Origin of the sequence: Dorea sp. AF24-7LB (assembly GCF_003478575.1) — a bacterium.
Classification (GTDB): Bacteria; Bacillota; Clostridia; order Lachnospirales; family Lachnospiraceae; genus Dorea_D; species Dorea_D hominis.
In genome coordinates, this window is the sequence record NZ_QUFR01000002.1 from 1 (window position 1) to 57671 (window position 57671).

Here is a 57671-nt window from a genome sequence, read left to right on the forward strand (position 1 = left end):
TTTATGGAAACTAACTGCCACGTCCTACTTTTGAATTAATGTGTTTTGCTCATCTCTACTTGTATATTATTATGCCATACGAATTGCTCCATACTTCATACTTCCACAATTCTACTCGTATATCATGATTTAAAAATAAACACTGGCATAGGCGGATTATTTTTTCTATTATAATACTCATTTGCGATCACTGTATATTCTCTTGACGGCAGTGTACGCAACAGATTCAGAATTGCATCTTTTTCTTCAAAACCGGTATCGCCGCCACTGTATATGCAGAGACTCATCATCCCTCCACGCTTCAAAAGTTTCAATCCTTGCAGGATTGCCTGCATACTGGTTTCAGCATGGGTTGCAACCTTATGATCTCCACCCGGCAGATATCCAAAATTAAAGCAGATCACATCCACAGTCTCTTCTCCTGCATATTCTGCCATATGCTCATGTCCGCACAGATAAAGCTCTGCCCGGTCTGCAAGTTCTTCTTTTGTAAGACGCTCTTTTGTAAGATGGAGCGCTTTTTCCTGCACATCAAATGCAAGAACATGTCCATTTTCACCTGCAAGTCTGCATAAGAAGGCGGTATCTCCACCTTTTCCCATTGTTGCATCGATATACAGGCCTTCTTTTACTGCCTGCGATTCTATGATCGCCTGACACCACTGTGTAATCTGTGACTGTCTCATATCTTTTACTCCGTTCTGCGATTGTTATATAAAAACATTGCTACTGCCATCAGACAGATGACTGCATAGCCGATCCAGCTTAACAGATCCGGGATCTGTTCGAAGAAGAAAAATCCAAGTCCTGCCGAGAAGATAATCTGTGAATAATCATAAACAGAGATCTCTCTCGCCGGAGCATAGCAATATGCTGCTGTAATAGAGAACTGGCCTCCTGCCGCCGACAATCCTGCAAACAGCAGAATCCCGATCTGTGCAAGACTCATCGGATGATAGTCAAAAAGCAGCCATGGCAACGTCACAACACAGGAAAAGGTAGAGAAGAAAAATACAATAAACGGTCCCTTTTCTCCCCGCTCTCCAAGTTTTCTTACCATCGTATATGCCGCTCCTGCACCGATTCCTCCACACAGTCCGATCAGGGAAGGGAGCAGATCCATATTGCTGAATGTCGGTTTGATCACAAATAAACTTCCCACAAATGCACCGATTACAAATAATCCCTGTGGCACCGTAATCTTTTCTTTTAACAGAAAGTAGCTGAAGATTACTGCAAAAAATGGAGACATCTTATTTAACATCGATGCATCTGCCAGCACCAGATGATCTACTGCATAGAAATTACAGAGGATTCCAATCGTTCCACAGATGGATCTTCCAAGCATATAGCCTAAATTTTCTTTTTTACAGTGAAATGGTACTCCATTCTTCATTAATATAACGCCGGCAAAAATAGCCGCCACAAAGTTTCTAAAGAAACTTTTTTGTATCGGTGGTAAATCTCCTGCCATTCGTACAAAGAAACTCATCAATGCAAAACAAAAAGCTGACATGATAATACATATAATTCCTTTGTACCGTTTCTTACTTTCCATGTCTTACTGACTCCTTTATCTTTTTTACTTTCTTTTCATTATATTTCTGTAATGATGATTTAAAATATCCGTTTAAAAATCAAACAATGATAACTGGTTGGATTCCGGCAGTTCTCCAAACAATCCAAGATCATTCATCGTATCAATAACCGTCTTACTTGCTTTTGTACGCTGTCTGAAATCATCCCTGGACAGATATGGACCATCTTTTGCGGCAACTTCTACTGCCTCTGCAGCCTTATCTCCCATTCCATCAATCGTAGAGAACGGCGGCATCAGTTTTCCGTCAATGATCTGGAACTTTGTCGCTTTCGCTTTATAAATATCGATTGGCATAAATTCAAATCCTCTCGCATACATTTCCTGCACGATGTGCATATCCTTCATCTCATCCTGCTCTTTATTCGTAAGCGAGGAAGATCTTCTTGTATAGTCATTGATATAATATTGCAGCTTTTCCTTACCCTGACACATTTTTTCATAAGAAAATGCATTAGCACGGATTCCAAAATAAGCGCCATAATATGCCAGCGGATAATTAACTTTACAATAAGCAATTCTGTATGCCATCATGACATATGCAGCCGCATGGGCTTTCGGGAACATATATTTGATCTTCTCGCAGGAACCGATATACCAGTCCGGTACATCATGGTCGATCATATCTTTCTTAAAGTCCGGCCACTCTTTACATTTTCCCTTTGCTACTGTTCCCTTTCGCACACGTTCCATAATCGTAAAGGATTCCTCACTGTCCAGTCCTTTATTGATCAGATACGTCATAATATCATCTCGCGTACAGATTGCTGTGGAAATCGTTGCCTTGCCACTCTTGATAAGATCCTGCGCATTATTCAGCCATACATCCGTTCCGTGAGACAGACCGGAGATACGGATCAGATCCGATAACGTCTTTGGTTTCGTATCGACAACCATCTGGATAACGAAATCCGTTCCAAACTCCGGAATACCAAGGCAGCCAACCGGACAGCCTCCGATATCATCCGGTGCGATTCCAAGCGCCGATGTATCGTGGAAGAGTGACATTACGTCCGGATCATCCAGCGGAATATCCGTCGCTACAAATTTGTGATCTGTTTCATTGTATTCATTGTCCATCGCCGGCGAGCTGATATATTCCTCCAGCGTCTTGATCATTGTCGGATCATCATGTCCGAGAATGTCCAGCTTCAATAAGTTGTGGTCGATGGAATGGTAATCAAAATGTGTTGTGATAATATCTGTTGTCATATCATTTGCCGGATGCTGCACCGGAGTGAACGAGTTAATATCCTCACCCAGTGGAAGTACGATAATACCACCCGGATGCTGTCCGGTACTTCTGCGGATACCGGTACATCCACCTACAATACGATTGATCTCACAGGTTCTCTTTCCCTTTCCGCGCTCTTCATAATAATTCTTCACATAACCGAACGCTGTCTTATCTGCCAGCGTACCGATCGTTCCGGCACGGTAAGTCTGACCTGCTCCGAAAATAACTTCTGTATATTTATGCGCATTACTCTGGTAGTCACCGGAGAAGTTCAGGTCAATATCCGGCTCTTTATTTCCTTTGAATCCAAGGAAAGTCTCAAATGGAATGTCAAAACCATCTTTGATCAACGGTGTGCCACATTTCGGGCAGTTCTTATCCGGCATATCCCATCCACAGCCTCCGGCATACGCACGCACTTCATCCGAATCAAAATCACTGTAATGACAATTCGGGCAGTAATAATGCGGGCTCAGCGGATTAACTTCCGTGATTCCCGCCATCGTAGCAACGAAAGAAGATCCTACGGATCCACGGGAACCTACCAGATAGCCGTCCTCATTTGATTTCCATACCAGCTTCTGTGCGATAATATACATAACAGCGAATCCGTTGGAAATAATAGAGTTCAGCTCTCTCTCCAGACGTTCCGTAACAACCGGTGGAAGTTCCTTTCCGTACATGGAGTGCGCTTTATTATAACAGATCTCACGCAACGTCTTATCCGAATCCGGGATAACCGGCGGGCACTTATCCGGACGCACCGGGGAAATCCGTTCGATCATATCGGCAATCCGGTTCGGATTCTCTATTACGATTTCTCTTGCTTTCGCAGAACCGAGGTATTCAAATTCTTCTAACATCTCATCCGTTGTGTGCAGATACAGCGGCGGCTGGTTATCCGCATCCGGGAATCCCTTACCCGCCATAATGATCCGGCGGTACACTTCATCTTCCGGATTCAGAAAATGCACATCACAGGTTGCCACAACCGGCTTATTGAACTTTTCACCTAACGCAATAATCTTCCGGTTGATCTCACGCAAATCTTCCTCACTGTTTACCTTCGTAATCTTCGGGCTGTCGATCATGAATTCGTTGTTTCCAAGTGGCTGTACTTCCAGATAATCATAGAAGTTGACAATTCTGGAAATCCGCTGTTCAGACTTATCATTTAAGATCGCCTGATACAGCTCTCCCGCTTCGCAGGCGCTTCCTACAATCAAGCCTTCTCTGTATTTTGACAACTCACTCTTCGGAATACGCGGGCGTCTCGCATAAAAGTCCAGATGTGACTCCGACACCAGTTTGTAAAGATTCACACGACCGGTCTGGTTCTTTGCAAGAATAATTACATGATAGGACGGTAATTTCCTAATCGCATCCTTATTCTGCGCTCCAAACTGGTTTAATTTCGTCAACGTCTTAATATTTCTGGCGCGCAGCATTTCCACAAATTTTACGAAAATCTCTGCCGTCGCTCCCGCATCATCAACAGCGCGGTGATGATTTTCCAGAGAAATGTGCAGTGCATTCGCCACAACATTCAACTTAAACTTCGATAAAGTCGGCAGTAAGATTCTCGCCATCGCTACCGTGTCTACCGATGTAAAATCCGGTGTGATGTCCTGATATCTGCAATTCTGTTCAATAAAGCTTACATCAAAGCTTGCATTGTGTGCCACCAGTACCGCATCTCCGACAAATTCGAGGAACTGAGGCAGGATTGTCTCGATATCCGGCGCTTCCATAACCATGTCATCGGTAATGCCCGTCAAGTTCGTAATTTCAAACGGAATCGGCACTTTCGGATTGACAAATGTACTGAATTTGTCAGTAATCACTCCATTTTCCACCTTTACAGCACCAATCTCGATAATCTTGTCCTTGATTGAGCTGAATCCGGTCGTCTCAAGGTCGAATACTACATATGTGCCATTCAGGCTCTGCCCTTTTTCATTCACTGCAACATCCTGCAGGTCATCAACCAGATAACCTTCCACTCCGTAAATCACCTTAAATGGATCGTCTTTATCCAATCCTTCAATAAAATGATTGGCAATTGGGAATGCCTGTACCACGCCGTGGTCTGTGATTGCGATCGCCTTGTGTCCCCATTCATGGGCACGCTTCAGAATATCAACTACCTCAGAGACACCGTCCATATCGCTCATCTTTGTATGGCAGTGAAGCTCCACACGTTTCTCCGGCGCAGTATCCATTCTGGATTCTGTGAAATCACTGATCTTGCGGATTCCGGTTACCGAACCGATTGTCAGTTCTCCGTCAAATTTATCGATCGTTGTTACACCCTTGATTTTCAGAAAAGCGCCTTTCTTGATATCACCTAATACATCTGGGAGCTGCTCATTTCTTACAAACATCTTAACCATGATCGTATCGGTAAAATCTGTCACTGCGAACATGACAATTGTCTTCTCATTACGGATCTCACGGGTATCAAATTCAATGACTTTGCCACGGAAGGTAATCTCACCCATCTCACCTACAACTGTGGATAACTCGATCGGATCATCCTCAAAATCACGTCCATAGAGCAGATTCGGATCATCCGGATTCCGCTTAAATGGAGAAAACCGCTCTTTTTTACCAAAGTTTCCGGAAAATTTCTTACCTTTTCCACCAGTCATTGGTTTTGATGCAGACTTTTGCACCGCTGCTGCTTTCTTTTCCTCTTTTTTCGTTTCTTTTTTCTTATCTTCGTCCGAAGCTTCCGCTTCCTGACCGGCATTTTCTTCTCTCACTGCCGCTGTGTGTTCCAGAATTGCTTCTACTTCCTGCTGAATCTTCTGGTCATTGTATTTTAATTTGCTGTCTTTTGCTTTCTTATATGTAACGTGTACTTCAATCGGACAGCAAAAACGCTCTGCAAATATCCGCTCCAGATAATGTACGAGATGCTCTTTCTTGCCCTTTGCAACAATTGTATCTGTAAGCTGGAGTCTCAGTACATTTTCCGTATCAAAAGACCACGTAGCGCTCTGCATCATGCTGCGCTCTACGACACTCTCCGCCCCCAGTTCTTCCAGAATACTGTCCAGATACTCGTTAAGCAGATTCTCCGGCGTATACTGTGCCGATAAATGATACTGCTCTTTTACCTCTATCTGGAGTCTGTTTTTTCCGAATAACTGCTCCTTTACCATAGATTCCACACGGTAGATCATCTTCTTCTGAAGCAAATGTGCACTTTCTATATGAATACGGACAAAGTCACGATTAGAATTCGTCGTGACTTTGCTAACTTCTACGTCCTGTAATAACAGACGCATATCATCTTTCACCTTTAATGTTGGAAATACTTCAAAAAATTTTTTATTCATTCCAGTGTAAAAGCTCCCATCTTAATGTTTCTAACAACTCATCTTCTTTTACTTTCTTCACAATCTCGCCCTTCTTGATCAGAAGTCCTTCTCCGATTCCTCCGGCGATTCCTATATCTGCTTCTTTTGCTTCTCCCGGTCCGTTTACGACACAGCCCATCACCGCAACTTTGATATCAAGCGGAATATCAGCTACCATCTGCTCTACCTGATTTGCAAGACCTATGAGATCGATCTTCGTTCTTCCGCAGGTCGGACAGGACACAACTTCGATTCCACCTTTACGAAGTCCGAGTGTCTTTAAAATTAATTTTGCAGACTTGATCTCTTCTGTCGGATCTCCGGTCAGTGATACACGGATCGTATCTCCGATTCCCTGATGCAGGATCAGACCGAGCCCAATGGATGACTTAATATTTCCGGCAAGTAAAGTACCGGACTCTGTAATACCTACATGTAATGGATATTTACACTGGTCAGCGATCAGCTCATGCGCTTTCACACACATCAGTACATCGGAAGATTTGATGCTGACAACCAGATTGTCATAACCCATCTCTTCAATCATATGTACTTTATCCATGGCACTCTCAACCAGGCCTTCAGCTGTAACGCCACCGTATTTCTCTACCAGATTCTTCTCCAGAGAACCGCTGTTTACCCCGACACGGATTGGGATGCCATGTTCTTTTGCCTTATCTACCACTGCCTGCACGCGGGATGCATCCCCGATATTTCCCGGATTGATACGGATCTTATCTGCGCCATTCTCAATCGCAGCAATCGCCAATCGGTAATCAAAGTGAATGTCCGCCACCAATGGAATATGAATCTGCTTCTTGATTTTTCCAAGTGCTTCCGCCGCTTCTATCGTTGGCACAGCGCAGCGGATAATCTCACACCCTGCTTTCTCCAGCGCATGGATCTGTGCAACCGTTGCATCTACATCTTCTGTCTTCGTATTCGTCATAGACTGAATTGCAATCGGATTTCCTCCACCGATCTTCACATTTCCAATCTGTACTACTTTCGTACGTTCTCTTGTCATAATTTCTCTCCTTAACCGCAATTATTCTGTTTCTTTTCTCTCTAAATGTCGGAAAAACCCTCTATCACCCGTTCCTTTGAACAGGAAAAATAGAGGGATCTTAATTATTCCTTATCTAATACCATCTGATCGCCATATTCGCTCTCCGTAAGTGTCAGACACTCCTGGTCAACACTGTACGTGTAAGTCGATGCCAGCGATTCAAGAGCTGTCTCCAGGTCATTTTCGCTATATGCACCCTTAGACTTATCAGCTACGCTTTTTAACTTCGCGTCATCATAGGAAAATGTAATCGTCTTCGCATCCTTATCAATCGAATAAGCTAAAGGCACTTCTACTTTGTCCTGCTCCTGGAAATCTAACAGCGTCACATCTGCCGAACCGCTGCCATGGATACTCAGATCCATTCTTCCATTCTCATCCTTCCAGGTTCCTTCTACCGGATTGGAAGTGAACATCTTCGTCAGCAGGAAGATTGCAATCAGGATGATCAGCGCAGTTGAAACCAGTACGACTGCCCTCCAGATTCTGCTTCTTTGTTCTTCATCATTTTTTGCTATAAACATCTATCTTCGTCCTTCCGTATAATACTAATATGTTTTATACAAATTATAAGTTTTTTCCAATCGGGTGTCAATGGCAAGCGCCTTGTGTCTTTTCCAAAATAATGTTCCCTCTATTGAATTTTCTTAGTCATAATGGAGATTTTTTATTTTGGGGAATTATCATCCGGTGAAATTTCTTGTCTGTCCCTGTGTAAATAACTTTATTCCTCCATCTCCACTACGAGATAAAAGCCTCTCTCTGTCTTCTCGATTTCCTTGATAGTCCCTTTTCGGGACATGATACGCTCTCTTGTACGGTAAATGCCGGACATTGCAACTGACGGCTCTACCAGATAAGTATACTGACCGGTCACGGCGCTTCTCTCGCTGATCACAACCTCCTGACCTTCTTCAACCAGTCCTTCTCTTTCCATCTTAAATCTTTCCTGACGCATAATATCGCTTCCTTTCTATATAATAAATTTATGATGCCAGCTGATTTGTTCCTTTCATGTCTCATTTGTGTCGCGTTTCGGAACTTTTGTTCTGCTTATTGTTGAGTATCGGCACATTCTATGTTCTTTATCGAAACAATTGTTACAATGTATATAAATGCCAGGGTCAATAGCCTAAAGCCACGACGTGCTTGCATGTGAGTGGTTTTATGGCTTAGTGACCCGCCCCGATATAAGCATAAAAACGGAGCGTAAGCTTCACGATATGCGAATATTGGGTAGAATTGTGTGAGTACGAAGTACGGAACAATTCGTCTGGCATCACCCTAACATCATCCAGAAAGGCGGTAACGTATTATGGCATCATTCGCTGAAAAATTAAAAGCTTTACGCGGACAAAATCACATGACACAGGCTCAGCTTGCCGCCGCTTTAAATGTTGCACGTTCTACTGTTGCCGGATATGAAACAAAAAGCCGAGAACCTTCCCATGACAAACTGAATGTTATGGCAGATTTGTTCCATGTCAGCGTAGATTATCTGCTTGATGATTCCCCTGTTGAAATTACCACTTTTGATGAGCCGCACACTTCGCAGACCGAAGCGTTCCTGCTTACAAGATACCGTAAGCTGTCACTCCAATCGAAAAAGGAGTTGTTACATTACTTGGAACTCTTAGAGTCCTGGGAAGCAACTTCCCACTTAAAAATACAATAATACGTATACCAAAACCGAGATTTTAGTATACGTATTTTTTATTTTCCTATTAACATTCTTCTGCTATCTTCAGAATCAGATCTCTTGTATCGTCCCATCCAAGACACGGATCTGTAATTGATTTTCCGTAAGTCATATGATCACAGATATCCTGTCTTCCTTCTTCCAGATAGCTCTCAATCATAACACCCTTTATCATATCTTTGAGAGCCGGATTGTATCTTCTGCTGTGCAGAATTTCGCTTGTAATACGGATCTGTTCTTTGAATTTCTTATTCGAATTTGAATGGTTGGCATCTACAATAATTGCCGGATTCTCCAGATCTTTTTTCTGGTACAAGTCATATAAGCGGATGCAGTCTTCGTAATGATAGTTCGGAATACAGATTCCGTATTTATCTACACCACCACGCAGAATCGCATGTGCATAAGGATTACCGCTTGTAGACACATCCATTCCGCGATAAATATAACGATGTCCTTTCTGTGCTGCAACAATGGAATTTAGCATAACCGCAAGATTTCCGCTGGTCGGATTCTTCATTCCTACCGGGATGTCCATTCCACTTGCTGTTAATCTATGCTGCTGATTTTCCACAGATCTTGCACCGATCGCCTCATAAGATAAAATATCATCCAGATAACTTCTGTTCTCCGGGTAGAGCATCTCATCTGCCGCTGTAAGCCCTGTCTCTTCCATTGCTCTTAAATGCATCTTACGGATGGAAAGGATTCCGGCGTACAGATCCGGTGCTTTCTCCGGATCTGGCTGATGCAGCATTCCTTTGTATCCTTCCCCGGTTGTCCTCGGTTTATTTGTATAAATACGCGGGATCAGGATCAAACGATCTTCGACCTCTTCATTAACTCTCGCAAGACGGTTTACATATTCGCATACCGCATCTTCATTATCCGCGGAGCACGGTCCGACAATTACAAGGAATTTATCGGATTTACCGGCAAATACATCCTTGATCATCTCATCTCTTTTTTCTTTAATGTTTTTTAATTTATCCGACAATGGATATTCTTTTTTTAATTCCGCCGGTGACGGAAGTTCTTTATTAATTCTGACTGCCATTTTTTATCATCTCTTCTATCTGTTCCGGTTCCGGCATGGAACGGATAGCTCCTTTTTTTAATGTAATAAGCGCTGCGCCGGCATTCGCGTACTGAAGGATTTCCTCCAGATTTTCTTCTGTGAGATTATCGATTCCATATTTTAACACACCATTGATCGCACATCCGCAGAATGTATCCCCTGCTCCGGTTGTCTCTATCGCTTTCACCGGATAACCCGCTTTTTCTACACGCATATCTTTGTAATATGCACGGCTTCCGTCTTTTCCCATTGTCAGGAAAATGAGTGGAATGTGATATTTATCCTGTAAATACTGAATTCCCTCATCATAGTCTTCTTTTCCGGATACAAACTGAATCTCATTATCAGATATTTTTAACACATCACACTGTGTAAATCCATATTCCATCATCTCTTTTGCTTCATCCAGAGATTTCCATAACGGTGGTCGTAAATTCGGATCAAATGTGATCAGACATCCTGCTTCTTTTGCAGTCTCGAGCGCTTTCTTTGTCGCTGTGCGAACCGGCTCATCTGTCATGGATAATGTACCGAAATGAAATACTTTTGATCCGCGAATCAATTCTTCATCAACTTCTTTTTCTTCCAGCATCATATCTGCACCTGGTTTACGATAAAAAGAGAATTCCCTGTCTCCGTCCGGAAATGTATGAACAAAGGCAAGTGTTGTCTTAATCTCTTCATCCAAGATCAGACCTTTTGTCTCAATCCCTATCGCATCGATCGTATCTTTTAAAAGTCTTCCAAACTGGTCATTTCCAACTTTTCCAATAAAAGCAGTCTTTCTGCCAAGCTTGTTCAGCATTGCAAGAACATTGCATGGCGCTCCGCCCGGACATGCTTCAAACAGACCGTTTCCCTGTTCACTCTCTCCGTTTTTCGTAAAATCGATCAGCATCTCGCCCATCGCTGTTACATCATAAATCTTATCCATAATAGTCTCTCCCGTTTTTCTTCTTTTCTCTATCCAAGCAAATGCACGCCGCCAAGCAGGACATAAGAAACAAACCACATAATGACAGTTGCCATACAGATTCCAAGCATGATTGCCGGAAACGCTTTTTTGAATCTTATTCCCAGAAGCGCTGCGATCAGAGATCCTGTCCACGCTCCGGTTCCCGGAAGTGGAATACCAACAAACAGTACAAGTCCCCAGAACTCATATTTCTCGATCTGGTCTTTTTTGCTCATTGCTCTTGTTTCCAGCTTTTCCACCAGTGGTTTCAGCTTCTTCGTTCCTTTCATCCATGCAAAGATCGGTGTGATCAGAAGCAGAATAAAAGGCACCGGCACGATATTTCCAATAATTGAAAGCGGAATCGCTTCTGCTACCGGCACACCGAGAATTGGTCCTGCAACAAGTAATGCACCACGAAGTTCTACGATCGGAATCATGGAAATGATAAAGACGATTGCTTCTTTTCCCATGCTTCCTCTAAGGGCATGTATCAGGCCCTGCACTAAAGTTTCTGTCATATTCTTCTCCTATTTATTCATATATCTCTTAAGAAATGAAAACATTGTTTCCATCTCTTCTTTTGTTCCTATTGTAATCCGCATGTACTGCTCGATCCGTCTGCTTCCCCAGAAACGCACATAGATATTCTCTTTTTTCATTGCTTCAAAAAGTTCTTTTGCATCGTATTCGGGATGTTTTGCAAAGATAAAGTTCGCCTTGGAATCAAGGAACTCAAATCCAAGTTTTGCCAGCTCTTCTTTTGCCCATTCTCTTGTCTCGATAATTTTATGCACCGTTTCTTCAAAATGTGCACGGTCTTTTACAGCTTCGACACCGCAGACCAGTGATGTCTGGTTCATCGTATAAGAGTTAAATGAATACTTTACATCATTCAGGCATTTGATCAGATGCGGATTACTGATCGCATATCCGATCCGCATGCCTGCCATGGATCTTGCTTTTGAAAAGGTCTGCACAACGATCAGATTATCGTACTTGTCAATCAGTGAACGTGCTGACTCTCCTGCAAAATCAACATATGCCTCATCTACAATTACAATCACATCCGGATTGTGTCGGATAATATCTTCCACTTTATCAAGTTCCTGATAAAGCCCGGTCGGCGCATTCGGATTCGGAAAGATCACGCCTCCATTTTCTCCGTAATAATCTTCCGGAACAATCTCAAAATTCTTATCCAGCTCCTTGCACGTATATGGGATGCGGTACAGGTTCGCCCATACTTCATAAAATGAATACGTGATATCCGGGAAAAAGATTGGCTTATCCGAATTAAAAAATGTCAGGAAACACATGGATAACACATCATCCGATCCCACTCCTACAAATACCTGTTCCTCTCCGACATTATAAAAATCTGCCAGTTCTTTCACAAGAATATCTGCTGTCGGATCCGGGTATTTGCGGAGAAGATCCGTATTCATAGACTCCAGCGCTTCTGTCACACCTTTTGCCGGCGGATACGGATTCTCGTTTGTATTTAATTTAATTACTTTTCCGGTCGGCTGTTCTCCCGGAACATACGGTTCTACTTTCCTTATATTCTCTTCAAATGAATACATAGATTCTCCTTTATCTGTACATCATTAACAACTGCCTAAATACATTTCATCTCTTTTGCAAGCTCTTTGAACTTCGGAAGAGAATTTACAATTGTTTCATAAGATACACAGTATGCAAGTCTTACATATCCAGAGCATGCGAAAGAGCTTCCCGGAACGAGGAGCAGATTGTATTTCTTCGCAATGCTGCAAAATTCCTTCTCATCTGCAATTGGAGATTTTACAAACAGATAAAATGCTCCCTGTGGTTTGATACACTCAAATCCGCACTCCAGAAGTCCATTGTATAAAGTCTCTCTGTTTCTGTCATAGAAAGACAGATCTGTCTTCTCGTTAATGCATTTTGCAACGACTTTCTGCTGCAATGTCGGTGCGTTTACAAATCCGAGAATACGGTTTGCTACATTAGCTGCTGACAATACCGTTTCACTGTCTGTTACTTCGTCTGGAATCACAAGATATCCAATGCGTTCTCCAGGAAGTGATAACGACTTACTGTAGGAATATCCTACGATCGTATTGTCATAATACTTCGTCAGATATGGCACTTCCACTCCATCGTATGCTAGTTCACGATATGGTTCGTCAGAAATCAGATAAATCTCTGTTCCGAATTCTTTCTGTTTTGCTTCCATGATCGCTGCCATTTTTTTAATTGTATCTTCTGAATATACAACACCTGTCGGGTTGTTCGGTGTGTTCACAATGACTGCTTTTGTCTTTGCTGTGATCTTCTGCTCGAACTCATCAAGCTTCGGCTGGAACGTCTCTTTATCTGGTGAAATTTCAACCAGTACTCCGTCAAAGTTGTTTGTATAAGAACGGTATTCTCCGAAATATGGTGCAAACGCAATTACTTCATCTCTCGGATTTAACAGTGTCTTCAAAATAACATTTAAGCCACCTGCTGCCCCTACTGTCATGATGATATTCTTTCCTTCAAAAGAAGTTCCGAATCTCTCATTCAGCGAATTTGCAATTGTCTCTCTTACATCTGCATAACCGCTGTTGCTGTTTGTGTAGCCATGCAGTACGATCGGATCACTCTCACTTACAAGCTCGATAATCGCTTTTTTTACTGCTTCCGGAGCCGGCACATTCGGATTGCCAAGGCTGAAATCAAAAACGTTCTCTGCCCCGTATATCTCTGCCAGTCTGTTACCTTCTTCGAACATCGCACGAATGGCAGAACTGTTTGCTACCATTCCTTTCATCTTCTCTGCAATCATGTTACACACTCCTTTTTATTATTTATTTTCTTGTCACAGTGCCTTTTTCCACCATGAACACCGGACGGTAGGACATCTTTGCCTTTCTTAAGCCTTCTGCCCCGGTATCTTCTTCTCTGTTTACATATTTGTAATCCATGCACTCATGTGATACAAACTGCTGGTTGATCATAGGATATGCTCCCTGTACTTCTGCATATGCTTTCTCAATATGCACACAAAAAGTATCCGAACAGATTGGTTCTCCTACCGTAAAGGCTGCTACTTCTCCATCAATACGGAGTACACCGCCTTTCAGACCCAGTTCTTCAAACAATCTGAGTGAATTCAGTGTCACACAGATCTCTGCATTCTTCTCCAGATCTTCCTCACAACCGTTTTCATTTCTCCATTTTAATGCCATCTGGAAACAGTCTTCCACATTACCCTTTGTCATCGGTTCGTAGCTCCAGCGGTCTTCATACATAATTTTAAATTTATTAATATGGTTTCGCTTGCCATGTAATTTTTTACCGGATAAGGTTGCCAGCTTCTCAGTCTCATAAACATAATCCGCCTGGTCACGGTCATACTCGATCTGGTATCTGTCCGGGAACCATTCCTGCAAACGTTCAAAATTATCCGGTGTCACATTATACATGGAAAATGTACGTCCCCGGTCTTCGCAGTATCTTTCCAGAACCGGGATCACATTCTTCACATCCTCATCTTTTCCTGCCGGAAAAGCAAAGGCAATGTGATTCTCGTCCTCACTTTTGAATACAAGTGTATTCTCTATGACTGCCCATTTTACCGGATACTGTCTTGACCAGAGATACAGATTTACAAAAGTTCTCTCGCAGCTCCGGCTGGTATGATGCCTGAAATAGTGATCAATGATCTCTTTGTCTTCCAGTGCTGCCTTTTTAAACTGATATTCTTCCATAATCTTCCTTCTATATTTTGTTCATTTATCTCGTTATAAACAATTCGTATAATTTTTACTCTTCGTTCATATTCGCGAGCTTTGCTGCCTGGTCTGCTGCTGTAAGGCTGTCGATGATCTCGTCCAGATCTCCATTCAGAATAGAGTCCAGTTTATGCAGTGTCAGCTTGATACGGTGATCTGTTACTCGTCCCTGTGGGAAGTTGTAAGTACGGATCTTTTCAGAACGGTCTCCTGTACCGATCTGGCTTCTTCTTGCTTCTGCTTCAGATGCCTGTTTCTTCTCCATCTCCAGATCGTATAATTTGGAACGTAACAAACGGAAAGCTTTTTCCTTATTCTGTAACTGGGATTTCTCTGTCTGGCTGTAAATCACGATTCCTGTCGGGTAGTGAGTCAGACGTACCGCAGAGTCTGTTGTATTGACACACTGTCCACCGTTACCGGATGCACGCATAACGTCAATACGGATATCTTTGTCATCAATCACTACGTCTACATCTTCTGCCTCCGGCATGATCGCTACCGTGATCGTGGATGTATGGATACGCCCGCCGCTCTCTGTCTCCGGCACACGCTGTACACGATGTACACCGCTTTCGTATTTCAAACGGGAATATGCGCCCTGTCCTGTGATCATAAATACACACTCTTTGAATCCACCGATTCCATTCTCATTTAATGAAATCATCTCAACTTTCCAACGGCGTCCTTCTGCATAATGCAGATACATACGGTAAATCTCAGCCGCAAATAAAGCAGCTTCATCTCCCCCTGCTCCTGCACGGATTTCGACTATAACGTTCTTGTCATCGTTCGGATCCTTAGGCAGAAGAAGGATCTTCAGCTCATGCTCTAATTCTTCCACTCTCTTCTTGGACTCACTTAGTTCCTCTTTTGCAAGTTCTTTCAGTTCTTCATCAGACTCTTCATCTAACATCTCAAGACTATCTGCAATTGCCTGCTTGCAGGCTTTATATTCCTTATAAGCCTCAACGATCGGAGTCAAATCATTCTGCTCTTTCATCAGTTTACGGAAACGGTTCTGATCATTTGCAACATCTGGCTCCTGAAGCTCGCTTAATATTTCTTCAAATCGAATGAGCAAATCTTCTAATTTGTCAAACATATTTTCTCCTCCTGTTTCTTCTCTTCACACCTGTTTCAAGGCTACCCTTTATTGTACATTGCACTGACAACACGGTCAAGTCCTGCCAGATCCTTTTTCACATCAATTTTGTCGTATCCCGCCTGCGCAAGAAGCGCGGATACCTCTTCTGCCTGATCGTGCCCGATCTCAAATAAGATCCATCCGCCCGGTTTCAGGTATTTTCCTGCCTGAGCAATAATCTTCCGGTAAAAATACAGTCCGTCTTCTTTCCCATCAAGCGCAATATACGGATCATGTAATTTTACCTCATCGGCAAGCTCTTCGATTACGGCACTCCGGATATACGGTGGATTGGAAACGATGATATCGTATGCTCCTTCCACATTTTCAAACAAATCACTCTTCCTGAATACAGCATCCGCCTTAAGTCTCTCTCCATTCTGTCGCGCTACTTCCAGTGCGCCTTCGGATATATCCACACCAGTTCCTTCGATCTGTCCGCACAGCTTCATAAGACTTAGTAAAATGCAGCCAGAGCCGGTACACACATCCAAAACCTGTACTTTCTTATTCGGCTCTTTTTTTAATTTTTCTTTTATATGACGATATGCTTCTTCTACCAAATTCTCGGTATCCTGTCGAGGAACAAGTACCTGATCATTTACAAGGAATTCATATCCCATAAAGTATTGTCTCCCGGTAATATGCTGCAACGGAATGTGCTCTGCGCGCTTTGCAAGTGCGACTTCGTATTCTTCTGCCTGTTCTTCCGGCACATCTGCTTTGGGGTTACCATAATATGCCGTCTTCGTAACTCCGGTAATATATTCCAACAGATACCACGCATCCAGATCTGCTTCTTCAATCTGTGCTTCGCGCAGTCTCTCTTTTCCACTTCGAAAAAGCTCTTCCAGATTAAAAATTTTTCCGTTCATAATCTCTCCAATCAAACACTGCTTCTACTGCCTGGATCGCGACTTCGATCATACTGTCATCCGGTTCTTTCGTTGTCAGCTTCTGGATCGCAAGTCCCGGTTTGCTCACAAGATTGATAAGTGCACCGTCACTGTCTCCCGCCAGATGCAGGATCTCATAAGAAATTCCGGCAATTACAGGCAGAAGCAGGAGTCTTACAACAACACGCATCCCCATGGAATCCACATGGATCAGAAGCAGTAAAATAATACTGATTGCAAGAACCAGGAACAGGAAGCTGGTTCCGCAACGTTTGTGCTGTCTGGAACTCTTGCGGACATTTTCAACATTCAGTTCCATTCCATGTTCAATACAGTTGATACATTTATGCTCTGCACCATGATACATGAACGTGCGCTGTATATCTTCCATTCTGGAAATCAGTGCCAGATATAAAATAAATATCAGAATCCGTACCACTCCCTCCAGCAGTGTCCGGATTTCGTATGACGGAATAACATTTTTGAACAATGAAGACAGAAAATACGGAACCATCATAAAGATCACAACAGCAAATACAAGAGAAAACGCAAGCATACCGCGCATTGCCCATGCATCCTGTTTTTCTTTTTTCTCCTGTTCTTTTGCTGTCAGCTCCTTTTTCTGTTCTTCTTCATCTTCCTCAAAAAATTCTGCCGAATACATTAATGTCCGGATTCCAAGAACCATAGAATCTGCAAATTTAAAAATCCCCCGGATAAATGGAATCTTAGAAAGTATCCCACATTTACCGGAAATCCCTTCATAATGTTCCGTCTTCACATGGATTTCTCCGTCCGGCTTTCTCACTGCCACGGCATATTCATCTCCGTTGCGCATCATAATACCTTCGATGACTGCCTGGCCTCCGATTTCTGATGACTTCATAAAGCCTCCTTTAAAACTTTTATAACGAAAAAAGGGTTGAGATTACAAAACCTCAACCCAAAACCTGCGAACTTATTTGTTCATTCCGTATTTCTTATTGAACTTATCAACACGGCCACGAGCCTGAGTTGCTTTCTGCTGTCCTGTATAGAACGGATGACACTTAGAACAGATCTCTACGTGGATGTCCTCGCTAGTTGATCCTGTTACGAATGTGTTACCACAGTTGCAAGTTACGGTTGCCTGATAATATGCTGGATGTATTCCTTCTTTCATGATTTTCACCTCTTCTTTTTATTTTTTACTTTCACGCGATTTTCGCGATTATGATTCGTTTTCTAAACAGCTTTGTTATTGTATCACAAAAAACACAGCTTGTCTAGACTAATTTTGTCTTTTTCATCAACTGGATAAATTCTCCATTATCCTTTGTTCTGGAGAACATGTTGAGGATATTATCCACAGCGTCTTCGGCGCGCATACCATTGAGTGCACGGCGCATCGTATCGACTGCTTCCTGCTCTGCCGGTGTAAGTAAGAGATCTTCTCTTCGTGTACCAGATTTTGGAATATCTACAGCCGGGAACATTCTCTTTTCAGACAGCTTGCGGTCAAGAACAAGTTCCATGTTACCGGTTCCTTTAAATTCCTCATAAATGACGTCATCCATCTTGCTTCCGGTATCTACAAGCGCGGTTGCCAGGATTGTAAGGCTTCCTCCGCCACGCATATTTCTCGCTGCTCCGAAGAAGCGCTTCGGCATATGCAGTGCAGCCGGATCGATACCACCGGAAAGTGTTCTTCCTGACGGTGGTACAGTTAAGTTATATGCTCTTGTCAGTCTTGTGATACTGTCAAGCAGAATCATAACGTCCTTTTTATGTTCTACCAGTCTCTTGGCACGCTCGATCACCATCTCTGACACACGCTTATGGTGCTCCGGTAACTCATCGAAAGTAGAGTAAATAACTTCTACATTGTCGCCTTCAATCGTTTCTTTGATATCTGTAACTTCCTCCGGACGCTCATCTATCAAAAGGATCAGAAGGTGTACTTCCGGATTGTTCTTTCTGACAGAAAGTGCAATCTGCTTAAGCAGAGTTGTCTTACCTGCTTTCGGAGGTGATACGATCATACCGCGCTGTCCTTTACCGATTGGGGAAAGCAGATCCACAATACGCATCGCTGTGCTTGTCTGTCCGCTCTCCAGACGCATTCTCTCATCCGGGAAAATCGGTGTCATATCTTCAAAGTTCTTCCGGTGGATCGCTTTCATCGGATCCATATCATTGATCTTTGACAGGTAAAGAAGTGCACTGAACTTCTCCTGCTGTGTCTTGATTCTTGTATGCCCCTCCAGAATATCTCCTGTCTTCAGATTAAACTTACGGATCTGTGACGGAGATACATATACATCATGATCACCCGGCAGATAATTATCACTTCGGATAAATCCATATCCATCCGGCATAACTTCCAGAATTCCATTTGCGACAACACCGCTGTCCAGTTTGTCAATATCATGCAGTTCTCTGTCGCCAGTGTTTGCCGACATCTCTTTTACATTCTCCTGGGATGCCTTTTTTTCTTTTTCATCTTCCTTCAGCATTAATTCAATCAACTCTGCTTTTTTCATTGTTGAAATGCCTTTCAGGCCACGCGCTTTTGCAAGCTCTTTAAGCGTAGCTAATGGAAGAGATTCATATTTTTCTCTCATCATATGCTTTATTCATCCTTTCACATCTGTTGTGGGAATCTTTGTCTGAGTTGACTTTCCTGAAATATTCATTCATTATACTACACTTTTTTTAATTTTTAAAGGGGTTACCAAATTATTTTTCACTGCTATTTTCTTGATTTGCCCCATTAAGGATGATATGATAATAAATAGTGAATAAGGCAGGTAACAAGATGACAATACATTGGAATGAAAAAAGATATTATTCTCTGGATTATTATCTGAAAGAGAACTACGGGGAAAAATTATATAAGCTCTCTTTAAATGGCGGTATGACCTGTCCGAACCGGGACGGCACACTGGACACAAGAGGCTGTATTTTCTGTAGCCGGGGCGGTTCCGGTGATTTTGCTGCTGACTCCGCAGTTTCTGTTACAGAGCAGATTGAGCAGGCAAAAGCACTTGTAGCATCCAAACAGACAGGTTCTTCATATATTGCTTATTTTCAGGCATTTACGAACACTTATGCACCTGTATCCAGACTACGTGAACTCTTCACGGAAGCGATCCATCATCCAGATATCCGGATTCTTTCCATTGCAACAAGACCTGACTGTTTAAGCGAAGAAATTCTGGATCTTCTCAGTGAACTGAACCAGATCAAACCAGTCTGGATTGAACTCGGACTTCAGACGATCCACCCGAAGACCGCAGCTTTTATCCGCAGAGGCTATGATCTTCCGGTTTTCGAACATGCCGTTCAGCATTTGCGCGCCCGCAATATTTCTGTAATCGTACATACGATCCTTGCTCTTCCGGGCGAGACGCCGGAGATGATGCTGGATACGATCCACTATCTGAACCGTTTTGATATCCAGGGTATCAAATTACAGCTTCTTCACATTCTGAAAGGAACGGATCTTGCCGATATCTATGAAGCTCATCCTTTTTATGTTCCTTCCATGGAAGAATATTTTGCACTTCTCGGCATGTGTATCTGCCACTTAAGACCTGATATTGTGATCCACCGGCTTACCGGTGACGGTCCGAAACCTTTGCTCGTCGCACCTTGCTGGAGCGCGAACAAAAGATATGTCCTGAACCAGATGCAATCTTATTTCAAGGCACACGACATCTGGCAGGGAAAGGAGTATTCATAATGGCTGAATCATTTAAACTGTATAAACTGATCATTTTATATATGTTAAATAAAGTGGATTTTCCGCTTACAAATTCACAGATTTCCGAATTTATCCTAGATCAGGGATACACAACTTACTTCAAGTTACAGCAGGCTCTCTCTGAACTTCTCTCTTCCGGTTTTATCCGCGAAGAAGCAACACACAGCCGTACTTTCTATCATCTGACCGAAGACGGCGAATCTACAATCCAGTATTTTGAAAATGATATATCGCCTGCAATCCAGAGCGACATCGATACATTTTTACAGAAAAAACACTACGAATTGAAGAACGAAGTAGCTGTAAAAGCCGACTATTACCAGCTCAGCACGGGGGAGTATTCTGTCCGCTGCCAGGTTTTTGAAAAAGGTCTTCCTCTGATCGACTTAACCATAACTGCCCCTACAGAAGCAGAAGCAGAGACAATCTCCAACAACTGGGCAAAAAAAAACCAGGAAGTGTATGCTATGGTTATGGCGCATCTACTTTAAGAATTCACTCATCACATAGTTGCTGATATCGATTCCACGCCGGGTTAAATATACCCGGCTGTTTTTTTCTTCCAGAAGCCCTTCTTCCTTTAGTGTACGGATCGTATCTCCGTACACTTCATCCAGTTCTTTTCCATAACATTCTGAAAATTCTTTTCTTCCTACGCCCTTCATCATCCGGAGTCCTAAAAACATCGTCTCTTCCATCTGTTCCTGCACAGACAGTATTTCTTTTTCGTCCGCTTTCATATGCATACGGTCTGGTTCATAAGTAAAGCGACAGTTATTAATAAGTGACGCTGCTCCCGTACCAATCCCCAGATACTCTGTCCGATACCAGTAACCAATGTTATGTCTGCATGCTTTTCCCGGCTTCGCATAGTTGGAAATCTCATAATGTTCATATCCGTATTCTTTCAGAATTTCCTCTGTCCGCCAATACATCCGACGTTCGGTATCTTCATCCGGAAGCCGCTCTTCTGCCGGTATCCGTCTGCCTCTTTCCAGTTCGTCTTCCTGATTTCCATATCTCTCATAAAACGGTGTTTCCTCTTCAATGATCAGACTGTATGCCGAAATGTGTTCCGGTGAAAGTTCTGCGACCGTACGAAGCGTCCGCTCCCAATCTGAAAGATTCTGTCCCGGAATTGCTGACATCAGATCAATGTTAATATTTGTAAATCCAACCTCTTTTGCCAGCCTGTAAGTATGCAAAAATTCCTCATATGTATGGATCCTGCCAAGCATCCGGAGTTCTCTGTCATCTGCCGACTGCAAACCAATACTCAAGCGGTTGATCCCGCATTTCTGATATGCACGGAGTTTCTTTTCATCTACTGTTCCGGGATTCAGTTCGGTTGTAATCTCTGCGTCTTCTGCGATTGTAAATGTTCTGTTAATTGCTGTAAATATGCTCTCCGTCTGTTCTGCTTCCAGCGTGGACGGTGTCCCACCGCCAAGGAAAATGCTGACAACACGATAAGCCTTCGCCAGATCTGTATAGGAACAGATTTCCCGGCAAAGGCTCTCTACATATATTTCCTGTTCAGCTCTGGTAGCAGGACCTGACAAGAAATCACAATATTTACATTTTCTTACACAAAAAGGAATATGAATATATAATTCTAATGCTTTCATTTATTTATCATCCAGCTTCAGTACGCTCATAAATGCCTTCTGTGGAATCTCGACATTGCCCACCTGGCGCATACGCTTCTTTCCTTCTTTTTGTTTCTCCAACAACTTTCTCTTACGGCTGATATCACCACCGTAACATTTTGCAAGAACATCTTTACGCATTGCTCTTACAGTCTCTCTTGCAATAACCTTGCTTCCGATCGCTGCCTGGATCGGAATCTCAAAAAGCTGTCTTGGAATCTCTTCTTTTAATTTTTCACACATCTTACGTCCACGTTCATACGCAGTATCTGCATGCACAATAAAAGACAGCGCATCCACTTCTTCCTTGTTGATCAGAATATCCAGCTTCACAAGATCCGATCTTACATAGCCGTCCAGCTCATAATCAAAGGACGCATATCCTCTGGAGCGGGATTTGAGTGCATCGAAGAAATCATAAATGATCTCATTGAGTGGCAGATGATAGCGTAGCACGGCACGCGTCTCTTCAATGTATTCCATGCCTTCATATACGCCTCGTCTCTCCTGGCAAAGATCCATGATCGCTCCGATAAATTCAGATGTCACCATGATCTCTGCTTTTACCATCGGCTCTTCCATATATTCGATTTCAGACGGATCCGGCAGATTGGACGGATTGGTAAGTTCGATCACATCGCCGTTCGTCTTGTATACTTTGTAAATAACACCCGGTGCTGTTGTTACAAGATCTAAATTGTATTCTCTCTCCAGACGTTCCTGAATGATCTCCAGATGCAAAAGTCCGAGGAAACCACAGCGGAAACCAAATCCCAGTGCAATAGATGTCTCCGGCTCAAACTGCAGAGACGCATCATTTAACTGTAATTTTTCCAGCGCATCCCGAAGATCCGGATACTTTGCTCCATCTGCAGGATACAATCCGCAGTACACCATCGGGTTGACTTTTTTATAACCCGGAAGCGGCTCGGCACAAGGATTCTGTGCATTCGTCACTGTATCTCCGACACGGGTATCTCTTACATTCTTAAGGCTTGCTGTAATATAACCAACCATTCCGGCACTTAATTCTTCACACGGAATAAACTGTCCTGCACCAAAATATCCGACTTCCACAACTTCTGCTTTTGCTCCGGTTGCCATCATCAGGATCGGTGTGCCCTTTTTTACAGTTCCTTCTTTGATTCTGCAAAATACGATGACTCCTTTATAGGAATCATACAGCGAATCAAAGATCAATGCCTGAAGCGGTGCTTTCGGATCTCCAACCGGCGCCGGTATCTTCTCAACAATCTGCTCCAACACCTGTTCTACATTAAGTCCTGTCTTTGCGGAAATCTGCGGTGCATCTTCCGCTTCAATTCCGATCACATCTTCAATTTCTTCAATCACACGCTGTGGATCTGCACTTGGAAGGTCGATCTTATTAATAACCGGCATAACATCCAGATCGTGATCCAGTGCCAGATATACGTTGGCAAGCGTCTGTGCCTCCACACCCTGTGCTGCATCCACGACAAGAATCGCTCCGTCGCATGCTGCAAGGCTCCGGGATACTTCATAGTTAAAATCGACATGTCCCGGTGTGTCGATCAGGTTAAAGATATATTCTTCTCCGTCTTTCGCTTTATATACAATGCGGACAGTCTGCGCTTTGATCGTAATTCCACGCTCCCGTTCCAGCTCCATATTGTCCAGCACCTGTGACTGCATCTCACGGCTGGTCAAAAGACCTGTCATCTCAATGATACGGTCTGCCAGTGTTGATTTACCGTGATCGATATGGGCTATAATACAAAAATTTCTGATTTTACTCTGATCCATTGACAATTCTATCGTTCCCCTTAGTTTGAATTTTCTCTGTTATTACCTATCTGAATATATCATACAGAACTGTATTTTACAATGAAAAGTTCCACACTCATCACATCGCTTAAGCGTCCTGTTTTCACCAGTTGTTCCGTATCTGCGGCGTCTTCCATAATGCTGCGCAGCTCTTCTAAGCCGAAGCTTCTGCACCTGCTCATATATTTTCCTGCTACAAATGGATGAATGCCCACCGTCTTTGCTATCTGTGACTTATCCATTCCTTTTATGCATAATGCTTTTACTTCCATCAGCTGCTTAAACTGTCTGGAAAGCAGGTATAAAATCCGCATCGGAGGCTCTTTTAATGCAAGCAGGTCGTAATACAAATCCATCGCTTTTTTCTGATGTTTTGCAGCAACTGCTTCTACCATTTCAAAAATCTTATTGGAAATCTGCGCAGTGCAGATTTCATCAATGGCAGCCGGTGTAATCTCCTTTTCATCCAATGTATACGCAAACAACTTTTCCAGTTCTTTTTGCAGATTCTCCATATCTGTTCCGGTCTTTTCTACAAGATACTGTGCTGTGGAAGTCTTGATAAGCTTTCCTTCCCGCTTTACCTGCGCTCCGATCCAGTACAGAAGTGTCTTCTCGTCCTGTCTTCCAAGTTCCACGACACGGCCTTTATCCTTGACAGCCTTATAAAGCCTGTTCCGCTTATCCACTTCATTTTCCACGAAAATAAAGCATGCGGTATCCGGCATCGTTTTGATGTAATCGGCAAGCTCCGGCGCCGCATTTTTGAAAAAGCCTGAATTTTCCACAACGATCAGACGCCGTTCTGCAAAAAATGGCATTGTCTCTGCAAGATCAATAAGCTCTCCCGGATTGATTCCTTTTCCTTCGTAATAAGCATAATTGACGGTATCTCCATCCGGCAGGATTGCCTTTGTCATCCGGTCTTTGTACTGCTTTTTTAAATAGGCTTCCTCTCCATAGAGCAAGTATACCGGTTTCCACTGTCCGTTCTTAATGTCTTCGTTTAAACTTTTCATACACGTACCATTTCCCGGCTGATCTCACTTAAGTTGTGTGCTCCGCACATGGTCATCGTATCGGCAAGCTCTGTGGTCAGTTTCTCTGTATAAGTTGCAACGCCTTCGGCGCCGCCGCCGTAGACAGCTGTCACATATGGGCGTCCGATCAACACGGCATCTGCTCCAAGCGCCAGTGCTTTAAAAATATCCACGCCACTTCTTAAGCCCCCGTCAACAAAGATCTTCATATCTTTTCCAACTGCCTGCACAATCTCTTCCAGTACTTCCGCTGTCGCCGGACACTGATCCAACACACGTCCGCCATGATTCGATACAACAATCGCAGAAGCTCCGGCTTCTTTTGCCTTCAAAGCTCCTTTTACCGTCATGATCCCTTTAAGGATAAATGGTACACCTGCAACTTTTACAATCTCTGCCAGTTCTTCTGTCGTCTTGCTTCCTGCAGGCGGAGTCAGATTTTTCAGGAACGGAAGTCCTGCCGCATCTATATCCATCGCCACTGCAAAAGAACCGGATGCTTTGATCAGTTCCAGTTTTTCCTGTAATGTATTGACATCCCATGGTTTAACCGTTGGAATCCCTTTTCCGTCTTTTGCACGGATTGCTTCCGTAGCACCCTGCATAACCGCAGCATTCACACCGTCTCCGGTAAATGCCGCGATTCCTGCATCCGCACATGCCGGTACAAGAATGTTATTGTATTCCAGATCATCGTATTTATCGCCGTAATGCAATTTCATTGCCCCGATCGGCGCTGCAAAGATTGGTGCTTTATAGGTCCGTCCGAATATTTCAAAAGAAGTATCTGCTTTTCCATTTTCACAAATCGTATCCATATTCACACAGATATCCTGCCACTTCTCATAATTGCGGATTGCAACCGTTCCGGTTCCTTTAGCTCCCGGTCCCGGCATCTGGCTTGTGCATGCCTTCCCATTACAGACCGGACATGCTTTGCAGTATGGTCCCATGCAGGTTCTCGCATTTTCCAATATTTCCTGATAATTCATTGTATCTTCCTTCTTTCTGTCTTTTATGTCAGTTTTCCTCTAATCTTTTGATTATACATCGTTATGTTTAATAATAACAAGCTCCAAGTGTCTGCGTCAACCACGCTTTTCTTCCATTCACACGGATTGTCACCGCTCCGCTGCTGGCTGTGCCGTACAGCCGGCTCCCATATTTTTCAAGTCTCTTAAGCGTCTCTTTGTGCGGATGTCCATAGCGGTTATTTCTTCCGGAAGAAACAAGCGTATATTTCGGATATACCGATTCAAGAAACGTCTCTTTCGTTGAATTTTTCGAGCCGTGATGCGCCGCTTTCAGAAAATCCCACTGTACATTCTGATAGTGCTCCTTTAATTCTTGTGTCAGCGTTTCTTCTCCGGCGCCTTCCACATCTCCCGTAAAGAGAAAACGTCTCTTCTGATATTCCATCGCCAGTACCATGGACGCTTCATTGCCAGGCTCCATTTTCTGACCGGTGTCTGGCCCAAGACAAACGATCCGGAAGATCTCTTTTCCACTTTTTTCCAGTAGTTGTTTTTCTTTCTCTATAATACAGATCTTTGCACCGCATCCCTGCCCGGTTTCTGCCAGGCGGAAAAGCTTCTCATCCCACACAGACTGCGGCGGGAAAATAAGTCTCACAATCCTGACACCCATTTTTCTGCGTTTTAACATTTCTTCAATCGCTCCAATATGATCTTCATCTCCATGTGTCACAAAAACAGCATCCAGCTTATGGATTCCCTGTGATTTTAAATAAGGTTCAATTCTGTATTTTCCAGCATTTTTCACATCACTACTGCCACCATCAATCAGATATGCTCTCCTGTCCGGTGTCCGTATAAAAATGCAATCTCCCTGCCCTACATCCAGCATGGTCACCTGTACTCCGGAAAATAAATTCTGGGGAATTGTAAGAACTGCTGTCGCGGTTACGATACCGGTTCCCAATACTGCTGCCCACCTGCTTTTCCTGTCACTTTTTCTCTCTGCCCTGCCTGCCTTTTTTCTGCCAACTCTTATTACATTTCCCCTCAATTTTTTCTGTCTGTCAGGATTTTTCCTACAGCCTTTTACCACAGTTTTCCCTATTTTATCTTCTTTCATATCATCTGTTTTCTTTCTTTTTTTTATCCACAGTAACACACCCCCTACAATCAGATAATACAACATACACTGCCACAGATCAGGCTTCCCGGTTGTTACTCTTGCCCCTGGAAACATAAGCGCAAGATCACAGCTTTTTTCGTAGATTGCCAGAATCCATCCGCAGCCTTTTAGCAACAGCACTGATTCCTGCCAGAAAACAAGCCACAGAAAACTAGCCAATACTGCCATCATCAACAAAATCGTCAAAAGTGGAATAACAAGCAGATTTAACGCAAGACTTAACAGAGATATTTCAAAATAAGCCATCAGAAGAATCGGGAGCAGAAGTATCTGCGTACTAAGTCCCGCCCATACATTCTGAAATGGCAATTCCACAAAAACAGGAAGGATAAGAAGCATTGCCAGCACCGCTCCAAAAGACATCCAGAAACCTGCGTCCTTAAGATAAAGCGGCTGTCCGATAAGCACACATGCTGCTGCCACCGCAAGTGCTGTCGGGCTGTCGTATTTTCTTCCTGCCGCATCGGCTCCCACGCGGAATAAAAACATGATAAATGCACGCATGACCGACACGCTTTTGCCTACGAGAAGCACGTACAGTGAAAGTGCCAGAATCCCGCCTGCGCAACCAAGTGGATAGGAACCGCTCTTTTTTCGCAGGAACTGATAGAATCCTGTTCCGAGAAATGACAGATGCAATCCTGAGATTGCAAGGATATGGGCGATCCCATTGACCTGATACAGCTCTTTGATTTCCGGATCCATGGCACTTCTGTCACCGAGAAGCATTGCCGTCAGCACACCACCTTTTTCTTTGCCAAGCTGGCGGATCAGCATTTCTTTCCAGTGTTCCCGCAAGCGCCAGATCCGTTCCCGCCACTGTTCCTGCTTGCCCCGGTTCTTCAGAACTTTGTCTATCCATACGGATGCATGGATCTTCTGTCTCCTGTAATAGGCTCTCTGATCGAAATTTCCCGGATTTCTCGCCCTGTCAAAATAGCGCAGTTTTCCTGTCACCTTCACTTTATTTCCACAGAAGATCTCATTTTCTGTTTGTTTTTTACTGTTTGTTTTTCTGTATAAAATAATTTTGGATTCTCTGAGCGAACGCCCATGAATATGTATCGATACATTTGTAAGATAATAAGTCTGCCGGTTTTCTGTAAATTCTTTTTTCCAGACGGTTCCGGATACCAAAACTTCTTCTCTGTCCTCTACACAGGTTTCCAGATCCGAAGGAGAGAAAAAGTCTTCTGCCTTCTCTCCTCCAAACCATACGATTCCCGCGATCAGAACTATCCACAGCAGACACACGGAACATAATGGTCTGTTTCTCACTGTTCTTCCTCCACGATCGCCGGATCTGCCGAAAATGGTTTATTTAAGTTTATGCTTCCCTGATATTGTACATTTGCCTTTCCTCCGATCAGGATCTGTACTTTTCCTGCCGCTCCATTTGCTGTAATGGAATTGACAATTGCATAAATGCTGAGCCTTGGATCGATCTTATATTTTGTATTCTGACATTCTTCATCAAGATTTACATAACAGATACCATCCTTCGTGGACACACTTAAGATTTCCGTATCCTGTGAGATTACCGGATACTCCGAAGCATCCTCCGGACCTTTCACCAATTGTTCCACGATCACTTTCTCCAAAGCTGTGTTGCTGTCATACCGTACTTTCACAGACTCTTCTTTCAGTTTGTCTCCTTTGGCATTGGCATAGTATAAAAGCAGATCCGCACTTTGATAAGAGTGAAGAGACGAACCGGTATTCTGTACAAAATCTGCCGCACATAAATATCCTTCCGGCTTGCCATGTTCGTCCTTTACCGGTTTGTTTTCCTGATAAAAACGCACATATCCCACACCGTCAATCTGTGTCAGTGTCTGTACAACCGCTGCCTCCAGCAGTAATCTGGAAGTTGTATTCATTTTCCCAAATGCATCATTCAGATGCAGATCCATCTTCCCAGCTGTCACACTCCAGCTTTTTACCGCTGTATGGTTCTGGAAAGCGCTCTTATACTCAATCGTATCCGGTTCTTTTTTTAATGATTTCAGAGCATACCGTATCCGGGAGTTCCTGGAATCGCCCGTAATCTTATATGCTTCTTTTACCAGATCTGTTCCTTCCGCATTGATATAATAAAGTGCCGTCTCGCCCTCTTTTGGTTCTCTGTGACGTCCGCATCCGGTAACTCCGTTAATCAACATTAAAAGTGCAAGGCACACATATAAAATCCGGCGTATTTTTATTTTCATAATTTCATCCCTTCTTTTTACACACAGTTATCCCCGCTCCGGTGCAACATATACAAGCGGAATACGAATCGTAAAGGTGGTTCCTTCGCCCGGCTGGCTGAAGACTTTAATCGCTCCACGATGCATAACAACCGCATTCCTTGCAATGGAAAGCCCAAGTCCGGTTCCTCCGATCTCTCTGGAATGGGATTTGTCCACTCGGTAAAATCTTTCAAAAATATGTTCTGTCTCTTCCTGTGCGATACCGATGCCGGAGTCCGCCACTTCGATGTTGCAGAACTTGTGATCCGCATTCAGTGTCACGTGAACCCATCCGCCTTCCCTGTTATATTTGATCGCATTTTCCACCAGATTCGTAATCGCAAGCGACAATTTAACTTCATCAATTTCTGCCGTAACCGGGCGGAAACTCTGGTACACAACCTCCACATTCTGTTTTGTAGCAATCGGGCGCAGACGTTTCAATATCTTCTCCACAAGTTCATTCATGCTGACAGACTGGATATTCATATTGCTTGCTGTCTTGTCCATCTTCACAAGCGACAGCAGGTCATTGATGATCTTATTCTCTCTCTCAATCTCTTCTGACAGATCACCCATGAATTCCCGGTACAGTTCTGTCGGTACATTCTCCTGAATCAACAGAGAATCTGCCAGCACTTTCATAGATGTCAGCGGGGTCTTTAATTCATGTGACACATTTGATACAAATTCCTGCCTGGAATCATCCTGCGCTTTCAGACGTCCCAGCATCTTGTTAAATGCTTCTGATAAAATCTTCGTTTCTGTATATGCATTTTCATGCAGATAATCAGCATGGTATCCTTCCGTAACCGCCTCAATCCGCCTTGTGATCCTCTGGAACGGACGCACCATTAAGAATCCAAGACCGATTGCAAGCACAAGCACAATGATCACTGCAACAACTGCAACAACATTTGCTTTGCCGCCAAGCACACCCTTACTTTCCGCAATGGAATCCGTGGACACACTTACAAGCATTACACCAATGACTTTCTCTTTCGCTGCATCCATGATCGGCGAAGTTACCTCTATATAACGATTTTTTGAATCGTAATAAGTCGTTCCTTTTCCGCTCATACATCCGGTAACATCACCGGATACGATCCTTTTGCCCTCGTCCATATCATACGTGTCTTTCAGAATATAATATGCCTGATCGATAAGCAGCACTCTTCCATTGTAAATATTGGATAATTGTGTAATCTCTGCGTTCATAGCTTCCGTTGTGACTACTTTTGGATAACCGCCCTGACTGAGCTGGTTACAAAGAATGGTGCATTGATTCTGTATCTCGGCAGTCCGCACCTCGACCGCTCTCTTCTCATAACTGGTCAGAACCACCGCCTCCATGATCACTGCCGGTATGATTGCAAATAATACCAGCAGACTGATAATCAGGAAGCGGAGACTCTTCCATGTTTCTGTTTTTACGTATCTTCCAAATCTAACCTTTAAAATAATATCCCACTCCCCATTTTGTATATACATATTTCGGATCACTCGGATTCGTCTCGATCTTCTCACGCAGTCTCCGGATATGTACGTCTACCGTTCTTGCATCTCCCGGATATTCATATCCCCATACAATATTTAACAGATTCTCTCTGCTGTATACTTTGTTCGGATTCATAGCAAGAAGCTCCAGTAGGTCAAATTCCTTTGCTGTCAGATTCGTCTCCTGCTCTCCGATCACAACTCTCCTGCTCTCACAGTCGATCTTCATCTCACCTTTTACAATGATCTTATCATCTTCGCGCTCCGTCTTCTTCCTTCCTGTACGTCTTAAAATAGCTTTGATCCTTGCTTTCACTTCCAGAATATTAAATGGCTTGGTTATGTAATCATCGGCACCGTATTCCAGTCCGAGGATCTTATCCATATCGTCTCCCTTTGCCGTCAGCATAATGATCGGAACATCCGAATATTCACGAATCTGTCTGCATACTTCAAATCCGTCATACTTCGGAAGCATCACATCCAGAAGCAGGATATCATATATATTCTCTTTTGCAAGTTTCAGTGCTTCCTCACCATCGTAAGCACAGTCTACTTTCATGCCCTCCTGTTCCAGACTGAAACGAATCCCTTTTACTATTAATTTTTCATCATCTACAACCAGAACTCTCTTATCTTCCATTCCTGCTCTCTCCTGTTACTGTCAGCTTCCGCTTATTTCTGTCTCTTTTTATTGCTATATCTCGATCTGGTCTTCCAACTTTCCATAAATTCCGTCTTTGATCCCTTCGACTTCCTTCAACTGTTCTTTTGATCCAAATCTTCCTTTTATCTCCCGGTACTTTATGATTGCCTGCGCTCTCGCCTCGCCGATCCCGGTCAAAGTCATCAGCTCTTCTTTTCCCGCCGTGTTAATATTGACTTTACCGGAAGTTCCCTGTGCGTCTGTACTGCCGGAACTGCTGCCACCCTCTGCTACTCCTTCCGTTTTTTCTGAAGCACCGTTATTATTAGTTGCTTCCTTCTTTGACGGAATATAAATCTGCTGTCCATCCTGCATCTTCTCTGCCTGGTTCACAGAAACGGATGCCGCCTTTCCTGTCAGACCTCCTGCGAGCCGGATCGCATCGCAGATCCTGCTGTCTGCATCCAGCCGGTACACGCCGGGATGCTTTACCTGACCGCATACATATACGCAGATCTCACCCGAAGATACTTTCTCATCCTCGTCATCTGCCCCTGACTGCTCCCTCTGTCCGGCAGTTTCATTCTTAGCATCTTCTGACAATTCTATTTCTTCCAGCGCACTTTCATTTCCTGTGTCCTGCTGTCTGCCAATACCGGAACAGCCAGTCAGGCAGGTAAATATTATGAACCACACAAGTAAAAATCTTCTGTTATTTTTAAAAATCTTCCTATGCATATTTTGCCTCCACAATGGTCGGAACTGTGAATCCCCTCATATGCCTAGATATACTTATATTACTATTTCCACTGAAAAATTGCAACTCCTATAAGTGCAATTCCCATGCCGATGGCTTTGCGCCACACAAATGGTTCTTTCTCCACTCCGAACAGTCCCATAAGCTCGATCACATAAGCTACGATCAGCTGTGCGATTACAATAAGAAGCGCTGCCTTCGCCGGACCGAGCTGTGCCATACTCTTAATCACCGTCCATGTGATCCCGGCACCGATCACGCCTCCGAGGAGCAAATATTTCGGTTCGACTTTCATAAGTGCACCTACCGGATTTCTTCCCGTTACCAGCCATGCAATGAGACAGATGATAAATGCACTGAACTGCACCCATCCGTTACTCACCCACATTCCCACGGTTTTCGTCACCTGTGTATTAAAAACGCCTTGCACACTCATCAATGTTCCCGATAAAACAGCAATCAAAAAACCAGTCATTATCCATACCTCCTGCTTATGCAGATACTATGTCCAACAACTGGCCTTTTATACCTTTTTTTATATTTCTGGCTTGATTTTTCCAGATCTGATTTACAGAATCTTCTCAAGAACTGCAATCATCTCATCCACATGCTCTTTTTCAATGATAAGCGGTGGAACGAAACGCAGGACATCTGCGCCTGCACCGATCACAAGCAGTCCTTCTTTCAATGCTGCATTTGTCACTTCACCAAGCGGTTTTGTAATCTGGATTCCCTGCATAAGTCCGGTTCCTTTCACCGCTTTTATGCAGTCACATTTCTCCTTTAACGCTTCTAACTTTTCTGTCAGATATGTGCCCATTTCTTTTACATGTGCGGTCAGATTTTCTTTTTCAAAGATTTCAACCGTCTTGCTCACTGCTGTGCATGCCAGTGGATTACCTCCATAAGTGGTTCCGTGATCTCCCGGCTCCAGTGAATACTCTGCAACTTCCTCTGTCATGGCAAATGCACCAACTGGGATACCACTTCCGATCGCTTTTGCCATTGTCATAATATCCGGTTTGATGCCGTATCCCTGCCAGCAGAACATTTCTCCGGTTCTGCCCATACCACACTGTACTTCGTCACAGATCATAAGGATTCCTTCTTTATCGCAAAGCTCGCGGATTCCTTTCATAAATTCCTCTGTTGCAAGATTGATACCGCCCTCGCCCTGCAGCGGTTCTAAGATAATCGCGCAAGTCTTGTCTGTCACCAGTGCTTTCACACTGTCCAGATTGTTGTATTCTGCAAAAGACACCCCCGGTACAAGCGGGCCAAACGGTTTTCTGTATGCGTCATGTCCGGTTACAGATACTGCTCCGAAACTTCTTCCATGGAAAGACTCTTTCATGGCAATAAATTCATAACGTCCGGTTCCTTTTTTATATGCATATTTTCTCGCTGCTTTCAGTGCACCTTCCACAGATTCCCCACCGCTGTTCGTAAAGAAAATACGATCCATCTTCGTAATCCGTTTCAATGCTTCTGCCGCTTTTCCACACACGGTATTATAATACAAGTTGGACGTGTGACACAGCTTGTCGATCTGGACTTTCAATGCCGTATTCAGCTCTTCATTTGCATAGCCAAGAGAAGAAACCGCATAGCCGGCTGCAAAATCCAGATATTTCTTTCCTTCTATGTCATACAGATACACGCCTTCGCCGTGTTCTAAAACAACAGGAAACTGATTGTAGGTGTGCAGTAACGCCTCGTTTGTTTCTTTCATATATTCATTCATCGCTTATTCTCCGTGATAATATCTCTCGTCAATATCATTCTTGATCGCAGTTCCGATACCTTTATTTGTAAAGATCTCCAGAAGCAGACAGTGCGGAATCCTTCCGTCCAGAATATGCACTCTGGATACACCATTTTCAATGGCGTCAATACAATTATGAAGCTTCGGTAACATTCCGCCTCCGATAAATCCATCCTCCATCAGTTTCTTTCCTTCTGATACATTCAGTTCAGAAATCAGAGTTGATGGATCTTTTGGATCTTTGTAAACACCCTCGATATCTGTCAAGAACGCAAGTTTCTCTGCATTGATTGCTTTTGCGATCGCGCATGCCGCGTCATCCGCATTAATATTGTAAGTATTAAAATCATCATCCAGACCAATTGGTGCAATGATCGGAAGAAAATCTTTCTCCAACAGATCGAAAATAATATCTGCATTGACTTCTTTTACATCACCGACAAATCCGATATCTTCTCCGTCTGCGTATTTCTTGTCTACTTTCAGTAGCCCGCCGTCTTTTCCACTGATACCGATTGCTCTGACGCCAAGACTTTCTACAAGCTGGACGAGACTTTTATTTACCTTTCCAAGCACCATCTCAGCCAGTTCCATTGTATCGGCATCTGTCACACGAAGTCCGTTGATAAAATGAGGTTCCATGCCAACTTTTCCAACCCATTTGCTGATCTCTTTTCCACCGCCGTGTACGATGATCGGTTTGAAACCAACCAATTTCAAAAGTGTAACATCCTGAATGACTCTTGCCTTCAGTTCCTCATCTACCATGGCGCTTCCGCCATATTTTACAACAATTATCTTACGATTAAAACGCTGGATATATGGAAGTGCCTCTATCAGTACCTCTGCTTTATCCAGATATTTCTGCATTGATTTTTCCATCTGTGTCTCCTTCCCTGGCTGTAATTTTTGCTTTTTATCGAATCATCTGTCTCGCTTTAAATTTCATAATTATTGTCGTATTAACTACGGTAATCTGCATTGATCTCAATGTATCCGTGTGTTAGGTCACATCCCCATGCGGTTGCTGTTTTCTCACCCATCTTCACATCAGCGATTGCTGTTACTTCTTTCTCAGACAGGATCTTAGTAGCTTCTGCTTCGCTGTAATCTACGGCAGTACCATTTTCAATGATCTGGATCTTTCCTGCTGCACTTTCGAAGAATAAATCTACTTTCTCCGGATCAAACTGTGCTCCGGAATATCCCATTGCGCAGAGGATTCTTCCCCAGTTCGCATCATGTCCTGCGATTGCAGTCTTTGTAAGATTGGAGCAAACGATGGATTTGGCAAGTGTCTTTGCCTGCTCTACGCTCTCGCAGCCAACTGCTTTTACTTCAAATAATGCTGTTGCGCCTTCGCCGTCTCCTGCAATCTTTTTAGCCAGATATTCGTTGATCGTATGTAAGGCTTCTGCGAAATTTTTATAATCTTCTGTTCCGTATGTGATCTCCGGATTTTCAGCCAGTCCATTTGCGAGAAGGACAACGGAATCATTGGTAGATGTATCTCCGTCTACAGAAATCATGTTATAAGTATCTCCGACATCTTCGCTTAATGCTTTCTGCAACGCGTCTTTTGTAATGACTGCATCTGTAGTAATAAATGCAAGCATTGTGCACATATTCGGGTGGATCATTCCGGAACCTTTTGCCATACCACCGATTGTAACTGTCTTGCCACCAACTTCAATCTCGACTGCAAGTTCTTTCTCATAAGTATCGGTTGTCATAATCGCTTTGGCTGCTTCTGTACCATTTTCCTGAGAGTCATTTTTCTTCTCAGCCAGTACTTTAATTCCTGCTGTCAGCTTATCGATCGGGATCTGTTTTCCAATTACACCTGTAGATCCGATCATAACACCGTCTGCTGCCACACCAAGTGCTGCTGCCGCTGCATCTGCAGTGTCTTTGCAGTATCCAAATCCTTCTGCACCGGTACATGCATTGGCAATTCCTGAGTTTACGATAACTGCCTGTGCTTTTGCACCGCTCTTTACAACCTGCTGATCCCATTTTACCGGAGCTGCCTTTACAACATTGGTTGTAAAAGTTCCTGCTGCCACGCATGGCACCTGGCTGTATACCAATGCCATATCTGTTCTGTCTTTATATTTAATTCCTGCTGCTGTACTTGCTGCTTCAAATCCTTTTGCTGCGGTTACGCCGCCTTTTACCTGTTTCATCTTTCTTCCACCTTTCTTTTTTGTTCTCGTCTGCCGGTTCTTCCATCTATAATTCCCACAGATTATTATTCGCCATATCTGTATGAAACTGCTTACTGTATGAAGGCTGTAATATTTGCCTCATTCAGTGTAAAATCATAATAATTCAAATCTTCTCTTTTTGTCCAACCGATTTCTTTCCAGAATGCATTACCGATATCGTTCTGTGTAAATGCGATCAGGGATACTTTGTTGATTCCTTCTTTTTTCAGTGCCTCCATCGTAAATACAACCATGGCTTTTCCGATGCCCTTCATTCTGTGGTTCACATCTACACATACATGGTACAGACAGCCTCGTCTCCCATCGTGCCCACAGAGAATTGCTCCAACGATTTTCCCATCCTCTTCTGCAACTACACTTGTGGTTGGATTTCTCTTCAAAAACCGTTCCACACCTTCTCTGGAATCATCCACACTGCGGATACCAAAGCCCTTAATGCTCATCCAGAGTGCGTGCACCTGGTCAAAATCTTCTATTTTCATTACTCTTATATTCATCTATATTCTCTACTCCTCTGTCTGTATTTTCCGTTGGGGACAAACCGGCAAAACAATTCGTTTGCACCTGTCCTTATGGGAACATTGGAACCAGTTCTAATCCCTCCGTCTCCGGAAGTCCGAACATCAGATTCATGTTCTGTACTGCCTGTCCGGCTGCACCTTTTACCAGATTGTCGATCGCGCCCATCATAATGATACGGTTTGTTCTCGAATCGATCTTAAAGTTGATATCAACGTAATTGCTTCCTTCTACCCATTTTGTCTCCGGGCACACATCTTTTGGAAGCACACGGACAAATTTCTCATCTTTATAATATTTATCATAAATTGCTTTAACCTCTTCATATGTCACTTCTTTTTTCAGTGTTGCATACTCTGTGGCAAGGATTCCGCGGTTCATCGGCACAAGATGCGGTGTAAAATTGATCAGCACTTCTTCTCCGGATGCATAGCCTAACTGCTCTTCAATCTCCGGTGTATGTCTGTGGCTTGCCACACCGTATGCTTTCATGTTCTCATTGACTTCACAGAAGAGATTCGGAACCTTCGCCCCTCTTCCTGCTCCGGACGTACCGGATTTGGCGTCTACGATCAAAGTATTCATATCAATGATTCCTTCTTTTGCCAGCGGATACGCTGTCAGGATCGAACATGTTGTATAACATCCCGGATTCGCTACCAGTCTTGCGCCCTTTACATCTTCACGGTTGATCTCACACAGTCCGTATACTGCTTCCTTAATAAACTGTGGACTCTTATGTGCGATTCCATACCATTTTTCATAAGTAGCTACATCCTTGATCCGGTAATCTGCACTCAAGTCAATGATCTTTGTCTGGGCCAAGATCTCCTCTGACATCATCGAAGCACAGAAACCCTGCGGCGTTGCCGTAAAGATTACATCTGCCTGCTTTGCAAGTTCTTCCATATTATCATCCAGACATTTTGCGTCTACGATCTCAAACATGTTGCGATACACATCTGCATATTTCTGATCTATATAACTTCTGGAGCCATACCATACAATCTGCGCATCCTTATGTGCAGATAAAATTCTCACAAGTTCGCCTCCGGCATATCCGGTTGCTCCGATAATTCCCACCTTAATCATATACGTCATCCTCCTGATGTATTTTTATACTTACTAGTTGAACATTCGTGTTTTTTATAGTAAACCCATTTTCGGGAGTTGTCCAGTTTGGGACGGGGCTTTTTTAGAAAATCCCCGTCCCAAACTGAAATCCCCCTGTCCCTTTTTCATTAGTACGTGAATAATTATACAGCTAATGTGTATAATATGCAAGTATTTTCTATTTTTTCCTTGCATATTTATAACATATAGTGTATAGTTAACTTTGCAATCGCAAATAATTAAGCATTTTATAAAAATACATTTCAGGAGGATATACATATGAAAGAAAAAGTAGTACTTGCCTATTCAGGTGGACTTGACACAACAGCAGTTATTCCATGGTTAAAAGAGACTTTCGGTTATGAAGTTATCTGTTGCTGCGTAGACTGTGGACAGGGAGAAGAGCTGGACGGACTGGAAGAGAGAGCTAAAATGTCAGGTGCTTCCAAATTATATATCGAAGATATCGTAGATGACTTTGCTGACAACTATATCGTTCCTTGTGTTCAGGCAAATGCTGTTTACGAAGACAAATATCTGATTGGTACTGCTATGGCTCGTCCGGCAATTTCTAAAAAGCTGGTTGAGATTGCACGTAAAGAAGGGGCTGTTGCTATCTGCCACGGTGCTACCGGTAAAGGAAATGACCAGATCCGTTTTGAGTTAAGTATCCGTGCTCTGGCTCCGGACATCAAGATCATCGCTCCATGGAGAATGACAGACCTCTGGACAATGCAGTCCCGGGAAGACGAGCTTGCTTATTGTAAAGCACACGGAATCGACCTTCCATTCGACGCCAGCCACAGCTACAGTCGTGACCGTAACTTATGGCACATCAGCCACGAAGGACTGGAACTGGAAGATCCTGCATGCGAGCCAAACTATGACGACATGCTTGTATTAGGTGTTACACCTGAGAAAGCTCCAGACAAAGGCGAATATGTTACAATGACATTTGAAAAAGGTGTTCCGAAGACAATCAACGGAGAGGCTATGAAAGTTTCTGACATCATCCGCAAACTGAATGAACTCGGCGGAAAACATGGTATCGGAATCATTGATATCGTTGAAAACCGTGTCGTTGGTATGAAATCCCGTGGTGTATATGAGACTCCTGGCGGAACAATCCTTTACGAAGCACACCAGCAGTTAGAAGAGCTGATCTTAGACCGTGCTACATACGAAGTAAAAGAGCAGATGGCTAAGAAATTATCCCAGGTTGTATACGAAGGAAAATGGTTTACACCACTGCGTGAAGCAATCCAGGCATTTATTGAGAGCACACAGGAATATGTAACTGGTGAAGTGAAGTTCAAACTTTACAAAGGAAATATCATCAAAGCCGGAACAACTTCTCCATACTCTCTGTACAATGAATCTCTTGCAAGCTTCACTACCGGAGATCTGTATGATCACCATGACGCTGACGGATTCATCAATCTGTTCGGACTGCCGTTAAAAGTTCGTGCCATGAAAATGCAGGAAGTAAATGAAAACCAGAAATAAACGTATAATATGAAGATTTAAACTGCTCCGGCAGTTATGATATGCACCCTGTCAAGTAGACAGATCAAATATCTAAAATAAGTGTTCAGTGAAAGACCATACTTCGTATGAAGTATGGTCTTTTTATACACCAAGCAGGATACGCTCTGCTAATTCCATTCTGATTGCGTGACATTAAAACATAAAGTACCATTTTTACTGTTCTACTATAAATAACAATCAAAAACGGTACTTTATAACATTCTTTTAAAATCTATGAAATTGTCCTATCGCTTTCCACGTCCAAGCTGTGCCAGCATAATCCCGATCACTACGTAGAAATCGGCAAGATTCGCAGTCAGGCTTCTAAGCAACTTATGCTTTCCGTCGTAGCCAATATAATCCACAACTGCACCTTTCATGATCCGGTCATATGTATTGCTGATGGCACCTGCTGTTACAAGCGTAAGTCCTGCTTTGCAAAGCTTTCTCCCCTTACAGAGAAATACCTTCACATCTGCCAGAAATATAACTCCTGTTCCGATCAAAGACACTTTCAGAGGCAGTCCCGAATGTTTTTCAAAACTACTGAAGATCAGCCCTTTGTTGTAAAACTTCCTAAGAAGCACTCCGGGAATCTTCGTCTTCTCTTCCCGTTCTTCATCATAATTCTCTTCTATATACTGCTTCACCGCCTGATCGATTCCAAGAAGTCCGGCAAATATACCACCGGCTGCAAACTTTCCCATTATAAAACTCCTTTGATGTGCTGAATCTCCTCTGCAATCTTCTTCATCTCTTCGTCACGTTTTTCAATGGATTCACATACTGCAACATAATCAAGGTCGGAAATCTCCCCCTGTACAAATTTGTCATAAACCATACGTCCCATATCCATAAGATCTCTGTCGTTTGCACGACGCAGAGTGCGCATATCACTTTTCAGTTTCTGTATTTCAATCGTGTCCTCTGTCTTCTTTCCAATATCATTTGCAACATCGGATATCTTTCTTCCTAAATCTTCAAAAAAATCTGCCATAAATCATTCTCCTTCGTTTTCTATAGTCTTCGTAAAGTATCCAATGAATGATAGACATCCATCTTTCCATATCCCCACTGCCGGTTCGGTCGCTCCATCTCCGGAAGATTCTCCGCTCCCAGAATGATAATGTTGCGGATCTGGCTGGAATTCACGCCTTTCGCTCCCGGCTGTTCCAGTATCCATTCGGTAAGCAGCGCCGCCGCACCTGCTGCCACTGCAGTTCCGGCACTGGAGCCACTTCTTGTAACCCACCGGTCTTCCCCTGATGCACCTGTAATACGCACCCCCGGAGCTGTAAAATCCGGCTTTATGAGATTACTTCTAGTATAACCTCTTCCCGAATTAATATCAACCGCATTATCCACACTGTTATAATACGCCACTGTCATTGCATTTTCTATGCTTCCCGGCTCTGTCAGCGTGACATCCGGATTCGCTTCCAGAAAATACACTTCTCCTTCTAAAAACTCCTGCACCGGAAGCCACAAATGCACTTCACCTCCTGCATCTGTCGCGGATTCGATCTCTATTTTCCAGATTCCTGCAACCGGATTTTTAAATTGCATAAATAGAAGCTGAGAATCGTTATTTTCCAGCAACAGCCTGTATTCCACCATAACTTCTGTCCGTTCAAAGGTAAATACAAAATTATAGCGGTAGCCCTGCCGGAACGCCACCTGCCTCGTCCGCTCACCGGACGGGGAAATGAGCACAATCGTAACAACCATCGGAAGCTTCGTCCAGAGTTCTGCGACAAATCCATTGATCCCACTCCCAACTCGAATCTCTGCTGTGACTGGCTGTGACATTTTTTCTGAAATTGTATAAGAAAAATGATGGCGCATGGCAGCTTCATTTCCACCACCAATCACAACACTCCTGTTTAATTGAAGTGCATACTGATCCAGAATCCGCGATAATAGTGTCGTTCCATTATGACCGCCAAAATTCGTTCCAAGCGCAATGCACAGCACGAGCGGAAGGCCTTCATTTTCAGCAAGGTCATTCAGATATTTAAGCCCCGCCATAATATCATTTTCCTGATAACAGACGGCATCCTCCCGGATCAAGTAAAAATCCCGGAGATAATTCTTCGCTTCTTTTAATTTTACAATTCCTAAGATTGCTTCCGGCGCCGCCCCAAGAAACTGTGTATTTACATCGGCATTTCCGGCAGCAATGCTTGCAAGATAAGTTCCATGTCCATTCGTATCAGTGGTTGGAACAATCGACAGTGGATCTTCCGAACGCAATGCTTCATTTAACATTTCTTCTCTATATTCACTTCCGTAATCAAATGCCTTCGGCGCATTGCCTGTCTGAATGGTCTGATCCCAGAGTCCGGCAATTCTGGTGCTTCCATCAATATTTTGAAACACCGGATTCCGATAGTCGATTCCAGTATCCAGAAATCCGATCATAACTCCCTCTCCCATCAGCCGGAGTGTTGGATAATTCTGCACCTGCAGGATTCCTGCACTGTTTAATGCATCATTATTTGTTCCTGTACTGTCCAGAAGTGTATAACAGTTCGGAATGGAATTATACCAGTATTCTTCTATGTTAAGTGGGGATAGCAAGCTTTTATCTACCGAAACACTCTCATAGCCAAAATCCATCTGCTGCCTGCAGTATGAATTCTCCGGTATATTATCTGCCATTTTTCCCCGGTCTCCCGGAAGTATAAAATCCCAGTAATCCTGGGACAGGATCTTCTCTCGGCATGTCATTTTATTCATAAAAAACTGCCTCATATACTTTTTTCTAAGTATATGAGACAGTTTTCATTTTCTATACCTGTCATTTTTATGACATCATATAGTCTGAAACGTTATGCCTCTTTCTTATTCCATGATACACCCGGAATCTTATTCAACATACGCTCAATGATCTCTACCGAATCCTCAATTCCATAACTTGCACTGTTAAAGCAGATATCGTAATTCTCTGCGTCTCCCCATTTTACACCACTGTAAAACTGGAAATATTTCCTGTGCTTTTTATCCATCTTCTTAAGTTCATGAACAGCCTGTTTCAGACTTAAATTGTTGATCTCCATGTATCTCTTTACGCGCTGTTCAAATGGCGCCGTAATAAAAATACTGATATGTGGGATATGGTTATTTGCAAGAATTACATCCGCACAGCGTCCCATAACAACAAAGTCTTCTTCTTTTGCCATCTTGCAGAGAAGATCGCTCTGGTTAAAGAAAATTGCATCGTCCTTATTCAGTCCATGATAGCGGTTAAAATCATGTAATTTCTGTTTCAATCCTTTGGCTTCACCGAAATTTTTCTGATATTTGTCTTCAATCAGTCCGTCCTGATCCTTATCGCCACTGACTTTCGCATCATTTGTCACATCCAGACGTTTTAATACTTCCTGCAGGATCTCTACATCATAATAATTAATGTGTAGTGCATCTGCCAATGCGAAACCAATATCATTTCCGGCGCTTCCCTGTGTTCTTCCGATACAGATCACAAGATGATCGCCCTTCTTAAACTTTTTCTTCGTGCGCGCTGTATTCAGTTTTGCACGTTTTTTATTCAGGATATCTACTTTTCCAAAGCCGTCCGGAAGTTCTGCGACTGCTTTCAAGATCGCATCATATTCCGTCATAACTTCTGCTTTTACTTCTTCGTCTTTGATCGTCCTTGCCATGTTGCTGATCAGTGCCAGCTCACTTCGAAGCAGATGTCCCTGTGGACGCAGCGTCATCAATCTGGTCAGATTCTCCACACAGGTCTGTCGGTCATCCGTAAAGGTTCGTCCAAGTGCAGATCCCACACTTTCATATACTTTTACGTCCAGATCATAGATACGTTCTGCAATCTCATAGCATTTCTTCTGATTCTCTTCCATAATCTGCACCTCCTATATAAAGAATACCAGCATGTCGATAATGAATACCGGAACTAAGAACAACAGTGACCATATAATATATCCAAAGAACGATGGCATACGCACACCGTTTTCATCAGAAATGGACTTCACCATGAAGTTCGGTGCATTTCCAATGTAAGTATTTGCTCCCATAAATACTGCACCGCAGGAAATTGCAGTCAGCATTTTCACAGAAATCGTACCTACGGATGTTACCATACCTTTTGTAAATCCAAGCGTACCCGCTGTTGTCAGGAATACCAGATAAGTCGGTGTATTATCCAGGAAGCTTGACAGTGCTCCGGTTGCCCAGAACATCTGGAACGGTTTGGTAATTCCAAGGTTCGGTCCGTAAGATTTCAGAAGCATCAGTGCAGGCTGCATAGTAATGAAGATTCCTACAAACAGAACTGCAACTTCCTGGATTGCTCCCCATGTAAAATGGTTCTTCGTACGGATCGACTCGTCTGTCGTCTTAAAGGACAGATAAGCTGCCAGTAAGATAATGACAATCTCTATGATTGCCGGATAAGTTAATGTTACTTCACGGAAAATGTGAAGTCCGCGTACATTTCCGGATGCATCCTGGAACATCGGCATATTCGGAAGTGTTCCGCTTAAGATGACGGCTGCAACGATCATCACAAGGAAAATAACATTGTGCAGTCCGGAAATCTGAAAGTCTGTTCCCGGTTTACTGATATCCGGTTTCAAACCTCTTGCAATATCTTTCCGGTATGCACGTCTGTCCATAAAATAAAATATACTCAATATAATTACCATATTAAATAACAGTATCGGTAATAAATGTAAGCTCCAGAAAAATGGTACGCCTCGCATAAAGCCCATCAGAAGCGGTGGATCACCGATTGGTGTTAAGCACCCTCCCATATTCGATACCATAAAGATAAAGAATACCATAAGCTGGCGTTTGTTTCTTCTCCATGCGTTCATTTTCAGTACCGGTCTTACAAGCAGCATACTGGCTCCTGTCGTACCGATACAGCTGGAAAGAAGTGTTCCGAATGCAAGTACCGCGACATTAAGTCTCGGTGATCCTGCGAAATCTCCCTCCAGTGTAATATTTCCTGCTACACAGAATAATCCAAACAGCAGAATAATAAATGTAAGGTAATCATTGAGTACACATTCTAATACGGTCTCTACAGAATCCCCCACTCCATACTTCACTGCATATGGAATCACAAATAACAGTGACCACATAGCTACAACCAATGGCTGGTTCTTCTCCCACCAGGTAGCTTTCACAAGCGGCATAACCGCAATGCACAGAAGCAGTCCTGCAAATGGGATGCAAAGCCATGCTGGGATGATTGTTTCCATTTTTCATTTCCTCCTTTTGTCTCATCCTTTTGTTGTTTTTTTCGTCGAAAATACTTCGGCTTTCTTTATGATAACCGGGGTACATCCTGTCCTCTTAATGTAATGACAGGTCCTCCGTTACCTTCAATATATGCTTTGGTGATGACAACGCGCCCGATACTGTCATCTTTTGGAATCTCATACATGATATCCAGCATAAATTCTTCGATGATCGCACGGAGTGCTCTGGCACCGGTATCCTTTTTCATTGCTTTTTCCGCAATTGCCTCCAGTGCACCTTCATCAAATTCCAGATCCACCTCATCGAGAGCAAGAAGCTTCTGATATTGTTTCAATATCGCATTCTTTGGCTCTTTTAAGATCTTGATATACATATCTTTATCTAATCCTTTTAAGGTAAATACGATTGGCAGACGTCCTAAAAACTCCGGAATCATACCAAAGCTTCTTAAATCTTCTGTTGTTACTTTCGACAGAAGATCTTTATCCCCATTAAAACGGTCTTTCAGATCTGCTCCGAAACCGATGGAAGACTGTTTTGTCAGACGTTCTTTGATAATATTCTCCAGATCCGGGAAAGCTCCTCCACAGATAAAGAGAATGTTCTTTGTATTGATCGTAGTCAGTGGCACCATAGCATTCTTGCTGTTTGCACCAACCGGAACTTCCACGTCACTGCCCTCTAACAGTTTTAACATTCCCTGCTGCACAGACTCACCGCTGACATCTCTCTGGCTGGAATTTTTCTTCTTGGCGATCTTATCGATCTCATCAATGAAAATAATTCCCTGCTCTGCCTTTTCCACATCATTATCCGCTGCTGCAAGCAGTTTTGAAACGACACTCTCAATATCATCACCTATGTATCCTGCTTCCGTCAGGGAAGTTGCATCTGTAATTGCAAGCGGCACATCCAGAATCCGTGCCAGTGTCTTTACAAGATATGTCTTACCGGAACCTGTAGGTCCGATCATCAACATGTTGGATTTCTCGATCTCGATATCATCCATCGTATCGGTTGCCACACGTTTGTAATGATTGTAAACTGCTACAGACATTGCTTTTTTGGCGTACTCCTGTCCGACTACATACTCGTCCAGCTTGGCTTTAATCTTATGTGGTGCCGGAAGATTATTGATATCTACAAGCGGAGTACGCTCTTCACCTTCTTTTTTCTTCTTCACTTTCTGCTGTTTCGGAATCATATTTTCCAGATCTGCCATGTTCATAACCTGAACACCCGGCATGTTCATAAGCTGACTGTAGTCGATCTGTCCGCTGTTCATTGCATCAAAACTCTTCTGCATGCAGTCGTTGCACACACAGATATGATTCGGCAGTTCGATCATCTTTCCTGCTACACTTTCCGGACGTCTGCAGATAAAGCAGATTTTCTCATAATCATCGTCGGAATCTTCCTTTGTAGATTCCACACCGGAAGTTTCCACTTTTTCTACTTCTTCTTTCTGTTCTTCAAATTCATTATTATTATTCTGATCTGGCATTGTCTCTTCCTTTCTATATCTATATTTGTATCTGTTGTTTCAACCTATCGTATATGGTTATTCCCCTGCCTGCCGGCCTTCCAGCATTTCAAGAAACATCTCTTCTGAGATGATCGGAATTCCCAGTTCATTTGCCTTTTTATTCTTCGACGATGTAGATGTAATATCATTATTAATAAGATAATTCGTCTTGGAAGTCACCGATCCGGTTACTTTTCCTCCGAGACTTTCGATTAATTCTTTCACTTCTTTACGATTTGCAAAATGTGTAACACTGCCTGTAATGACAAAATTAACGCCTCCAAAGATCTGCTCTTTTGCTTCTCCTTCTTCTGCGTGAATTTTCAGTTCTCCAAGCAGATTCTTAAGCTGTCCTACATGTGCCGGATTCTGGAAATATGCCGTAAATGTTCCTGCGATCACAGCTCCGATACCTGAAATCTCACTTAACTGTTCCGCATCTGCATGCAGCATGGCATCCAAATCATTTTTAAATTCTTTGCAGATAACTTTCGCATTGGACAGTCCTACATTGGCAATTCCAAGACCATATAACACCTGCGGAAGTGTTGTCTCTCTCGCTTTTTCCACACTTGCCTTAAGATTATTAAAAGATTTCTCGCCGAAACCTTCCATTTCTTTGATTTCTTCTTCGTAACGATCCAGATGAAACAAATCCGCAAATTCCTTTACATATCCTCTGTCTATGAATTTCTCCAGCGTGGATTCTGATAATCCCTCAATATTCAACGCATCCCTGCTTACAAATAAAGAGAACGATTTAATATGCTTTGCCTGACACTCCGGATTCGTACAATAAAGTGCTTTTGCATTGCTCACCTGGCGGATCTCTGTCTTACCGCCACAGACCGGACAGACTTCCGGAATATCACGCACGCCACTTCTCGTCAGATTCTCTGCGATCTGTGGAATGATCATATTCGCTTTGTAAACTTCAATCTCATCGCCAATCCCCAGTTCCAGCTCTTCCATAATACTGATATTGTGCACACTGGCACGGCTGACTGTTGTGCCCTCCAGTTCTACCGGTTCAAAGATTGCCACCGGATTGATAAGTCCTGTTCTCGACGGACTCCACTCAATCTCCAGAAGCTTCGTGCGCACCTGCTCATCTGCCCATTTAAATGCATAGGAATCGCGTGGGAACTTCGCTGTTCTTCCCAGCGATCTTCCGTATGCAATATCGTCATAAACAAGTACCAGTCCATCCGATGGGAAATCATTGTCCACGATTTTCCGGGAAAATTCTGCCACAGCATCTTCTACTTGATCTCTTGTCACCATGACGTGTTCCACAACTTCAAAGCCCTGTTCTCTCAGCCAATCCATCTGTTTCTCTCTGGAATTATGGAAATCCACACCATCTGCCTGTACTAATGTAAATGCATAAAACCGGACGTTTCTCTTCGCTGTAATCTCGTTATTCAACTGTCTTACAGAACCACTGCACAAATTACGTGGATTTTTGTAACGTGCATCGATATCTGCGATCTCTTCATTTATTTTTTCAAAATCCTTATATCCTATAATTGCTTCTCCACGGAGGATCAGTTCGCCCTGATAGCTGATCTTAAGCGGAATATTTTTGAATACGCGGGCATTGTTCGTGATAACTTCTCCGACTTCCCCATTGCCTCTTGTTACGGCTTTAAAAAGCGTACCGTCTCTGTATGTCAGAACGATCGTCAGCCCGTCCATCTTCCAGGACATCATTGCTTTCTGGTCACCGACAAAACGTTTCAGATCTTCAACTTCTTTTGTCTTATCAAGCGAAAGCATCGGACTTTCATGCCGCTCTTTTGGCAGTTCACTCAATACTTCATAACCGACATTCACGGTCGGGCTGTCGGATAAAGTAATCCCCAATTCCGCTTCCAGCTTTGTCAGCTCATCATACAACCTGTCGTATTCCAGATTGCTCATAATCTCCTGCGCATCCTGATAATAAGCTTTAGCTGCGCGGTTCAGAATCGTTACCAGCTCCTGCATTCGTTCCTGTTTCTGTCTGCTCATATAGTTCTTTTAACTCCTGATCTGTTAATTTTCGAGTAGCTCCTGTCTTTAGATCTTTCAGTTCTATATTCATGATTCTGGTACGTACCAGCTTCTTCACTTCATATCCAAGTGCACTGCACATCCTGCGGATCTGTCTGTTCAGCCCCTGTGTGAGAACAATGGAAAATGTATATTTCCCAATCTTTGTTACTTTACAAGGTCTTGTTACTGCATCCAGCTTCTTCTCTTTGTCTGTAATGTGCACGCCTTCCGACATTTCCCGGATAAAAGCATCTGTAAGCGGTCTGTCCACTGTTACTTTGTATTCTTTCTCATGTGCATATCTTGCACGCATCATACGGTTGATGAGGTCTCCGTCATTCGTCATAATAAGAAGACCTTCCGAATCTTTGTCCAGTCTTCCTGCGTAAGTAATCCGTTGTGGATAATCCAGAAAACGGATAATATTATTCTTCGTCCGTCTGTCCTCTGTGCAGATAATTCCAACCGGTTTGTTCACTGCAAGTACGATTCTTTCATTGCCCGTATGAACCGTCTTCTTACCGACTTTTACAATCTGATTTTCGGACACATGCATGCCTGGTACTGCACGTTTTCCGTCTACAGTAACGCGCCCGCTTTCAATGAGCCGGTCTGCCTCTCTTCTTGAGCAGATTCCTGCTGCACTGAGGTATTTATTCAGTCTGATCATATTCCCATACCCCGTTCATTTTTTGCATACCATTTCTAATCTAAACATGTATTATACCACATTTGTATTCAAAAAAAAAGAGAGCATTTCTTATGCTTTTTGATGAATTATTCCCATTTTCTTGTTATAATAAAAGTTCAGAAAGGAGATTTCTATGATTACTTTATCTCTCAAGGCGAAAGCCTCTATGTCACACCTGCTTCTCAAAGAGACATTCGACAAATTTTCCTTTATCGAAGCGGATATTACAACATTTAACAGATTTACAATAGATGGATTTTTACAGAAAGACTTTTTTGATGAACAACCGACTGAGGCACATGCCCGTTGGAAAGATGTACGCGAACATTGTTTCCGCATTATCCGCGGTCAGCGTACCCCTTTAAATTTCAAGATTGTCCTTTCTCTGGCTCCATCCCATTTTGATACCTTTTTAAAAAAAGAGCAGCTTACCGGATTCACTGCCGGGGATATCCAGGGGCTGTATCTGAATTTCCATTATGACGGTACCAATCTTCACTGCATTACAGGGACTTCACTTCGCACTTTCACTCTGGACAAGTCTCTGGAACACGCATGGGATCAGTATGTCCGCTCTTTTTTGCTGGAAAGTGATCTCGATACGTCAGTTTCGGTGTAAACTTCTCAATATGCGAATATAGGACAGAATTGTGCAGACTATTATAATAAAAAATTATCACAACATCAAAGTACCGGGAAAACAGAACATCACCTTACATTCCTGCTTTCCCGGTACTTTAATTTTACTTTCTTTTATTTATCTTTATTGACTTTTCTTTCAAAATCTGACCATTCATTATTTTGTCAGCAACATCATAATCTCATTGCTTCTCTTGACAAATGCTGTCATTTCTTCTGGATTCAGCGGTTTGTGTGCAAGCATTGCCAAGTCATAAAGCTGTTTGCAGATCACACTTGTATTCTCGCTGTCTGCATGGTCTACAACATACTGTACAAGTGGATGATTTGCATTCAGGATTAAAGTGCTCTCTCCGCCAAGATCCATGCCCATGTCATTCATACCGTACATCTTCATCATTTCCTGCATACGACGGCTCTGCTCAGATAAAGTGATCATGGAAGCTACATTCTCGTCTTTTAATTTGGCAATCTTCACATCCAGTTTATCGTTTCCAAGTTCCTTGCGGAAGATCTCGATCAGGCTGTCAGAAGTTTTCTTAAATGTTTCCTGATCTTCTTCAGCAACTTCTTCTTTTGCAGTATCTGTTACATCTGCATCAATTCTCTGGAAGCGAATCGTAGGATTTCTCTGCTCCAACTGTGTGATGAACGGAGAATCAATGTTATGTCCGAGAATTACGGCATCCTGTCCCTGATTCTTAAACATGTTGATGTACTGACTCTGCTGGATCTCATCCGTTACATAGTAGATGGTTGTCTTGATCTCTTCGACTTTGTTATCGTCACCATTTTCTTCTTTCTTATCGTTCGGCTCTACGACTTCTCCGCCATTTTCTTCGATACAGTCTTTCAGCGTCAGATATTTGTGATCCAGGTTCTTGAACAGGATTGCATCTTTCATCTTGTCACAGAACTTCTCATCTTTTAAGCAGCCGAATTTGATAAATGGGCTGATGCTGTCCCAGTATTTCTCATACTCGTCTCTCTTTGTCTTACACATTCCGGCAAGTTTATCTGCAACTTTCTTGGAAATGTACTCAGAAATCTTATTTACAAATCCATCATTCTGCAGGGCGCTTCTGGATACGTTAAGCGGCAGATCCGGACAGTCGATAACTCCTTTTAATACCATCAGGAATTCTGGAATTACTTCTTTAATATTATCAGCGATAAATACCTGATTGTTATACAACTTGATCGTTCCTTCTACAGATTCATACTCTGTATTGATTCTCGGGAAATACAGAATACCTTTCAAGTTAAATGGATAATCCATATTCAAATGGATCCAGAACAGTGGCTCTTTGTAATCCAGGAATACTTTGCGGTAAAATTCCTGATAATCTTCATCGGAACACTCATTTGGATGTTTTGTCCACAGTGGATGTATATCGCTTAAAGAAACCGGACGCTTCTCAATCTTGACTTTCTCTTTTGCCGGCTCTGTCTCTACCATTTCTTTCTCGCCGTTCTCATTTTCTTTTTCTTCCATCTTGGCTTCTTCGTGAATGTGCTCTACGACAACATCATCCTCTTTAAGATCTGCCTCATCGATAGTCTCATATTCCGGTTCTGCTCCTTCTTTTGAAAGGAAAATCTCTACCGGCATGAATGAACAATATTTCTCGAGTACTTCTCTGACACGATATTCATTTGCAAACTCCAGGCTGTCCTCGTTCAGATACAGTGTCATTGTGGAACCGATTTCTGTCTTCGTTCCCTCTTCCATCTCATACTCTGTGCCGCCTTCGCTTACCCAATGTACCGGTTTTGCGCCTTCTTTATAAGATAAAGTATCAATATGCACTGCGTCTGCTACCATAAATGCAGAATAGAATCCAAGACCGAAATGTCCGATCATATCGTCTTCTGTTGTCTTGTCCTTATACTTCTCAAGAAACTGTGTTGCTCCGGAAAATGCAATCTGTGTAATATACTCTTCCACTTCATCAGCTGTCATTCCAACACCGTTATCTGTAAATTTCAAAGTCTTCTCTTCCGGGTTTACTTCTACCGTAATCTTTGGTTTATATCCATCCGGAAGCTGATACTCTCCCATCATATCCAGTTTTTTTAATTTTGTGATCGCATCGCACCCATTGGATACCATCTCACGAACGAAAATATCATGATCGGAATATACCCATTTTTTAATAATCGGGAAAATATTTTCACTGCTGATCGATAAACTACCTTTTTTTGCTGCCATTTTAATCACTCCTATTTCTATTTTTTATCATGCGGATTCCCCGCCATTCTTCTCTAAAGGATATAATAAGCCTCTCATTTTCAAAAGTCAACAGAAAATTAGCACTCTTTTAAACAGAGTGCTAATAATTCTTTGAACTTTATAAAGTTTTTATAAATTATGCTGCTTTTATCTTTATTCCACACTTTTCAGTGATTCTACCATATCAATCTTGCGGAGTTTAAAATACATCACACCATTTATAATGATTGAAAACAGTACCGTAAACAGGAAACTGTACAGATAACTCGGCGGATTGATATTGCGTCCGAACATTGCCGCATCCACTTCTACTGTCTGGATGATAAACAGATGCAGAATCCTTCCGATCCCAATTCCTACACCCGCTCCTATAAGCGTCAGGATCAGATTCTCACGATACACATAAGCTCCTACTTCCTGATCATAAAATCCAAGTACTTTCAGTGTTGCAAGCTCTCTCTGCCTCTCAGCAATATTAATGTTATTCAGATTATAAAGTACGACAAATGCAAGCATACCTGCTGAAATAATCAGTACTACAATAACAAGATTCAGGCTTTTCAGCATATCATCAAGCTGTTCTCTGATCTCATGCATATAACTGACATTTAACACTTCTTTCCTTGCCAGTATCTTCTTTCCTGCATCTTCCTTCTGTTTCTGGGAATATCCATCACGGATTGTAAATAAGAAACAGTTATACTCCGGCTTCTCGCCATAGATCTTCTCATAGCAGGCAGGTGTCAGATAGAGATAATGCCCCATGTAATTCTCACAGATTTTTAGGATCTTTACTTTTTTATCTCCATTTTCCTCGTCCTTAATCCGGATCGTATCGCCGGCTTTCGCATTTAAAAGCTTCGCCGTCTTCTCACTGATAATTGCTCCATCGTCTGTCAGCTTATAAGGCGTATGGCTTCTTCTGTCTCTGAAATGCACGTAGTCTCTGACATCTTCCGGCTCACCAAACACGCACTCATATGTCGCCCGCTTTTTCTTTCCTTTTGCAAGTGTTACGGACTGCATCTTCGCTTTCATATGACGAATCACATCCGAGTCTTTTGTAAGGAAATCATCCAGATTATCGATTTCTTTTTCCGTCAGATTCTCTTTTAAATAGACACTTCCATCGTAATACTGAATCTCGCTGTACTGTAAGTCGGCAATCTCGAAGATGGAATCCCGGAGTCCAAATCCGACGAGCATCAATGCCATACAGCCGCCAATTCCAAATATTGTCATGAAAAAACGTTTCTTATACCGCATCAGATTACGGATGGTAGACTTCCAAGTAAAACTTAAATGTTTCCATAGAAATCCAATTCGTTCCAGGACGACTCTTCTTCCAATCTTCGGTGCCGGCGGGCGCATCAGCACAGCCGGTGTTCCTCCCAGCTCCCGGTAGCAGGCTTCTATCGTTGCAAGCAATGTGCATGCTACTGCCACACCTGAAGCAAACGCTGCATAGCCCCAGTGATACGGAATCAGGATCTCCGGTATATGTAAATACATAATTCCGTATGCATATATGATAATAAACGGGAAGATCTTTTCACCGATCAAAAATCCCATAACGCTTCCAATCGCCGAAGCAAGCAATGCATAGCCGATATATTTTGACGCAATTGCTGCTTTTCCATATCCAAGCGCTTTCATCGTTCCGATCTGTGTTCTCTGTTCTTCTACCATTCGCGTCATACTGGTCAGACTAATAAGCGCTGCTACGAGGAAAAAAATCACCGGGAAGACTTTTCCGATTGCTCGCATCCGATCCGCATTCTCACCATAGCTTGTATACTCCGGCAAGTCATTCCGGTCTGCGATATACCATTTTGCTTTTGGGATATCCGCAACCTTCTTTTTCGCATCGGATATTTTTTTCTCTGCTTTTTTGATCTTCTCCTGTGCTTCTTTTTTACCTTTTTTGTAGCTGGCTTTCGCTTTTTCTAATTTCTTTTCACTCTCAGTAAACTCCTGCTCTCCTTTTGTAAGCTTCTTTTCCTGTTCCGAAATTTCCCTGTAAGCATTCTTTATCTGCTTTCGTCCGGACTTAAGCTTCGATTTTGCTTTTGCAAGTTTTCTCTCACTTGCAGTAAGTTTTGCTTCGGACGCCTCAAGTTCCTTTTTTCCGGCTTCCAACTTGGCTTTTGCCTCGGCAAGCTGTGATGTCGCCGCTTCTATCCCCGCCATCTGGGCTGACATCTGCTCATACTGCGCTTCATTTGTGCGATATTCACTCCAGCCTTTTTTTAATTTCTGTCTGCCGGCTCTTAACTGTGCTTTCCCTGCGCGGTATTCTTTTTCTCCCTGATCCAGTTCTTTTTCTTTTGCTTTCAGTGTTTTCCTGGCATTGACAAGTTTCTGTCTGCCATCCGCTAATTCTTTCTTTCCAGCCGAAAGTTTCTTTTCTCCGTCTTTGATCTTCTTTTCCGCTTTTTTTAATTTTTCACCGGACGTCTTTTTGCCTTTTTCTAACTTCTTCTCTGCTTTTGCAATCTTATCATTTGCTTCATCAACTAATTCCTGCCTTCGGATTCTGCCGCGTTTTTTTCCCAATGTTTCGATTTGATCCGTTGCTTTTTCCACTTTTTTCTCATATGCATCCGTATAAGCAGTCAGTGTTTTTGTTCCCTTTACCTGCATACACGCCTCTGTATAAGTATCCAGCGCAAAGGTATCCTCGCTTACTACGAGAAATCCATCTATCGTTCCTTTGCCGATCGTTGTACTGCCACGGTTAAAAGAAATATAGCACGGGCTGTTACCAATTCCAACTACCGTATACGTATCTGTCGTTAATGTATCCGAAAGCGGATCATCCGTCCCGGACTTTACAACAATACGGTCGCCGATCTTGTAATCCATCTCTTCATCCGCCAGACATTCTCCTGCCTTCTCTGGCATACGCCCCTTAGATACAGTCACTTTGTTCATATTCTTTGGAAGCGTCATCATATGCAGTACAAACTGGTCATCTTTTGTATCGCTCAGTACATCTGCACTGTATGCGCCCTCTGCCTTTTCTATCGTATCTGTCTCGTTAAATGCCTGTATGTCTTCCCTGGTAATTCCAAGTGTACTGACTGCTTTCACATCCATCAGATCTGCACCGTCAAAATAAGCATCCCCGGTCACACGCATGGACGGTTCCGATGCACGGATACCGGAGAAAAAAGCAACTCCCAATGCTACGATAAACAGCATAGAAAGGAATCTTCCCGGGCTTTTCTTTAATTCCATTAGAAAATCTTTGTGCGTTACTTTCATACTCTTCTACCACTCTATCGTATCTACGGATACCGGATTCTTGTTTTCCACAATCTCTGCAACTTTTCCGTTCTTGATCTTGATCACACGGTCTGCCATCGGTGCGATTGCCTGATTGTGCGTGATCAGGATCACTGTCATGCCTTTTTTCCGGCAGGTATCCTGTAATAATTTTAAAATAGATTTACCTGTATTGTAGTCCAGCGCTCCCGTCGGTTCATCACAAAGCAGCAGTTTTGGATTCTTTGCAAGTGCTCTTGCAATGGATACACGCTGCTGTTCTCCACCGGATAACTGCGCCGGGAAATTGTCTGTCCGTTCTCCTAGTCCGACTTCTTCCAGCACTTCTCTGGCATCCATCGGATTTTTACAGATCTGAAGCGCCAGCTCTACATTCTCCAGTGCTGTCAGATTCGGAATCAGATTATAAAACTGAAATACAAAACCGATATCATCTCTCCGGTATGCCGTCAGTTTCTTTGCCCTATAAGTGGCAATATTCTCACCATCCACCCAAACATTGCCGGAAGTCGCTGTATCCATGCCTCCAAGGATATTAAGCACGGTTGTCTTGCCCGCTCCACTGGGACCTACAACCACTGCAAATTCTCCTTTTTCAATTGTAAAATCCATCCCTGCTGCCGCAAGGATTTCCACTTCTCCCATATGATAACTTTTCTTTACATCTTCTAATGTAACAAATGCAGACATCATACACCTCCGCGGTAATTTATACATTAATTATAACTGATTCCAGACAGAGCGTCCAGGATTAGCAATCAATATACAATAATAAAATCCCCGGATAACAGATTTTGCTATCTGGGGATTTTATTGTATCTTCCTTTATTCTTTTCCGTTAAAACAATATGTACAAATCTTGCACGGATCAATTCCAATTGAATCAAGAAGATCGTCCAGTCTGTGATAGCGCAGGGATGTAAAATTCTGCAGCTTGCGGATATCTTCGATCATCTGTACATAACGCTCTGTTGTCGGATCTGCATATTCATCCAGGATCTCCTGTGGACAGTCATCTCCTTCTCTTTCACGGATCACACGTCTTGTGATCAGTTCCATCTCTGATTTTGATCTGGAGAAGTTCAGATATTTACATCCATATAACAATGGTGGACATGCCGGACGGACATGCACTTCCTTCGCTCCGCTTTTATAAAGAAACTCTGTTGTTTCTCGAAGCTGTGTTCCTCTTACAATGGAATCATCGATCAGAAGCAACTTCTTTCCTTCAATTAATGCATGGACCGGAATCAGTTTCATTCTCGCGATCAGATTTCTCTGACTCTGATTCGTCGGCATGAAAGAACGCGGCCATGTCGGTGTATATTTGATAAATGGTCTTGCATATGGGATACCGGATTCATTGGCATATCCGATCGCATGTGCAATTCCGGAATCCGGAACTCCTGCAACAATATCCGGATGTACCGAATCCCCATCACGTTTTGCAAGCATACTTCCACATTTATAACGCATCTCTTCTACATTCACACCTTCGTATGCAGATGTCGGATATCCATAATATACCCAGAGGAAAGAACAGATCTTCATATCTTTTCCCGGCGCTTTCAATGTCTCCACGCCACTTGCGGTAACAAAAACAATTTCTCCCGGACCTAATTCTTTATAATCCTTATATCCAAGGTTAATATAGGCATGACTTTCGAACGAAACACAATACGCATCGTCTTTTGCTCCAACTACCAGAGGTGTTCTTCCATAGCGGTCTCTCGCTGCATAAATTCCTTTCTCTGTCATCAGAAGCAGCGTCATCGAACCATCTACGCGTTCCTGCACATACTGGATACCTTCCAGAATTGTCTCTTTCTCACAGATTAGCGCCGCAACCAGTTCCGTCGCATTCACCTGTCCATTTGTCATCTCATGGAAATGGGAATGTGCACTCTCATACAACTCATTTAAAAGCTCTTCATAATTGTTAATCTTTCCAACTGTTGTAATCGCAAAGCTTCCTAATTTTGACTGGATCAGTAATGGCTGCGGTTCAAAATCCGAAATACAGCCAATTCCAAGTGTTCCCTTCATCTCTCCGACATCTCTGTCAAATTTTGTACGGAACGGTGAATTTTCAATATTATGAATAGAACGGTAAAATCCGTCTTCTCCAAAAGTAGCCATTCCACCTCTTCTTGTTCCCAGATGAGAATGATAGTCTACTCCATAAAATAACTCCAGCACACAATCCTGCTTTGATGCAACTCCAAAAAATCCTCCCATAGCCTTCTCCTTTTGCCTGTAATGATCTCTTTTTTGTTAATTTTTTGTCTTTTTACCACGAATTACTCCGTTATCATACAATTCTAGCACAAAAGGAAATATGCTGTAAAGATTTTGTCTATAACATTTCCTGCAGTTTCTTATTAATTGCTAACGGATCCGCTTTTCCTTTCATCGTTTGCATCGTCTGTCCGACCAGTGCTCCAAGCGCTTTTTTCTTGCCTCCCTGATAATCAGCTACTGCCTGCGGATTGTCTGCAATCACTTTCTTTAACACTTCTTCCAATGCTCCATCATC

General features: G+C 42.9%; 50 protein-coding genes (1 of these 50 running past the window's edge). 5 read left to right on the forward strand and 45 right to left on the reverse strand.

Translation table 11 applies throughout. From position 1 onward, the window contains the following. Positions 1-122: 122 nt before the first annotated feature. From DWY31_RS02455 to DWY31_RS02480, 6 genes are all read right to left on the reverse strand, one after another. Positions 123-686 (reverse strand): tRNA (mnm(5)s(2)U34)-methyltransferase, encoded by a 564-nt coding sequence (locus DWY31_RS02455; RefSeq protein WP_118519437.1) that lies wholly within the window; start codon positions 684-686, stop codon positions 123-125. Positions 687-691: 5 nt separating this feature from the next. Then, entirely contained in the window at positions 692-1558 is an 867-nt protein-coding gene (locus DWY31_RS02460) for a DMT family transporter (RefSeq protein ID WP_118519438.1), read from the reverse strand. 72 nt (positions 1559-1630) lie between these two features. Further along, a complete protein-coding gene (locus DWY31_RS02465; protein WP_118519439.1) occupies positions 1631-6178 on the reverse strand; it encodes a PolC-type DNA polymerase III in 4548 nt (1515 codons plus the stop codon). After that, the gene (ispG, locus tag DWY31_RS02470) at positions 6171-7226 is read right to left on the reverse strand and encodes a flavodoxin-dependent (E)-4-hydroxy-3-methylbut-2-enyl-diphosphate synthase (protein ID WP_021860795.1); all 1056 of its coding nucleotides are present in this window, start codon (positions 7224-7226) and stop codon (positions 6171-6173) included. The genes DWY31_RS02465 and ispG overlap by 8 nt, the downstream gene beginning before the upstream one ends. Before the next feature lie 104 nt (positions 7227-7330). Next, entirely contained in the window at positions 7331-7792 is a 462-nt protein-coding gene (locus DWY31_RS02475) for a hypothetical protein (protein ID WP_118519440.1), read from the reverse strand. 200 nt (positions 7793-7992) lie between these two features. Then, a complete protein-coding gene (locus DWY31_RS02480) occupies positions 7993-8226 on the reverse strand; it encodes a hypothetical protein (protein WP_118519441.1) in 234 nt (77 codons plus the stop codon). 357 nt (positions 8227-8583) lie between these two features. On the opposite strand from DWY31_RS02480, the gene DWY31_RS02485 reads away from it, so the two are divergent. After that, positions 8584-8943: a helix-turn-helix domain-containing protein gene (locus tag DWY31_RS02485; RefSeq protein ID WP_118519442.1), complete on the forward strand. Its 360-nt coding sequence runs from the start codon at positions 8584-8586 to the stop codon at positions 8941-8943. Positions 8944-8992: 49 nt separating this feature from the next. On the opposite strand, the gene DWY31_RS02490 is transcribed toward DWY31_RS02485, so the two are convergent. The 11 genes from DWY31_RS02490 to rho form a co-directional block, all read right to left on the reverse strand. Continuing rightward, positions 8993-10024, reverse strand: coding sequence for a 3-deoxy-7-phosphoheptulonate synthase (locus DWY31_RS02490; RefSeq protein WP_118519443.1), 1032 nt, complete (start codon positions 10022-10024; stop codon positions 8993-8995). After that, positions 10008-10979 (reverse strand): carbohydrate kinase family protein, encoded by a 972-nt coding sequence (locus tag DWY31_RS02495; RefSeq protein WP_117536747.1) that lies wholly within the window; start codon positions 10977-10979, stop codon positions 10008-10010. The genes DWY31_RS02490 and DWY31_RS02495 overlap by 17 nt, the downstream gene beginning before the upstream one ends. 29 nt (positions 10980-11008) lie before the next feature. Beyond that, positions 11009-11521 (reverse strand): COG2426 family protein, encoded by a 513-nt coding sequence (locus DWY31_RS02500; RefSeq protein WP_118519444.1) that lies wholly within the window; start codon positions 11519-11521, stop codon positions 11009-11011. Between the two features lie 9 nt (positions 11522-11530). Continuing rightward, positions 11531-12586 (reverse strand): histidinol-phosphate transaminase, encoded by a 1056-nt coding sequence (gene hisC / locus DWY31_RS02505; RefSeq protein ID WP_118519445.1) that lies wholly within the window; start codon positions 12584-12586, stop codon positions 11531-11533. Between the two features lie 35 nt (positions 12587-12621). Continuing rightward, entirely contained in the window at positions 12622-13815 is a 1194-nt protein-coding gene (locus DWY31_RS02510; RefSeq protein WP_118519446.1) for a pyridoxal phosphate-dependent aminotransferase, read from the reverse strand. Positions 13816-13837: 22 nt separating this feature from the next. Beyond that, positions 13838-14740: a DUF2156 domain-containing protein gene (locus tag DWY31_RS02515; protein WP_118519447.1), complete on the reverse strand. Its 903-nt coding sequence runs from the start codon at positions 14738-14740 to the stop codon at positions 13838-13840. 55 nt (positions 14741-14795) lie between these two features. Continuing rightward, positions 14796-15869 (reverse strand): peptide chain release factor 1, encoded by a 1074-nt coding sequence (gene prfA, locus DWY31_RS02520; protein ID WP_021860805.1) that lies wholly within the window; start codon positions 15867-15869, stop codon positions 14796-14798. 41 nt (positions 15870-15910) lie between these two features. After that, positions 15911-16786, reverse strand: coding sequence for a peptide chain release factor N(5)-glutamine methyltransferase (prmC, locus tag DWY31_RS02525; protein ID WP_021860806.1), 876 nt, complete (start codon positions 16784-16786; stop codon positions 15911-15913). Then, positions 16767-17693, reverse strand: coding sequence for a DUF1385 domain-containing protein (locus DWY31_RS02530; protein WP_117536751.1), 927 nt, complete (start codon positions 17691-17693; stop codon positions 16767-16769). Before DWY31_RS02530 ends, prmC begins: the two co-directional genes overlap by 20 nt. Before the next feature lie 72 nt (positions 17694-17765). Next, positions 17766-17969, reverse strand: a complete 204-nt coding sequence (rpmE, locus tag DWY31_RS02535) for a 50S ribosomal protein L31 (protein ID WP_021860808.1) — start codon at positions 17967-17969, stop codon at positions 17766-17768. Positions 17970-18072: 103 nt separating this feature from the next. Further along, entirely contained in the window at positions 18073-19410 is a 1338-nt protein-coding gene (rho, locus tag DWY31_RS02540) for a transcription termination factor Rho (protein ID WP_199537814.1), read from the reverse strand. Between the two features lie 194 nt (positions 19411-19604). Here rho and DWY31_RS02545 point away from each other — a divergent pair, with 194 nt between their 5' ends. Further along, positions 19605-20531 carry a TIGR01212 family radical SAM protein gene (locus tag DWY31_RS02545; RefSeq protein ID WP_118519448.1) on the forward strand — a complete coding sequence of 309 codons (927 nt, stop codon included), beginning with the start codon at positions 19605-19607 and terminating at the stop codon, positions 20529-20531. Next, the gene (locus DWY31_RS02550; protein ID WP_118519449.1) at positions 20531-21043 is read left to right on the forward strand and encodes a DUF4364 family protein; all 513 of its coding nucleotides are present in this window, start codon (positions 20531-20533) and stop codon (positions 21041-21043) included. The genes DWY31_RS02545 and DWY31_RS02550 overlap by 1 nt, the downstream gene beginning before the upstream one ends. On the opposite strand, the gene hemW is transcribed toward DWY31_RS02550, so the two are convergent. The 15 genes from hemW to argC form a co-directional block, all read right to left on the reverse strand. After that, positions 21035-22180, reverse strand: a complete 1146-nt coding sequence (gene hemW / locus DWY31_RS02555; protein WP_118519450.1) for a radical SAM family heme chaperone HemW — start codon at positions 22178-22180, stop codon at positions 21035-21037. The two genes, DWY31_RS02550 and hemW, sit on opposite strands and share 9 nt — an antisense overlap. After that, entirely contained in the window at positions 22181-23986 is a 1806-nt protein-coding gene (gene lepA / locus DWY31_RS02560) for a translation elongation factor 4 (RefSeq protein WP_021860813.1), read from the reverse strand. A gap of 59 nt (positions 23987-24045) precedes the next feature. After that, the gene (holA, locus tag DWY31_RS02565) at positions 24046-25026 is read right to left on the reverse strand and encodes a DNA polymerase III subunit delta (protein ID WP_118519451.1); all 981 of its coding nucleotides are present in this window, start codon (positions 25024-25026) and stop codon (positions 24046-24048) included. Then, complete coding sequence (locus DWY31_RS02570) at positions 25023-26039, reverse strand: alpha-hydroxy-acid oxidizing protein (RefSeq protein ID WP_118519452.1); 1017 nt, start codon at positions 26037-26039, stop codon at positions 25023-25025. The genes holA and DWY31_RS02570 overlap by 4 nt, the downstream gene beginning before the upstream one ends. Before the next feature lie 67 nt (positions 26040-26106). Continuing rightward, positions 26107-28485, reverse strand: coding sequence for a ComEC/Rec2 family competence protein (locus DWY31_RS02575; RefSeq protein ID WP_118519453.1), 2379 nt, complete (start codon positions 28483-28485; stop codon positions 26107-26109). After that, entirely contained in the window at positions 28482-29417 is a 936-nt protein-coding gene (locus tag DWY31_RS02580) for a GerMN domain-containing protein (RefSeq protein ID WP_118519454.1), read from the reverse strand. Before DWY31_RS02580 ends, DWY31_RS02575 begins: the two co-directional genes overlap by 4 nt. Positions 29418-29444: 27 nt before the next feature. Further along, the gene (locus tag DWY31_RS02585; protein ID WP_118519455.1) at positions 29445-30929 is read right to left on the reverse strand and encodes a sensor histidine kinase; all 1485 of its coding nucleotides are present in this window, start codon (positions 30927-30929) and stop codon (positions 29445-29447) included. Continuing rightward, positions 30886-31578: a response regulator transcription factor gene (locus DWY31_RS02590; protein WP_021860819.1), complete on the reverse strand. Its 693-nt coding sequence runs from the start codon at positions 31576-31578 to the stop codon at positions 30886-30888. Before DWY31_RS02590 ends, DWY31_RS02585 begins: the two co-directional genes overlap by 44 nt. Before the next feature lie 54 nt (positions 31579-31632). Then, entirely contained in the window at positions 31633-32319 is a 687-nt protein-coding gene (locus tag DWY31_RS02595; RefSeq protein ID WP_118519456.1) for a helix-hairpin-helix domain-containing protein, read from the reverse strand. A gap of 62 nt (positions 32320-32381) precedes the next feature. After that, a complete protein-coding gene (locus DWY31_RS02600) occupies positions 32382-32813 on the reverse strand; it encodes a DMT family transporter (RefSeq protein ID WP_118519457.1) in 432 nt (143 codons plus the stop codon). Between the two features lie 93 nt (positions 32814-32906). Further along, entirely contained in the window at positions 32907-34082 is a 1176-nt protein-coding gene (locus DWY31_RS02605) for an aspartate aminotransferase family protein (RefSeq protein WP_118519458.1), read from the reverse strand. A gap of 3 nt (positions 34083-34085) precedes the next feature. Then, positions 34086-34985 (reverse strand): acetylglutamate kinase, encoded by a 900-nt coding sequence (gene argB, locus DWY31_RS02610; RefSeq protein ID WP_118519459.1) that lies wholly within the window; start codon positions 34983-34985, stop codon positions 34086-34088. An 80-nt stretch (positions 34986-35065) separates the two neighbouring features. Then, on the reverse strand, positions 35066-36289 hold the full coding sequence (gene argJ / locus DWY31_RS02615) for a bifunctional glutamate N-acetyltransferase/amino-acid acetyltransferase ArgJ (RefSeq protein WP_021860824.1): 1224 nt from the start codon (positions 36287-36289) through the stop codon (positions 35066-35068). Positions 36290-36381: 92 nt separating this feature from the next. Then, positions 36382-36828, reverse strand: coding sequence for a GNAT family N-acetyltransferase (locus DWY31_RS02620; RefSeq protein ID WP_117536761.1), 447 nt, complete (start codon positions 36826-36828; stop codon positions 36382-36384). Positions 36829-36901: 73 nt separating this feature from the next. After that, positions 36902-37942, reverse strand: coding sequence for an N-acetyl-gamma-glutamyl-phosphate reductase (argC, locus tag DWY31_RS02625; RefSeq protein ID WP_117536762.1), 1041 nt, complete (start codon positions 37940-37942; stop codon positions 36902-36904). Positions 37943-38242: 300 nt separating this feature from the next. Between argC and DWY31_RS02630 the strand changes: the two genes are divergently transcribed. Next, on the forward strand, positions 38243-39469 hold the full coding sequence (locus tag DWY31_RS02630) for an argininosuccinate synthase (protein WP_118519460.1): 1227 nt from the start codon (positions 38243-38245) through the stop codon (positions 39467-39469). Between the two features lie 266 nt (positions 39470-39735). Here the strand turns inward: DWY31_RS02630 and DWY31_RS02635 are convergent, their stop codons facing one another. The 8 genes from DWY31_RS02635 to DWY31_RS02670 form a co-directional block, all read right to left on the reverse strand. Beyond that, positions 39736-40197: a signal peptidase II gene (locus DWY31_RS02635; protein ID WP_118519461.1), complete on the reverse strand. Its 462-nt coding sequence runs from the start codon at positions 40195-40197 to the stop codon at positions 39736-39738. Further along, positions 40197-40487: a hypothetical protein gene (locus tag DWY31_RS02640; RefSeq protein WP_118288214.1), complete on the reverse strand. Its 291-nt coding sequence runs from the start codon at positions 40485-40487 to the stop codon at positions 40197-40199. The genes DWY31_RS02635 and DWY31_RS02640 overlap by 1 nt, the downstream gene beginning before the upstream one ends. Positions 40488-40507: 20 nt before the next feature. Continuing rightward, entirely contained in the window at positions 40508-42229 is a 1722-nt protein-coding gene (locus DWY31_RS02645; RefSeq protein WP_118519462.1) for a S8 family peptidase, read from the reverse strand. Positions 42230-42321: 92 nt separating this feature from the next. Next, positions 42322-43356 carry a cytidylate kinase-like family protein gene (locus DWY31_RS02650; RefSeq protein WP_117536766.1) on the reverse strand — a complete coding sequence of 345 codons (1035 nt, stop codon included), beginning with the start codon at positions 43354-43356 and terminating at the stop codon, positions 42322-42324. 12 nt (positions 43357-43368) lie between these two features. After that, positions 43369-44721 (reverse strand): sodium:proton antiporter, encoded by a 1353-nt coding sequence (locus DWY31_RS02655; protein ID WP_118519463.1) that lies wholly within the window; start codon positions 44719-44721, stop codon positions 43369-43371. A gap of 65 nt (positions 44722-44786) precedes the next feature. Next, a complete protein-coding gene (gene clpX / locus DWY31_RS02660) occupies positions 44787-46226 on the reverse strand; it encodes an ATP-dependent Clp protease ATP-binding subunit ClpX (protein WP_021860841.1) in 1440 nt (479 codons plus the stop codon). Positions 46227-46283: 57 nt separating this feature from the next. Further along, the gene (gene ligA, locus DWY31_RS02665) at positions 46284-48236 is read right to left on the reverse strand and encodes an NAD-dependent DNA ligase LigA (protein WP_199671915.1); all 1953 of its coding nucleotides are present in this window, start codon (positions 48234-48236) and stop codon (positions 46284-46286) included. After that, positions 48199-48954 (reverse strand): pseudouridine synthase, encoded by a 756-nt coding sequence (locus DWY31_RS02670; RefSeq protein ID WP_118519465.1) that lies wholly within the window; start codon positions 48952-48954, stop codon positions 48199-48201. The genes ligA and DWY31_RS02670 overlap by 38 nt, the downstream gene beginning before the upstream one ends. Positions 48955-49108: 154 nt before the next feature. Here DWY31_RS02670 and DWY31_RS02675 point away from each other — a divergent pair, with 154 nt between their 5' ends. After that, positions 49109-49594: a DUF5721 family protein gene (locus tag DWY31_RS02675; RefSeq protein WP_118519466.1), complete on the forward strand. Its 486-nt coding sequence runs from the start codon at positions 49109-49111 to the stop codon at positions 49592-49594. Between the two features lie 177 nt (positions 49595-49771). Here the strand turns inward: DWY31_RS02675 and htpG are convergent, their stop codons facing one another. The 5 genes from htpG to gatB form a co-directional block, all read right to left on the reverse strand. Beyond that, positions 49772-51826 carry a molecular chaperone HtpG gene (gene htpG / locus DWY31_RS02680; RefSeq protein ID WP_021860845.1) on the reverse strand — a complete coding sequence of 685 codons (2055 nt, stop codon included), beginning with the start codon at positions 51824-51826 and terminating at the stop codon, positions 49772-49774. Positions 51827-52000: 174 nt separating this feature from the next. Further along, the gene (locus DWY31_RS02685) at positions 52001-55114 is read right to left on the reverse strand and encodes an ABC transporter permease (RefSeq protein ID WP_118519467.1); all 3114 of its coding nucleotides are present in this window, start codon (positions 55112-55114) and stop codon (positions 52001-52003) included. A 6-nt stretch (positions 55115-55120) separates the two neighbouring features. Beyond that, the gene (locus DWY31_RS02690) at positions 55121-55825 is read right to left on the reverse strand and encodes an ABC transporter ATP-binding protein (RefSeq protein ID WP_118519468.1); all 705 of its coding nucleotides are present in this window, start codon (positions 55823-55825) and stop codon (positions 55121-55123) included. 135 nt (positions 55826-55960) lie between these two features. Continuing rightward, entirely contained in the window at positions 55961-57373 is a 1413-nt protein-coding gene (locus DWY31_RS02695; protein WP_118519469.1) for an amidophosphoribosyltransferase, read from the reverse strand. 118 nt (positions 57374-57491) lie between these two features. After that, positions 57492-57671, reverse strand: partial view of an Asp-tRNA(Asn)/Glu-tRNA(Gln) amidotransferase subunit GatB gene (gene gatB / locus DWY31_RS02700; RefSeq protein WP_118519470.1) — the final stretch only. The gene runs 1251 nt beyond the window's last position; 180 of the gene's 1431 nt are visible here — the last part of the coding sequence; its start codon lies beyond the right edge, outside the window — the gene reads right to left on this strand; the stop codon is at positions 57492-57494.

What these genes read in the sequence shown, in the direction of transcription:
- DWY31_RS02455 (WP_118519437.1), bottom strand. Translation starts at nt 686, where the DNA reads ATGAGACAGTCACAGATTACACAGTGGTGTCAGGCGATCATAGAATCG.
- DWY31_RS02460 (WP_118519438.1), bottom strand. Translation starts at nt 1,558, where the DNA reads ATGGAAAGTAAGAAACGGTACAAAGGAATTATATGTATTATCATGTCA.
- DWY31_RS02465 (WP_118519439.1), bottom strand. Translation starts at nt 6,178, where the DNA reads ATGAATAAAAAATTTTTTGAAGTATTTCCAACATTAAAGGTGAAAGAT.
- ispG (WP_021860795.1), bottom strand. Translation starts at nt 7,226, where the DNA reads ATGACAAGAGAACGTACGAAAGTAGTACAGATTGGAAATGTGAAGATC.
- DWY31_RS02475 (WP_118519440.1), bottom strand. Translation starts at nt 7,792, where the DNA reads ATGTTTATAGCAAAAAATGATGAAGAACAAAGAAGCAGAATCTGGAGG.
- DWY31_RS02480 (WP_118519441.1), bottom strand. Translation starts at nt 8,226, where the DNA reads ATGCGTCAGGAAAGATTTAAGATGGAAAGAGAAGGACTGGTTGAAGAA.
- DWY31_RS02485 (WP_118519442.1), top strand. Translation starts at nt 8,584, where the DNA reads ATGGCATCATTCGCTGAAAAATTAAAAGCTTTACGCGGACAAAATCAC.
- DWY31_RS02490 (WP_118519443.1), bottom strand. Translation starts at nt 10,024, where the DNA reads ATGGCAGTCAGAATTAATAAAGAACTTCCGTCACCGGCGGAATTAAAA.
- DWY31_RS02495 (WP_117536747.1), bottom strand. Translation starts at nt 10,979, where the DNA reads ATGGATAAGATTTATGATGTAACAGCGATGGGCGAGATGCTGATCGAT.
- DWY31_RS02500 (WP_118519444.1), bottom strand. Translation starts at nt 11,521, where the DNA reads ATGACAGAAACTTTAGTGCAGGGCCTGATACATGCCCTTAGAGGAAGC.
- hisC (WP_118519445.1), bottom strand. Translation starts at nt 12,586, where the DNA reads ATGTATTCATTTGAAGAGAATATAAGGAAAGTAGAACCGTATGTTCCG.
- DWY31_RS02510 (WP_118519446.1), bottom strand. Translation starts at nt 13,815, where the DNA reads ATGATTGCAGAGAAGATGAAAGGAATGGTAGCAAACAGTTCTGCCATT.
- DWY31_RS02515 (WP_118519447.1), bottom strand. Translation starts at nt 14,740, where the DNA reads ATGGAAGAATATCAGTTTAAAAAGGCAGCACTGGAAGACAAAGAGATC.
- prfA (WP_021860805.1), bottom strand. Translation starts at nt 15,869, where the DNA reads ATGTTTGACAAATTAGAAGATTTGCTCATTCGATTTGAAGAAATATTA.
- prmC (WP_021860806.1), bottom strand. Translation starts at nt 16,786, where the DNA reads ATGAACGGAAAAATTTTTAATCTGGAAGAGCTTTTTCGAAGTGGAAAA.
- DWY31_RS02530 (WP_117536751.1), bottom strand. Translation starts at nt 17,693, where the DNA reads ATGAAGTCATCAGAAATCGGAGGCCAGGCAGTCATCGAAGGTATTATG.
- rpmE (WP_021860808.1), bottom strand. Translation starts at nt 17,969, where the DNA reads ATGAAAGAAGGAATACATCCAGCATATTATCAGGCAACCGTAACTTGC.
- rho (WP_199537814.1), bottom strand. Translation starts at nt 19,410, where the DNA reads ATGAGAGAAAAATATGAATCTCTTCCATTAGCTACGCTTAAAGAGCTT.
- DWY31_RS02545 (WP_118519448.1), top strand. Translation starts at nt 19,605, where the DNA reads ATGACAATACATTGGAATGAAAAAAGATATTATTCTCTGGATTATTAT.
- DWY31_RS02550 (WP_118519449.1), top strand. Translation starts at nt 20,531, where the DNA reads ATGGCTGAATCATTTAAACTGTATAAACTGATCATTTTATATATGTTA.
- hemW (WP_118519450.1), bottom strand. Translation starts at nt 22,180, where the DNA reads ATGAAAGCATTAGAATTATATATTCATATTCCTTTTTGTGTAAGAAAA.
- lepA (WP_021860813.1), bottom strand. Translation starts at nt 23,986, where the DNA reads ATGGATCAGAGTAAAATCAGAAATTTTTGTATTATAGCCCATATCGAT.
- holA (WP_118519451.1), bottom strand. Translation starts at nt 25,026, where the DNA reads ATGAAAAGTTTAAACGAAGACATTAAGAACGGACAGTGGAAACCGGTA.
- DWY31_RS02570 (WP_118519452.1), bottom strand. Translation starts at nt 26,039, where the DNA reads ATGAATTATCAGGAAATATTGGAAAATGCGAGAACCTGCATGGGACCA.
- DWY31_RS02580 (WP_118519454.1), bottom strand. Translation starts at nt 29,417, where the DNA reads ATGAAAATAAAAATACGCCGGATTTTATATGTGTGCCTTGCACTTTTA.
- DWY31_RS02585 (WP_118519455.1), bottom strand. Translation starts at nt 30,929, where the DNA reads ATGTATATACAAAATGGGGAGTGGGATATTATTTTAAAGGTTAGATTT.
- DWY31_RS02590 (WP_021860819.1), bottom strand. Translation starts at nt 31,578, where the DNA reads ATGGAAGATAAGAGAGTTCTGGTTGTAGATGATGAAAAATTAATAGTA.
- DWY31_RS02595 (WP_118519456.1), bottom strand. Translation starts at nt 32,319, where the DNA reads ATGCATAGGAAGATTTTTAAAAATAACAGAAGATTTTTACTTGTGTGG.
- DWY31_RS02600 (WP_118519457.1), bottom strand. Translation starts at nt 32,813, where the DNA reads ATGACTGGTTTTTTGATTGCTGTTTTATCGGGAACATTGATGAGTGTG.
- DWY31_RS02605 (WP_118519458.1), bottom strand. Translation starts at nt 34,082, where the DNA reads ATGAATGAATATATGAAAGAAACAAACGAGGCGTTACTGCACACCTAC.
- argB (WP_118519459.1), bottom strand. Translation starts at nt 34,985, where the DNA reads ATGGAAAAATCAATGCAGAAATATCTGGATAAAGCAGAGGTACTGATA.
- argJ (WP_021860824.1), bottom strand. Translation starts at nt 36,289, where the DNA reads ATGAAACAGGTAAAAGGCGGCGTAACCGCAGCAAAAGGATTTGAAGCA.
- DWY31_RS02620 (WP_117536761.1), bottom strand. Translation starts at nt 36,828, where the DNA reads ATGAATATAAGAGTAATGAAAATAGAAGATTTTGACCAGGTGCACGCA.
- argC (WP_117536762.1), bottom strand. Translation starts at nt 37,942, where the DNA reads ATGATTAAGGTGGGAATTATCGGAGCAACCGGATATGCCGGAGGCGAA.
- DWY31_RS02630 (WP_118519460.1), top strand. Translation starts at nt 38,243, where the DNA reads ATGAAAGAAAAAGTAGTACTTGCCTATTCAGGTGGACTTGACACAACA.
- DWY31_RS02635 (WP_118519461.1), bottom strand. Translation starts at nt 40,197, where the DNA reads ATGGGAAAGTTTGCAGCCGGTGGTATATTTGCCGGACTTCTTGGAATC.
- DWY31_RS02640 (WP_118288214.1), bottom strand. Translation starts at nt 40,487, where the DNA reads ATGGCAGATTTTTTTGAAGATTTAGGAAGAAAGATATCCGATGTTGCA.
- DWY31_RS02645 (WP_118519462.1), bottom strand. Translation starts at nt 42,229, where the DNA reads ATGAATAAAATGACATGCCGAGAGAAGATCCTGTCCCAGGATTACTGG.
- DWY31_RS02650 (WP_117536766.1), bottom strand. Translation starts at nt 43,356, where the DNA reads ATGGAAGAGAATCAGAAGAAATGCTATGAGATTGCAGAACGTATCTAT.
- DWY31_RS02655 (WP_118519463.1), bottom strand. Translation starts at nt 44,721, where the DNA reads ATGGAAACAATCATCCCAGCATGGCTTTGCATCCCATTTGCAGGACTG.
- clpX (WP_021860841.1), bottom strand. Translation starts at nt 46,226, where the DNA reads ATGCCAGATCAGAATAATAATAATGAATTTGAAGAACAGAAAGAAGAA.
- ligA (WP_199671915.1), bottom strand. Translation starts at nt 48,236, where the DNA reads ATGCAGGAGCTGGTAACGATTCTGAACCGCGCAGCTAAAGCTTATTAT.
- DWY31_RS02670 (WP_118519465.1), bottom strand. Translation starts at nt 48,954, where the DNA reads ATGATCAGACTGAATAAATACCTCAGTGCAGCAGGAATCTGCTCAAGA.
- DWY31_RS02675 (WP_118519466.1), top strand. Translation starts at nt 49,109, where the DNA reads ATGATTACTTTATCTCTCAAGGCGAAAGCCTCTATGTCACACCTGCTT.
- htpG (WP_021860845.1), bottom strand. Translation starts at nt 51,826, where the DNA reads ATGGCAGCAAAAAAAGGTAGTTTATCGATCAGCAGTGAAAATATTTTC.
- DWY31_RS02685 (WP_118519467.1), bottom strand. Translation starts at nt 55,114, where the DNA reads ATGAAAGTAACGCACAAAGATTTTCTAATGGAATTAAAGAAAAGCCCG.
- DWY31_RS02690 (WP_118519468.1), bottom strand. Translation starts at nt 55,825, where the DNA reads ATGTCTGCATTTGTTACATTAGAAGATGTAAAGAAAAGTTATCATATG.
- DWY31_RS02695 (WP_118519469.1), bottom strand. Translation starts at nt 57,373, where the DNA reads ATGGGAGGATTTTTTGGAGTTGCATCAAAGCAGGATTGTGTGCTGGAG.